The following is a 57671-nucleotide window of genomic DNA, read 5'->3' on the forward strand; positions in this document are numbered from 1 at the left end:
ATGTGCCCGCCGAAGCCCTTCCGCTGCGCCGACTGGATCTTGTCGGCGAAGATCTCGCTGCCGCGGGACCCGAAGCGGGCGTAGAGCGCCGTGGTCAGCAGCGGCGCCGAGACACCTTCCTCGATGGCCGCGATCGAGGTCCAGCGGCCCTCGCCGGAGTCGGACACCCGGCCGGAGAACTGCTCCAGCTCAGGGTCGGCGTGCAGCGCCTGCGCGGTGAGGTCGAGCAGCCACGAGCTGACGACGGACCCGCGGCGCCACACCTCCGCGACCTCACCCAGGTCGATCTGGTCGTAGGGGTAGTACTTGGGCGCGGCCAGCGGCGCGGTCTCGGCATCGATGTCGTGCGCGTGCTTGCCGATGCCGGCGTGCTTGATGATGTTGAGACCCTCGGCGTAGGCGGCCATCAGCGCGTACTCGATGCCGTTGTGCACCATCTTGACGAAGTGCCCGGCACCCGACGGCCCGCAGTGCAGGTAGCCCTGCTCCGACGGCGACGGGTCACCGGTGCGGCCGGGAGTGCGGCCGACGTCGCCGACGCCGGGTGCCAGCGAGGCGAACACGGGGTCGAGCCGGTCGACGGCCCGGTCCGGACCGCCGATCATCAGGCAGTAGCCGCGGTCGAGGCCCCAGACTCCGCCGCTGGTCCCGCAGTCGACGTAGTCGACGCCCCGGGCTTCGGTGAGCTCGGCGCGGTCGATGTCGTCGCGGTAGGACGAGTTCCCGCCGTCGACGATCGCGTCGCCCGGCTCGACCAGCTCCAGCACCTGCTCGACGATCTGGCCGGTGATCGCGGCGGGCAGCATCAGCCACACCGTGCGCGGCGCGTCCAGCTCGGCGACGAGCTCGGCCAGCGACGCCGCGCCGATCGCGCCCTCGGACTCCAGCTGTGCCACGGCGTCCGGCGACACGTCGTGGACGACGCACTCGTGCCCGTCGCGGATCAGCCTGCGCACCATGTTGGCACCCATGCGACCCAGCCCGACCATCCCGATCTTCATGCTCGACTCCCGTGCGTGTCCTGTGTGGCGTCTGCGTACGACGTACGCGTGGCACTGTCCCGTCCCGGAGCCATCTTGGTGCCCGTCAGGGGATCTCGCCCAGGGGTTCGTCGGTGAACGACCGGCGAAGCCCGGAACGCCCGGCCCCCGAACACCCCGCCCACGAGCTGCGCCGGGCGGTCACCGGCAGGCGCCTCGGCGTGCGGAGCCGAACGGGCCTGGCACGGGACCGGTCGCGGGGGCGAGAATCGGACATGTGAGCGGGCACGCCGAGCTCCGGCATCTGCGCGCCTTCGTCGCCGTCGCGGAGGAGCTGCACTTCTCGCGTGCCGCGAAGCGGCTCAACGTCGTCCAGCAGGCGCTGTCGACCCAGATCCGGCAGCTGGAGGACGAGCTCGGGGTGCAGCTGCTGCGCCGCACCACCCGCAGCGTCGAGCTGACCGAGGCGGGCCGGGAGCTGCTCGGCCACGCCCGCGGCATCCTCGACTCGGTGTCGACGGCGTTCGAACGGACCCGGCGCACGGCCGCGGGGGAGGCCGGGCTGCTCGCGATCTCGTTCACCCCGACGCTGGCCGACGAGACACTGCCGCTGCTGGTCGACGAGCTGCACGCCCGGCACCCCGACGTCACGCTGCAGATGTGCGAGATGTGGCAGGCCGAGGCCGTGGAGGCGGTCAAGGCCGGCCGTTTCGACGTCGGCCTGGCGCGCTGCCCGACCCTGACGGGCGACCTGGAGTGCGCGACGCTGCGTCAGGAGCCGATCGGCGTCATCCTCGCGGGTGACCACGCGCTGGCCGACGAGACGCCGGTGCCGATGGCGGCGCTCGCGGCGATGACCCTGACGATCTGGCCCCGGGCGCTGTCGCCCGGCTTCTTCGACGAGGTCGTCGGCTTCTACCGGTTCAACGGGTTCGACGGCCCGATCCACGAGTTCGAGTACCTGTCGTCCGGGGTGTTCCACACCGACCCCGCCGCGCGCGCCCGGGTGGCGGGGGGCCGCGCGTTCTCCGTCGCGTTCGAGACGCAGTTCCATCCGGTTCCCGACGGGTTCGTGTGGCGCCCGGTCGAGCCCGCGCCCGTCGTGCCCGTGCACCTGTTCTGGCGCAGCGTCGCCGGGCCCGCCGTGCAGAACTTCCGGGCCCTCGCCCTCGACGTCGCCGAACGGGCGGGCTGGACGGCTCCGCGACCCGTACGTGGGGGGGCGCTCCGGACCCCGTGAGAACCGGCCCACCCGGCCCTCGTCATCGGCGGTGCGCTCGTGAGCGGCCCTGCGGACGTGAGCGCCGAGGTCGGTCAGGCCACGCAGTGCAGCGGGTGCCCGTCGTTGAACGCGACCATCTCGTCGACGATCCGGTCGTAGTCCAACGGCCCGCCGAGCGGTTCGCCGCGCAGCTCCGAGTAGGCGCGGTGGATGTTGCCCACAAGCCGTTCCGAGTCGGTGAGCTGCGCGAACGTCCCCAGGTCGAGTGACCGGGCGAGGTCGAGCGGCTCGGTGCCGGCGTCGAACCCCCGCTTCGCGACGTCCTGCAGCCACCGCAGGTAGTCGCGCTGCCGCCCGATCAGCTCCGGCCCGCCGACGGGCCCGTGCCCGGGCACGAGGGTCTGCGCGCCGAGGCCGTCGAGCTCGTCCAGCGCCCGCAGGAGCCCGGAGATCGACCCCATCACGACGAACGGCGTACCCCCGTTGAACACCAGGTCACCCGCGAACAGCAGCGAGTGCTCCGGCAGCCACAGGTACACGTCGTTGGTCGTGTGCGCGGGCCCGACGAACTTCACGGTGCCCGGCACGTCGTCGCACCAGATCGTGATCTCGTCGCGGAAGGTCACCGCAGGCGGGACGATCCGGATGTCACCCCAGTCGACGCCCGGGAACCACTTCTTCGTCTCGAAGCCCGTGGCGATCGTCGCCGACCGGCACAGCTCGTGGCCGATGATCGTGGCCTCCGGGAACAGGTAGTTCCCGTAGGTGTGGTCGCCGTGGTGGTGGGTGTTGAGGACGGTGCGGATGGGGTGCGGCGACAGCTCCTCCACCGCGGCCCGCAGTGCCCGTGCCCGGCCCTCGGTGAACGTGGTGTCGACGAGGACCACCCCGTCGCGGCCCGCGAAGATGCCGACGTTGTTGAGCCCCCAGCTGCCGTCGAGCTGGACGAAGACGTGGAAGCCCTTGCCGAGGTCCTGCAGGGCAGGGTCGGGCATCCCGGCCTCCCGGGAACGGGGAGTACTCACGTACCACCCCCGGCGACCGGCGCAGGCGCTCCCGTGATCCCGAACTCCGGCATGATCTTCTCGCCGAACAGCTCCAGCATCCGCAGGCCCTCGTCGCGGGGGATCATGCCCCAGTGGAAGAGCCACACGAAGTAGTCGATCGGCAGGTCGGCGAGGAAGCCCTCGATCTTGCGCTTGACGTCGTCGACGGTGCCGCCGATCAGCAGACCCGAGTCGATCAGCCGGTCCGCGAGGTGCTCGCCGGGCTTCGGGACGGGGCCCTCCTCGTCGTCGAGGCGGCTGCCCTCCATGAACCCGAACTGCTCGTACCAGCCGCGCCACACCGGCTCCTCGTAGAGCTCGACGCTGCGCCGGATCTTGGCCCGGACCTCGTCCTCGGGGGTGCCGTTGGGGAAGACGTAGAACGTCCGGCACACGCCGATGCCCTCGCCGAAGCGCGGGTGCCGCCCGCGTGAGGCGGCGCCCTCCTGGTAGATCTCCATCAGCGCGCGCAGCTTGGTGTGCGAGCCCATCAGGATCGTCGGGGTGACGTTCTCCTCGCCGCACCAGCGCAGCGTGCCGGGGCTGGCGCCGAACGCCTGGAACAGCTGCGGGTGCGGGCTCGTGTACGGCTTGGGGACGATGCCGACGCCCTTGATCGTGCCGTTCTCGTCGACCTCACCGGGCACGCCGTACTTGCCGGTGATCGTCGCGGCCGGCGGCCAGTTCGGGATGCCCGAGGTCGGGAACGGGATCTTGTAGGTCGGGCCGTCGTAGGTGAGCAGGTCCTCGGTCCAGGCCTTCTTCATGATCGCGAAGTTCTCGCTGAACAGCAGCCGGTTGCGCTGGTCGGCGTCGCTCTGGTCCGACGCCGTGCTGGTGACGTTGAAGCGCTGCCCCAGGATGTTCTGCCAGCGCGCCTGGTACCCGCGGGCCATCCCGACGAAGAGCCGGCCCTGCAGCATGTGGTCGGCGATCGCGATCTCCTCGGCGAGGCGGATCGGGTCGTGTGCGGGCAGCACGAGGCCGAGCTGGCCGTGGCGCAGCCGCTTCGTGTAGTGCCCGAGATGGACGTTGAGCATCAGTGGGGCGGGGGAGATCTCCATGCCTTCGGTGTGCATGTGGTGCTCGACGTGGGTGATGCCCCAGTAGCCGAGGTCGTCGGCGGCCTGGCACACCTCGATCAGCCCGGCCAGCATCTTCTGGTAGGCGTCGTTGCTGCGGCCGATCGGCCGCTGGGCGGCCATCGCCGCCTCGTCGCCGAGCGTCGGATAGACCTGCAGGATCACCTCGGTCATGCGTCCTCCTCCTGTCTGCTCAGGTCGATAGCGGGGTTCTCGGGCCGGCTGTCCTTCTGCCCGACGGTGTTGCGCAGCACTCCGATGCCCTCGACCTCGAGCTCGACCACGTCGCCGGGGGCGATCCACCGGTCGAGCTCCAGGCCGCACCCGCGCCCGACGGTGCCGCCGCCCAGGACGTCGCCGGGGTGCAGCGGCTGGTACTCCGAGAGCGTCGAGATCACCTGGGCGAACGTGAAGCGCATCGCGCCGATGGTGCCGTCGGACCATGTCTCGCCGTTGATCCGCGCCTGCATCCGGGCGCCGGTGGCGTCGAAGGCGTCGGAGGTGGTGAGGCAGGGGCCCAGCGTCGTCGCGAAGTCTTTGCCGAAGGCGGGCCCGATGCTGACCGACATCTCGCGGAACTGGATGTCGCGGGCGCTCCAGTCGTTGAAGATCGTGTAGCCCACGATGGCGGCCTCGGCCTCGGCGACCCTCGCCCGGAACAGCGGCGCCCCGATCACGGCGGCGACCTCGAGCTCGAAGTCGAGCTTGTCGGTGTAGTACGGCCACGGCGCGACGGTGTCGGGCGCGATCACGGTGTCGGGGTTGCACTTCCAGTGCACCGGGATGCGGAACCACTCCTGCGGGACGTCGCCGAAGCTGTTGCGCACGTGCTCCTCGACGAGCATGAAGTCGCGCATCGTCCGGGGCCGGGGGAGCGGGGCGAGCAGCGTGACGTCGGCGAGCGGGTGCGTGACGGCGGCGACGGCGGAGACCGTGCGGGCGTCGTCGAGCCCGGCGGGACCGCGTTCGAGCAGGTCCAGCATCGACGCGAACCCCGGCAGGTCGACGACCCGGTCCCCGTCGAGGGCCCCGACGCGTGGCGTCGCGTCCCCGGGTGGTTGGTAGGTGACCAGCCGCAACGTGTCCTCCTCGACCTCGTCCAGCGGACCCGACGCTAGGTCCCCCCGCGATGTGATGTGAAACACCGAGTCGAGGGCGGATTGACCACGAGCTGTGGTGAATGTGCGGGAGGTGCCTCGACCCCCGGCATGATCACCCAGTAGTGAAAACCGATACCGTTACCGTGTTCAGTCGGGGACGAGGAAGGGGACGGCTCGTGCGGATCGCGTTCGTCGGCAAGGGCGGCAGCGGCAAGACGACGGCGGCGGCCATGTTCAGCCGCTACCTGGCGGACCGCGGGCACCCCGTGCTCGCCGTCGACGCCGACATCAACCAGAACCTCGGCGAGGCGCTCGGCGCCACCGGCCCCGCGCCCCGCGCGCTCGGCGCCGACCTGCCGTGGCTCAAGGACCACCTGCGCGGCAACAACCCGCTCGTCGCGTCGGCCGAGGCGATGATCAAGACGACGCCACCCGGCCCCGGCTCGCGCACCGCCGGGCTGCGCGCCGACGACCCCGTCCTCGCCCGCTGCGCGGCGACCACGCCCGACGGCGTGCGGTACCTCGTCACCGGAGAGTTCGACGAGGCCGACATCGGCGTGTCCTGCTACCACTCCAAGACCGGTGCCGTGGAGCTGTGGCTCAACCACCTCGTCGACGGCGGCGGCGAGTACGTCGTCGTCGACATGACCGCGGGTGCCGACGCCTTCGCCTCGGGTCTGTTCACCCGCTTCGACCTGACGGTGCTGGTCAGTGAGCCCACCCGGCGCGGCGTCGGGGTCTTCCACCAGTACGCCGCGCACGCCGCGGGCCGCGGTGTCGCTCTCGCCGTCCTGGGCAACAAGGTCGACGACGGGGCCGACGTCGCCTACCTGCGTGAGCACGCCGGCGACGCGCTCGTCGGCTGGCTGGCCCGCTCCTCGTGGGTGCGGGCCGCCGAACGCGGCGAGCCGCGCCCGGTCGCCGAGCTCGAGGCGCCCAACGTGGCGGTGCTCGCCGACGTCCTCGCGGCCCTCGACGCCCGCCCCCGCGACTGGGAGCGCTACCACCGCGACACCGTCGAGTTCCACCTGCGCAACGCCCGCGCCTGGGGCGACCGGGCCACAGGCCTCGACCTCGCCGCGCAGGTCGCTCCGGGCTTCGTCCCGGGCGTCCCGGTCCCGGCCTGAGCCCCGAACCCCTCCCTGCCGTGAACGATCGGCGCAGTGCTGCAACCGAGTTGCGTGACTGTGCCGTTCGTGCGACCGAGCCCACCCCCCCACAGAGGAGAGAACGCCATGTCACTCGACGTCCCCACCGCCGTCCTGGAGCGCGCCGAGCGCGGCGAGCTCGACGACGCCGCGTTCCTCGCGGTCGTCCGCGACTCGCTGCCGTACGCCTGGGAGGTCGTCGCCGCGGCGGTCGCCGACGGGCAGGCCCGGCCCGAGGCACCCTTCGGCGAGCACGAGGTGCCGCCGCCGTCGGAGACCGAGCGCGGCCAGCTGCTGCGGGCGCTCGCGAGCAACGCGATCCGCGGTGCCCTGGAGCGGCACTTCGGGGTGACCCTGGCGTTCCAGAACTGCCACCGGGTCGCCGCGTTCACGCCGGCCGCGGTCGACTCGCCCGTCTACCGAGAGTTCGTCTCGATCCGTGGCCAGGTGCTCAACCAGAGCCCGGAGCTGCGCGACTGCTGACGGCGCACGAACGAGGGCCCCGACGGATGTCGGGGCCCTCGTCGTCTCATGCGGGTGTCACTCGGCGAGCAGGCGGTAGATCGCCTTGCGCGCCTCGGTGATCGACTCCGTCGCCGTCGCCATCTGCTCGGGCGTCCCGGTGGCCATCACCTGCTGCGCGGCCGCGTGCAGCTGGCCCAGCTGGGTCCAGAGCTCGGCGGTGTCCTCGTCGGGGTCGCGCTTCGCGGAGTCCCAGACCTTGTCGAGCTCCTCGCGGTGCTCGGCGACGTAGGCCGTACCGGCCTCGGTGAGCTGGACGACGCGACGGCCGTCGGTCTGCTCGACGCGGACCAGGCCCTCGTCCTCCAGCTGCGACAGAGTCGGGTAGACCGAGCCGGGGCTCGGCTTCCACGCACCGTCGGTGCGCGCCGCGATCTCCTGGATGATCTCGTAGCCGTGCCGCGGCTGCTCCGCGACGAGCGCGAGGACGGCGGCGCGGACGTCGCCACGGTTGGTGCGGCGCCCACGACGGCCGAAGCCGCGCGGGCCGCCCGGGCCGAAGCCGGGGCCGCCGGGACCGAAGCCCGGTCCACCCGGACCGAAGCCCGGTCCGCCGGGGCCGAAGCGTGGGCCGCCGTGGCGTCGACCGCCGCGCCTGCCCGGGCCCGGACGGGGTCCGTCGTCGTCATCGGGGCGCTCGTGCGGGCCACCGCGCTCGGCGGACATCGCCGCGCGCAGGGCGGCACGGCCGCCGCGACCGCCGCCGAAGGCGGCGAAGGGGTGTTCCCACGGGGGGTTCATGGCGTTCATGGTGTGTCTCCTTGTGATGAGATCGAGCCGTCGATCGGCTCGCGTGCCATCACGATATATCGCGACTACATCGCGATGCAATACCGACTTCGATAGGCGAGAGCTGCGTCACCCCAGGGGAGGTGCCGGGAACACCAGGACCCGTCCTGTTCGTCCTACGATGTTGCGCTCCGCACGGGGCGCCGCGAGGAGGCGATGGCGATGGCCGGAACCAGCGGATCGAAGGCTCGTACGGCGGGAGCCGCGGGGATGGCCGGCCGGTTCGGGCCGCGTCGCCTCGCCGCGTTCCGTGCGCTCTGGACCCTGGTGCGTCAGACCCGCCGGCCCGGCGCCCCCGGCGTCGGCGACATGTTCCGCGCGTTCCCGCGGATGGCGGGCGCCGCCGTCACCGGGCGCTACCCGGGCCTGACCACCAGCCGGCTCTTCCTGTTCGTGCTCGCCGCGGTGTATCTGGTCTCGCCGGTCGACGTCGTTCCCGAGATCGTGTTCAACGTCTTCGGTCTCGTCGACGACGCCGTCGTCGCCCTGTGGCTCGGCGGTGCCGTGCTCGCCGAGACCGACCGCTTCCTGCACTGGGAGCGGACCGACGGCGCGCGCCCCGGCACCTACGACGGCATCGTCGAGGGGGAGGTCGTGGGGGAGACCGTCCGGTGACGCCGGCGGGGACAGTCGCGCCCCCGTCGCGTCAGGACGTCAGTCGCGCCCGGATCTCGGTCTTCACCACCTTGCCGACGGTCGAGCGCGGCAGGTCCGTCCAGGTCAGTACCTGCTTGGGCGCCTTGACGCTGCCGACGCGCTGTTTGGCGAACGCCACCAGCTCCGGTCCGGTCACCTCGGTGCCCGGGTGCAGCTCCACGACCGCGACGACGCGCTCGCCCCACTTCTCGTCGGGCAGCCCTACCACCGCGCACTCCCGCACCGCAGGGTGCGCCGCGAGCGCCTGCTCGACCTCGGCGCTGTAGATGTTGAAACCGCCGCTGATGATCATGTCCTTGGCCCGGTCGACGATGTGCAGCCAACCCTCCGGGTCGAGGAAGCCGATGTCACCGGTGTGGTGCCAGCCGAAGCGGGACGCTTCGGCCGTCGCATCCGGGTTGCGGTGGTAGCCCGACATCACCAGCGAGCTTCGCACGACGATCTCGCCGCGCTCCCCACCCGCGAGGATGTTGCCCTCCTCGTCCATGATCGCGACGGTGACCAGCGGTGTCGGCCGCCCCGCCGAGGAGAACCGCTCCCGGGCGAGGGTCCCGTCGGGGTGGAAGTGGTCGGCGGGGGCCATCGTCGAGATCATCATCGGGGCCTCGGTCTGCCCGAACAGCTGCCCGAGGACGGGCCCGATCCGGGTGAGCCCCTCCTCCAGCCGCGCCGTCGACATCGGGGCCGCGCCGTAGAACAGGCACTGCAGCGACGACGTGTCGGTGGTGTCGAGGGCCGGATGGTCGAGCAGCATGTAGATCAACGTCGGTGGCAGGAACGTGTGCGTGACGCGCTCGCGCTCGACCAGCCCGAGGAACTCGCCGACATCCGGTTTCGGCATGACGACGATCCGCCCGCCCAGCGCCATCACCGGGAAGCACAGCACCCCGGCCGCGTGGGTGAGCGGCGCCAGCGCCAGGTAGGCGGGCCGCCCCTCGAAGGGGTAGCTCATCAGCGTGATCGCCGTCATCGTCTCCAGCGCCCGGCCGGTGAGGACGACGCCCTTGGGGCGTCCCGTCGTCCCGCCGGTGCCGACGATCATCACGACATCGCCCGGCGGGGGCGCCTCGACCGGCCCGGTGACGGTGCCCGCCGGGTCGAGCCAGTCCTGCAGTGAGGGGACGTCGGGCAGCTCCGCGTCGAGGCAGACCAGCACGTCCAGCGCCGGGAGCGACCCGGCCACGGCGCCGACGACCGCGGCGTACGCCCGGGTGAACAGCAACGCCTTGCACTCGAACAGGTCGAGCAGCTCGCGGTTCTCGCCCGCATCGTTGCGCGGGTTGATCGGGCACCACACCGCGCCGGCCCTGGCGATGCCGAAGACGCAGGCGAAGGCGACGGGGTCGTTGCCCGACAGGACGCCGACCTTGTCGCCGGGCCTGACGCCCGAGCGCCGCAGCGCCCGGGCGACGTCGTGGCTGAGGTCCTGCACGTCCCCGTAGGACAGCACCCGGCCGCCCATCTGCAGGCAGGTCGCGTCCCGTCCGAGCGACGCGCCCTTGTCCAGGTAGGCGGTGAGCGACATCAGCCCGTCACATCCCCATCCCGCCGTCGACCGGCAGGCCGGCGCCGTTGACGAACCGGGACTGGTCGGACGCGAGGAAGACGACCGCGTCGGCCATGTCGGCGACCTCGCCGAGCCGGCCGGACGGGGTGAGCTCGACGACCGCGGCGACGGCCGCGTTCGGGTCGGGGAACAGGCCCAGCCCGGACGTCTCGACGGCGAGCTTCATGCCCATGTCGGTCGGCACCAGACCGGGGTAGACGCAGTTGACGCGCACGCCGTAGCCGAGCTTGCCCGACTCCATGGCGGCGACCCTGGTCAGCCGGTCGACCGCGGACTTGGTCGCGGAGTATCCCGCGATGCCGGGGAACGCGATCGTGGCGGCGACCGATGCGACGTTGACGATCGCGCCGCCGTTGCCCGCCGCGCCGCCGGGACGCATCGCGCGCAGGCCGTGCTTGAGCCCGAGCATCGTGCCGAGGATGTTGACCTCGAGCATCTTCCGGACGTCGTCGGGCTCGGTGTCGACGATCAGCTGCGTGACCTCGACGCCTGCGTTGTTGACCAGCACGTCCAGCCCGCCGAGCTCGGCGACGGTGTGTGCGATCGCGGACTCCCAGCCCGCGTCGTCGGTGATGTCGAGCTCGACGAAGTGCGCCCCCTCGATGTCGGCGGCGGTCTTCTCGCCCACGTCCGTGAGGACGTCGGCGAGCATCACCGTCGCACCCGCGGCGGCCAGCGCCCGCGCCATCCCCTCGCCCAGCCCCCGGGCACCTCCGGTGACCAGTGCACGGCGACCGGTCAGGTCGATCCCACCCATCGAACCTCCTTGTTCGGCGGCACCGGACCGGCCCCGCGGCGTAGGTGATGCGGACCACAACCTAGGAAGGATTTTGGACGAGTGTCAAGATTTCGTTGGACGGATGCCCAGGACGTGGGGCACCGTATTCTGCGAGGCAACCCCGACGAGGCGGTGACAGCACCCGTGACCAGGCCGGCGATCCGCACCGGCGAGCGCGCCGACCGCATCGCGCGCCGCCGGGTCGACAAGTTCGAAGAGCGCCGCCGCGAGCTGGGCGATGCCGCGCTCCAGACGCTGTCCGAGCTCGGCTACGCCCGCACGAGCCTGCGTGAGATCGCCCAGAACTCCGGGTTCTCCCACGGCGTCCTGCACTACTACTTCCACGACAAGGTCGACCTCATCACCTACTGCGTGCGCCGCTACAAGGCGGTCTGCGTGCAGCGCTACGACGACGTCGTCACCACCGCGGGGACAGCGGTGCAGCTGGCCGCGGAGTTCGCGGGCGCGATGGCGACGACGCTCGTCGACGACGCGGTACTGCACCGGCTCTGGTACGACCTGCGCTCGCAGTCGCTGTTCGAGGAGTCCTTCCGCGCCGACGTCGCCGAGATCGACGCGAGCCTCGAGCGCATGATCTCCCGCGTCGTGTCCCGCTACGCGGAGCTGACCGGGACGCCGCCGGTGTGCGGCACCACGCTGGCCTACGCGATGTTCGACGGGATGTTCCAGCAGTCGCTGCTGCGACAGCTCTCCGGCGACCCGGCCGCGCCCGCCGACCTGCGGGCCGGTGTCGTCGACATGCTCGCGATCGTGACGGGTAGGGCGCACCCGTAGCCGAGGGTGGGCGGTCAGCGGCGCAGCAGGCGCAGCACCGCGGGCGGGCGGCCGCCGAATCCCTCGGCCTCCAGCGCCGCGACCATGATCCGCGGCAGGTCGCGCACCGCGGGGAACGCCACGTAGCGCGGAACCCAGTCCGGGCGGAACTTGTCGTTGAAGCGGTACAGGCTGTCGATCTGCCACCAGCGCGACGCCGTCCGCAGCAGCTTCGCCCAGCCCCGGGCCACCGGGCCCGCGCCGATCCGCTCGCCCCGCTCCAGCGCCGCCCGGAACACGGCGAAGTTCAGCGACACCCGTGCCACCCCGAGCCCGGGCGCCGCCGCCATCAGCTCGGCGATCATCAGCTCGTTGAGCCCGTTGTCCGACGCGGGGTCGCGGCGCATCAGGTCCAGCGACATGCCGTCGCCACCCCAGGGGACGAACTGCAGCAGCCCCCGGATCTCGCCCTCCTGCGCGGCGAGCACCACCACCGCGCAGGGGTCGCGCGGGTCGGCGACCCGCGACAGCGCCATCGAGTAGCCCCGCTCGACGGCGTCCCCGCGCCACCGCGACGCCCGGTCGGCGACGGCCGCGCGCTCGTCGTCGGTGAGGTCGGTGAGCCGGCACACCCGCACCGAGTAGCCGGCGCGCGCGAGGCGGCCCGACGCCTGCCGGATCCCGCGCATCGCCCGGCCCTCCAGGGTGAACGTTGCGGTGTCGAGGACCGCCTCGTCGCCGAACTCCAGCACGTCGAGGCCGGCGCGGGCCCAGGCGGTGGCCCCGAGCTCGGAGCAGCCGAGGACGGCGGGCACCCAGCCGTAGGACGCGCACTCGCCGAGGAAGGCCTCGATCGCGCCGGGCCATGCCTCGTGGTCGCCCAGCGGGTCGCCCGACGCCAGGGCGACGCCCGCGAGCGCCCGGTAGGACACCGCCGCCTTCCCGGTGGGGGAGAAGACAGCGGCCTTGTCGGTGCGCAGCGCGAAGTAGCCCAGCGAGTCGCGGCTCCCGTGCCGGTCGAGCAGGGCCCGCAGCCGGTCCTCGTCGTCGCCGGTGAGCTGTGGTTCCGGTTCGGGGGAGCGCAGCAGGTGGTAGCCCGCGACCAGCACCGCGGTCACGCCGAACGCCAGGCCGACCGCGGAGGTGAGGTCGTCGAGCCAGCCCGCCCGGAACTGCACCGGCCCCGATACCCCGACCAGGGAGAGTGCCGCGTGCCCGGCCTGCTGCCACAGGCCCGGGTTCCCGTCGATGCGCCGGGGGTTGAGCGCCAGCAGGAGCCAGACCAGCACGAACCCGGCGACCGGGAGCTGCATCAGGATCAGCACACCTCGCGTCAGCCCGCCGGGGTCGGGACGGGCGACGAACCGCCGCCGGCATGCGACGAGTGCCACGAGCAGCGCCAGCGTCAGCGCCGCCGCGACGTAGCCGTGCCCGGTGGTGACCCCGTGCAGCACGTTCACGACGGTCAGGACCGCGCTGACCACGATCGCGAGGGTCCACGCGCGGCGTTTGCGCCGCCGCAGCCCGGCCCCGAGCAGCCACAGCCCGACTGCGGCGACCAGCGAGATGACGACGCCCGCCATCCCGACGGCGGGGGGCAGTCCGAGGCTCGCGCGCAGCGACGCCATGAACGCCCGCCGCGGCGCCGGGAACAGCGCGGCGACGACCGTCACCAGTGCGACGAGCCGGGCCGTCCACACGACGGCACGGACCGCGGCGGTGCCGGCGAGGCGACGCCGGCGGGCCGACGGGTCCGGACGCACCGTCTTCGCAGGCCCGCGGTCGTCGTCGCCGCGGGTCCGGGTGCTGCCGGGGCCCTCACGACGGGCAGCGTCGGAGCGGGCCGCGTCAGGACGGGACACGGTCAGCTCCTGCCCGGTCGTTCGTGGGGGCGCGGGCGGGTCCGGTCAGCCGGGAACCGAGCCAGCCGATGACCGCGCCGGGCGCGTCCGCCCCGTCCCGGAGTACGTAGCCCGTCAGCTGTGCGGGGGAGACCAGCGACGCGGCGTCGGCGGGGGTCGCGGCCCCGGCGGTCACGGCCAGCAGCGCGGGTGGTGCGTCCGGGCCCGCGGGGGCGGTGAGCCCGCACGGCGCGCCCGCGGCGGCGGCCCAGTCGGTCGGGCGGCCCAGCGCGATCGACAGGGGGCAGCCGGTGTGCCCGATCGGACCGGCGATCGCCCACCCGGCGCGGTCGCGCCGCACCGGAAGACCCGAGGCCGAGCCCACGGCCCAGTCGCGCAGGGCAGCGGCCTCGTCGGCACCCACGGGGCCGGTGGCGACGACCACGACGGGCGGCGAGCGGTGCTCGGTGATCGCCCGGTCGAGCGCGTCGACGAGCGGATCATCTGCGGCGAGGGGGCCGAGCCACTCGACGACGGGGAACACGACACCGTCGGCACCCGGCGCGCCCGCCGCCGCGGGCAGGTACACCGGCAGCGGTCCGTGCGGCCCCGCCACGGTGCGGACGGTCCCCGGCCCGGTGTCGTCGGCCCGGGCGCCTGCCGCGCTCACCGCGGGTGCCGACGTCCCGAGCAGCGCGGCGAGGGTCGGGTAGAAGCTGCCGGCGCTGTTGGCCACGGACGCGGGCGTGAGCACGACGAGCGCCGTCGCGGCGAGCACCGAGGCGGTGCGCCCGGCCCGGGGATGCCGCCACCGCCGCCATCCGAGGACGACGACGACGCACGACACGGCCGCGAGCACCGCCACCCCGCCGACGAACCACGGCGAGACCAGCCGTACCGCCGATGTGTCGAGCGCCAGCACACCGGAGAACATGTCATGCCGCACAGGCGCCACCGCCGCCGGGCTGATACGGGTGGTTCGCCGGGATCGGACGCCGCTCCCCGCCCGTCGAGCTCGACAGGGGACTGCTCCGGATCATGATGGAACCAGTCGTGTGTCGAACTCGGTGGGGCCGCGGGTGGGTGCTCGCCGGGTCAGTTCGACAGATCAGCTCGACAGGTCGACAGGTCAGCTCGACAGGGCCGACATCGACTGCCAGGCACTCCAGTCGACCGCCCAGTCGTAGACGTCACCGTCGGCCGCCGAGAGCGTGACGCTGCTGCCCGTGACCTCGACCGGGTCGCCGAACATCGCCGTGTCGAAGTAGGTCTTGGCGTTCTTCAGCGACAGGTTGATGCAGCCGTGGGTGACGTTGCGGTTGCCCTGCGCGCCGACCGAGGCCGGGTTGGCGTGGATGAACTCACCGTTGTTGGAGATCCGGACGGCCCACTTCTCCGGCAGGTTCTGGTAGCCGTAGGCGAGGTTGGTCATCAGCACCGTCTCGGCCTTGCCCATGACGATGTGGGTGCCGCTGCGGGTGACGCGGTTCGGGTCGGTCTCCAGGCCGTAGGAGGCGGGCAGGTCGAGGACCTGCTGCCCGTCGCGGATCACGACGATCCGGTGGCTGGTGACGTCGGCCTTGACGACCTGGCTGCGGCCGATGGTGAACTCGCTGCTCAGGTCGGCCGCGCCGTAGCCTGCGGAGCCCATGTCGACGCCATAGACCGCCGCCGTCATCGTCACCCGCGTGCCTGCGGGCCAGTACTCCTTGGGACGCCAGTGCGCCCGCGAGCCCTGCTGGTCGTCGGGCAGCCAGGCCCACGCGCCCTCGACCGGCGTCGACGTCGTCACCTTCAGCGACTTCTCGACGGCCGCCTTCGCGGTCTGGTCGAGGTCGCGGTTGAACTGCACCTCGATGGGGGCGGCGACGCCGACGGTCGCGCCGTCGCCGATGTTGGTGGTGGCCTTCACGGTGCGCTTCGGGGTGACCGTCGTGAACGAGCCCGCGAGGGGAGTGGTGGTGCCGTCCGCGGCGACCGCGGTGCCCGACCACGTGTACGTGCCGCCGTAGCCGAGCGGCTCGGTCGGCGTCCACCGCTTGGCGTCGTCGGACAGCGTGCCCGCGACGGCGACGCCCTTCGCGTTGGTCAGTGCGACGTCGCGCAGCGTGCCGGAGCCCCCGTCGGCCGTGACGTCGGTACGCGGGCCGACGCCGTCGGTCCCGTCTGCGGGAGTCACCGAGGCGGGCACGACGGGCGCGGTCTGCTGCGCCTGCTTCTGCTCGTGCGTCGCGCGTGCGGCGGCCGTCGCGCAGCCGCTGACGAGCACCATCGCGACGAGCGCGGCGATGAGCGCGGCCGGCCACCGCCCGTTGCCCCGCAGCGCCTGGCGCGGTGTCACGGTGGCTGTCCTGCCACCGGTAGTTCGTGCACGCTCGGCCACGGCCGATCCCCCTCGTCGTCCCCGCTCGCCCGGTCGAGTCGCGGCACACGTCGTCGCCGCGACCGTCGACCCGGGCGGTCCGCCCGCGATGATCCCAAACCGGCCGCCGGGAAACGCCCTGTTCGGGTTGCGTTTCGGCAGCGTTCCGGAGATCACCCCGATGGTCGTATCGATCTGTCCCCGAAGCGGCGTTACCGCCGCATTCGGGGTCCACCCGACCGGGTGGACGGTGCTCCGTTCGTGGACGGGCGACACCGCCCCCTGCCCTGCCGGGTCACCGGACCGGCGGTGGAGAATGGACGGGCGCGGCCGACGGCGACCCGTTCGGCGAGCAGCCGGGCCGCGCCCGGTCGCCCGTCCGGGGCCGTCCGGCAGGCCACGAGCGGAGGACGCAGGTGGGAGACCCGGTCCTGCGGCTGCACACCCGCCCCCTTCCCGCCGCCCTCGACGGCCTCACCGTCTTCGACGCCGTGCGCCGGCTGGCGCACCGCACCCGGGTCACGGCGTGGTCGGGCAGCTGGTCGCGAGGAGCGCTGGTGACGTGCGACCCGGCCGGCCCGGAGCCCGCGCCCGACGCGGACCCGTTCGCGCTCATGGGCGACGTGCCCGCCGTCGACGCCGACCCGGACGCCAGGGCTCGCGGCGCGGTCGGCGGGGGCTGGTTCGGCTACCTCGCCTTCCGGGCGGGTGCCGCACCCGCGTCCGAGGTCCCGGCGTGGTCGCTCGCCTGGTACCGCGACGTGCTCCGCCACGACGGCCGGCGCTGGTGGTACGAGGCGCTGCTCGACGGTTCCGACGACCTCGCCGCCACCGACGTGCGCTGCGCCGGGCTCGTCGGCGACCTGTCCCGGCCCGCCGCACCGCAGCGGGCGCGGCTCGAGGTCGTCGGCGTGCCCGGGCGGGACGCGCACGTCGCCGCCGTCGAGCACTGCGTCCAGGCCATCCGCCGCGGCGAGATCTACCAGGCCAACATCGCGACCCGGCTCGACCTGCGGCTGCACGGATCCCCCGCCGAGGCCTGGGCACGCCTGGGGGAGACCCTCGGCCCGGCCAGGGCGGGTTTCGTCGCCGACCCGCGCTGCACCGCTGTCGGCGCCGGCCCCGAGGTCTTCCTGCACCGCGACGGCACGACCGTGCGCACCGAGCCGATCAAGGGCACCCGGCCCCGCACCGGCTCCTCCGCCGACGAGCGCGAACGCGCGGCGCTGGCCGCGTCGGCCAAGGACGCCGCCGAGAACGTCATGATCGTCGACCTCATGCGCAACGACCTGTCGCGGGTCTGTGCCACCGGCACCGTCACGGTGCCGCGGCTGCTCGCCGTCGAGCCGCACCCGGGCGTGTGGCATCTCGTGTCGGAGGTCCGTGGTGAGATCGCGGCCGGGACGGGCGACGCCGCACTGCTCGCGGCGGCGTTCCCTCCCGGGTCCGTCACCGGCGCGCCGAAGATCCGGGCCGTCGAGATCATCGAGGACCGCGAACCGGTGACGCGCGGGCTGTTCACCGGGGCGATGGGTTTCGCGGGCCCGCTGGCCGGGCTGGAGCTGGCCGTGACGATCCGGACCCTGGAGGTCCTGCCCGACGGCCGCACGCACCTCGGGGTGGGCGGCGGCGTCACCGTCGACTCCTCGCCCGCGGAGGAGTGGCGGGAGTGCCTGACCAAGGCCGCACCGCTGCTGCGGGTCCTCGGCGCGACGCTGCCGGCCTCGGCGGGTGCCGATCCCGGGCCGCCCGGCGGCGGGGTCGCCGACCCGGCACTGGGCGTCTTCGAGACGCTGCTCGTCGTCGACGGGGAGCCGCGCCGCCTCGCCGACCACCTGCGCCGGTTGCACCGTTCCTTCTGGGAGCTCTACGGCATCCCGCTGCGCGCCGACGTCGCCGCGGCCGTCAGGGCCGCCGTCGGCACCGGCACCGGTGCCGACGGGGGGACGGTGGCCCACCTGCGGGTGCGTGTCGACGCCCGCCCCGACCGGCCCGGCGAGGTGCGTGCCGTCGCGACCCCCTGCGACGCGCCCGTGCCACCCGCCGACCAGCCCGGCGTCCTGCTCACCCCGGTGCGCGGTGTCGAGGGCCTGCCCCACAAGTTCGCCGACCGTGCCTGGCTCGACGCGCTCGAGGCATCGGTCCCGGACGGCACGGTCCCGCTGCTGGTCACCACGGACGGCCACGTGCTGGAGACGACGCGGTCCTGCGTGGCGGTCGTCCGCGACGGCCGGGTGGCGACCCCGCCGCTCGACGGCCGGCTGCTGCCCGGAACCGCCCGGCAGGCCGTGCTCGACGCGCTGGACACCATGCGCGTGCCCTACGACCCGGTCCCGGTCCGGCTCGACGAGCTCGCCGGAGCCGACGCGATGCTGCTGTGCAACGCGGTCCGAGGAGTGCAGTGGGTCCGCACCGTCTCGGGTGCCGCCGACTGGGACGGGCCCGCGCCGCTGGTCACCGCGCTGGCCGACGCGATCACCGCGGGGCCCGCCCACCGCGGGGGCGGACCCGCCGCGGCGACAGCGCAGGTAGCGTTCTCCCGGACGGGCGCGGAGAGACCGGGCCACGGGAGAGGTACGGCATGAACGGCGCGACCGACGAGCTCGCCGCGGCCCCGCTGGACCGCACCCTCGCCGAGCCACTGTGGTCGCAGCTGCTGGCCGACCTGCGCAGGCGGCTGCGCGACGGCGCGTTCGTGGCCGCCTTCCCCGGCGAGCTCGGGCTCGTCGCCGAGTACGGCGTCAGCCGCCACACCGTCCGGGAGGCGCTGCGCCGGCTGCGTGACGAGGGCACCGTGGTCGCGGCGCGCGGGCGGGCCCCGCGGCTGGCCGATCCCGTCGAGATCGAGCAGCCCCTCGGTGCGCTCTACAGCCTGTTCGCGTCGGTGGAGTCGACGGGCCTGCGCCAGCGCAGCGTCGTGCGCACCCTCGACGTGCGGGCCGACGGCGTGGTCGCGGCCCGGATGGGGCTGGAGGAGTCGACGCCGCTGGTCTACCTGGAGCGGCTGCGGCTGGCCGGGACGTCACCGCTGGCGGTGGACCGGGTGTGGCTGCCGGAGTCGCTCGCCGCGCCGCTGCTCGACGTCGACTTCACCCACACCGCCCTCTACGACGAGTACGCCGAGCGCTGCGGGGTGCGGCTCTCGGGCGGTGAGGAGCACATCCGGGCGGTGGTGCCGGTGGCGTCGGAGCGCGAGCTGCTCGGCATCCCGACGGGCGTCGCCGGGTTCTCGATCGAGCGCCTCGGCAGGGTGGGGCTGCGCGCCGTCGAGTGGCGGCACACGCTGGTCAGGGGTGACCGGTTCGCCGTGACCGCACAGTTCTCCGCGCGCAGCGGCTACCGCTTCGGCCCGGTCGACGACCCGGCCTGAGCCCCGGCCGCCGCGACCGGGGCCTGCCGCAACCCGCGCACACCGCCGCGGCCGGGCCGCAACCGGACAGCACCGGGCGACCCGGGTGCCCGGGTAGCGTCGACGTCACCCGGTGGTGACACCGGTGACCCGGTCGGCGGCCAGGCCGCGTGACAGCTCCTCCAGGAGCGGACCGGCCGCCGCGATGCAGCGGTCGACGTCGGGTTCGAGATCGGTCAGGGCGTAGGCCCGGTCGATCCCGGCGGTCTGCAGCCGCTCCGGGGACAGCGTGGTGTGCCCGGTGACGGCCACGACGGGGACCCCGGCCGCGCGGGCGGCGGCCGCGACCCCGGCGGGGGCCTTGCCGGCGAGGGTCTGCTCGTCGAGCGCGCCCTCCCCGGTGACGACGAGATCGGCGCCCGCGAGCTGCTCGCTGAACCGCAGCAGGTCGAGCACGATGTCGATGCCCGGCCGCAGGGTCGCGCCGAACACGGCACCCGCCGCGAACGAGACGCCGCCCGCGGCGCCCGCCCCGGCGTCGTCGCGGTGGTCCTCACCGGTCGCCCCGGCCACGAGATCGGCCCAGTGGCCGAGGGCCGCGTCGAGGGTCTCGACGTCGGCGCGGGTCGCGCCCTTCTGCGGCCCGTACACCGCGGCGGCCCCGTTCGGCCCGCACAACGGGTTGTCCACGTCGCACGCCACGACGATCTCGACGTCCGCGAGCCGGGGGTCGAGCCCGCTCAGGTCCAGCGACGCCGCCGCGGCCAGTGCGGCGCCGCCGAGGCGCAGCGGCCTGCCGTCGGCGTCGCGGACGACGGCGCCGAGTGCCGCGAGCATCCCGGCGCCGCCGTCGGTACTCGCGCTGCCACCGATCGCCAGGACGATCCGGGTGCAGCCTGCCGCCAGCGCCGCGCCGACGGCCTCACCGAGGCCGATGCTGCTGGCGCACAACGGGTCGGGGATCCCGTCGGGCAGCCGCATCAGGCCGCAGACGGTGGCCATCTCGACGATCGCGAGATCGTCACGACGGGCCCAGCGGGTGCGGACGGGCTCTCCCGTGGGGCCCGACGCCGTGACGGGCACGACCTCGAACCCCGCGGCGAGAGCCACGTCCACGGTGCCGTCGCCGCCGTCGGCCACGGGCAGGGCGACGACGTCGGTCGCCGGAGCGACCGCACGCAGACCTGCCCGGACGTGCCCTGCCACCTCGACGGCGGTCAGGGAGCCCTTGAACTTGTCCGGGGCGACGACGACACGCATCAGAGCGCCCGGGTGACGACGGTCGTCGGCGCCTCGGCGGTGTCGGACGTGACGCCCTCGAACTCGGTCATGTTGTCCAGCGCGCTGCCCATCGCGATGTTGGTGACGCGCTCCAGCACGATCTCGACGATGACCGGGACCTTGTGCTCGTCGGCCATCCGGCGGGCCTCGATCAGGGCGGGCTCGATGCCGTCCGGCTCGAACACACGGATCGCCTTGCAGCCCAGGCCCTCGGCGACCTTGACGTGGTCGACGCCGTAGCCCTTGAGGCCGGGCAGGGCGTCGTCGTCGGCGTTGATGTTGTCGAACGACAGCTGGACGTTGAAGTCCATGTCGAAGTTGCGCTGCGCCTGCCGGATCAGACCCAGGTAGGCGTTGTTCACCAGCACCTGGACGTAGGGCAGGTTGAACTGCGCGCCGACCGCCAGCTCCTCGATCATGAACTGGAAGTCGTAGTCACCGGAGATGCCGACGACGTTCTGCGTCGGGTCGGCGGCGACGACGCCCAGCGCGGCCGGGACGGTCCAGCCCAGCGGGCCTGCCTGGCCGGCGTTGATCCAGTTGCGTGGCTTGTAGACGTGCAGCAGCTGCGCCGCGGCGATCTGCGACAGGCCGATCGTGGTGACGTAGCGGGTGTCCGGCCCGAACGCCCGGTTCATCTCCTCGTAGACCCGGTGCGGCTTGATCGGGACCTGGTCGTAGTGGGTCTTGCGCAGCATCGTGGACTTGCGGTCGGCGCACTCGTGCGCCCACGCGGAGCGGTCCGGCAGCCCGGTCGCCGCGGCCCGCTCGCGCGCGACCTCGACGAACAGCTCCAGCGCGGCCTTGGCGTCGGAGGTGATGCCGAGGTCGGGGGCGAAGACGCGCCCGATCTGGGTCGGCTCGATGTCGACGTGGACGAATGTGCGGCCCGCGGTGTAGGTGTCGAGGTCACCGGTGTGGCGGTTGGCCCACCGGTTGCCGATCCCGAGCACGAAGTCCGAGGCGAGCATGGTCGCGTTGCCGTAGCGGTGCGAGGTCTGGATACCGGCCATACCCGCCATCAGCGGGTGGTCGTCGGGGATGGTTCCCCAGCCCATGAGCGTCGGGACGACCGGGGTCCCGGTCAGCTCGGCGAACTCGACGAGCAGGTCGGAGGCGTCGGCGTTGATGATGCCGCCGCCCGCGACGAGCACCGGGCGCTCCGCGGCGAAGAGCATGTCGAGGGCCTTCCCGACCTGCGCGCGGGTCGCGGCGGGCTTGTAGACCGGCAGCGGCTCGTAGGTGTCGATGTCGAACTCGATCTCGGCGAGCTGGACGTCGATCGGCAGGTCGATCAGGACCGGTCCGGGACGGCCCGAGCGCATCAGGTGGAACGCCTGGGCGAACACACCGGGAACCTGCGCCGGCTCGAGGACCGTGACCGCCATCTTGCTCAGCGGCTTGGCGATCGACGCGATGTCGACGGCCTGGAAGTCCTCCTTGTGCAGCTTCGCCACCGGCGCCTGGCCGGTGATGCACAGGATCGGGATCGAGTCCGCGGCCGCGGAGTACAGGCCGGTGATCATGTCGGTGCCCGCGGGGCCCGAGGTGCCGACGCAGACGCCGATGTTGCCGGCGGCGGCGCGGGTGTAGCCCTCGGCCATGTGGGCCGCACCCTCGACGTGGCGGGCCAGGGTGTGGCGCAGCTCCCCGTCGGCACGCACGGCCGAGTAGAAGGGGTTGATCGCCGCACCGGGCAGACCGAACAGGTTGGTGATTCCTTCGCGGCGCAGAATCGCGACCGCGGCGTCGACCGTCCTCATACGAGACATGTCGGGTGTCCTCTCGTGAGGTCGGTGATCAGGAGGTGGTGGACTCGCCGGCGCGGCCGGAGAGTTCCTCGACGGTCTTGAACAGCGCCGAGTGGTCGAGACCGCCGTGGCCCTGGGCGTGCAGCGACGCGACCAGCTGGGCGACGTGCGACCCGAGGGGGATGACGACGCCCGCGGCGCGCGCGGCGTCGGTCACGATCTTCATGTCCTTGTGGTGCAGCGCGATCCGGAAGCCCGGGGTGAAGTCGCGGCCCAGCATGTTGGCCGCCTTGCGCTGCAGCACGGTGCTGCCGGCGAGGCCGCCGCCGAGGACCTTCACGCCCGCCTCGGTGTCGACGCCGTGCGCCTCGAGGAAGACGATCGCCTCGGCGAGCAGCTCGATGTTTCCCGCGACGATCAGCTGGTTCGCGGCCTTGACGGTCTGGCCCGAGCCCGCGGGGCCGACCAGCACGACGGTCTCACCGACGGCGTCGAGCACGGGCTGCGCCGCCTCGAACACCTCGGGCTCGCCGCCGACCATGATCGACAGCACGCCCTCGACCGCGCCGGCCTCGCCACCGGAGACCGGGGCGTCCAGGACGCGCAGGCCGCGCTCGGCGCCGACACCGGCGAGCCGGCGGGAGACGTCGGGCAGGATCGTCGAGAAGTCGATGACGATGGCGCCCTCGGCGGCGTTGTCGAACACGCCGTCCGCGCCGGTCAGGACCTCTTCGACGTCAGGGGAGTCGGGGACCATGACGGCGATGACGTCGGCGCCCTTGACGGCCTCGGCGACGCTGCCCGCGCCCCGGCCACCGGCGGCGACGAGCGCCTCGATCGGCTCGGGGGTGAGGTTGTAGCCGACGACGTCGAAGCCGGCCTTGACGAGGTTGATCGACATCGGCTTGCCCATGATGCCGAGGCCGATGAACGCGACGGTGGTCTTCGTGCTCATGTTCGTTGTGCTCCGGTGTGTTGCGGGTGTTCGGGTGGTCAGGCGGCGCCGCGCTGCGAGCGTGGCAGCCATTCGAGACTCGCGGCGGTGTCACCGGTCGAGGGCTTGTACTCGAGCGAGACCCAGCCGTCGTAGCCCTTGTCCTGCAGGGCTTGCAGCCGGCTCGCCAGGTCCAGGTCGCCGGAGCCGGGCTCGCCGCGGCCGGGTACGTCGGCGATCTGGACGTGCGCGATGTCGCCGGAGTGGGCGGTGATCGCGGCGTCGAGGTCGTCGCCGTTGCCGGCCAGGTGGAACAGGTCGAAGAGGAAGCCGACGTTGGTGACGCCGGCGGCCCGTACCTCGTCGACGACGCCCACGGCGTCGGCCGTGGTGCGCAGCGGGTAGGGCTTGGGACCGCTGAGCGGCTCGATCAGCACGGTCGAGCCTGCGGCCTCGACGGCCTTCGCGGCCAACACGAGGTTCTCGATCGCGAGCTCGTCCTGCTCGGCCGGGGTCGCGTCGTCGACGCGGACTCCGTAGAGCGCATTGAGGCCGCGCACGTTCAGCCGCTCGGCGATCGACGCCGCGACGGCGACGTTGTCGCGCCACTCGCCCGAGCGGGACGGGATGGACAGCACGCCGGCGTCCGGTCCGGCCAGGTTGCCGCCGAAGAAGTTCAGGCCGACGAGGGCGACACCGGCGTCGGTGATCGCGGTGACGAACGCGTCGACCTCGGCGTCGGCCGGAGCGGGCTCGGCGAAGGGCCACCAGAACTCGACCGCGTCGAAGCCGGCCGCCTTGGCGGCGGCGGGCCGCTCGAGGAGCGGGAGCTCGGCGAACAGCAGCGAGCAGTTGGGCAGGTAGCGCATCGCGGGGAAGGCCATGGTCCGCCGGACCTCCTATTTTCCGTATCGCGGAAGTCAAATTCTGTTCAGTGAGAACTGTAGGGCGGGGGCGTCGGCGGTGTCAAACCTGCGACCTGCGAGAACAGGTGGGGTGCGCAGCGGGACCGGGAGGCTGCACACCGCACATGTGATGTGTATCGCATCGGCGTCGTCGGTCGATCAGCGCGAGCCCGGGGAGGGTCGGGAACTCCGGCAGCTCGTCGCGGAGGGAGACCTCGCGCAGCAGTCCGCCGACCACGATCGCGCCCTCGCCCCGCAGCCACGCCTCGTGATGGCGCAGCGACAGGCAGACGCTGTCGTGCAACCCTGCCCCGCTCACCAGCCCGAGGTTCGACGAGTGCCGCGGCGGCGGGCGCACCGTCGACGACGAGGTGGCGTTCGTCGAGGTGTCAGCCGCGGACGCGGACGATGATCGCCGGGAGCGGCGCCGCGGCGGGCAGCGTGCGGCCCGTGTCGTCGGTCAGGTGCGGCGGATCGCGTCGTGCAGCGCGACCTGGCCGCCGACCACGTTGCGCCAGTGCGGCGTGCTCGCGTCCTCCGGGTCGGCGAGCCCCGCCCGCGCGCCGGAGGTCAGGGCCTCCATCGTCGACCCGGCGTCGGTCGGTCCCACGAACTCGACGCGGCGGTCGCGCTGGTCGGCGGGAGCTCCGGCGACGTGCCACCGGACCGCTCGGACGTCCGCGGTCGTGTCGAGGAGGTCGAGGCGGCCGGCGCGGCTGATCTCGTCGCGGCGTGCCTCCCGGTCGGCGAGCAGCGTGTCGCGCCGGGCGCCGAAGCGCCGCTGCAGCCCGGCGACGAGGGCGAGCGCCGGGGGCGTGGGCACGCGCTCCTGGTCATCGACATGAGGTCCGTGGATGTGCCGAGGCGCCGGTCTCCTCTCGGCGGGGTGATCGGGTGGTGGGGGAGTGGCGGAGCGGAGAGAAGATCGACAAACTTCTGTATGGCAGAGGTGATGTTCCGGATCGTGAGAGCCGCTGACGGCTCACCCGCTCGGCGCGCCGGTCAGGGGTGCTGACCCCGGTCGAGCGGGATCGGTATTGTTCCGGATGGCGGAAGACGAATCGCGCTTCCGGCCGGGCGTGACGACGGTGGCAGCGCGAGGACGGGTGGGGTACGAGATGGCGGGACAGGCCGAACCGGGCGCGGAGCGCAGCAGTGGCCGGGTGCAGTCCGTCGAGCGCACCTTCGAGCTGCTCGAGGCGATGAGCGACCTCGGCGGTACGGCCGGGCTCTCGCAGCTCGCCGCCCGCCTCGGGCTCCCGCTCCCGACGATCCACCGCCTCGTCCGCACCCTCGTCGACCTCGGCTACGTGCGTCAGCAGCCGTCCCGCGAGTACGCGCTCGGCCCCCGGCTGATGCGGCTCGGCGAGCACGCCTCGCGGCTGCTCGGCACCTGGGCCATGCCCCACCTGCGCGACCTGGTCGACGAGATCGGCGAGAGCGCCAACCTCGCGATGCTCGACGGTGACCACGTCGTCTACACCGCCCAGGTCCCGGGCGTGCACTCGATGCGGATGTTCACCGAGGTCGGCAGGCGTGCGCAGGTGCACTGCACGGCTGTCGGCAAGGCGATGCTCGCGCTGATGCCGCGCGAGCAGGCGGACGTGATCGTCCGCGGCTCCGTCATGACACCGCAGACCGGCCACACGATCGTCACGCTCGACGGCTTCCACACCGAGCTCGCGCGGGTCAAGGAGATGGGCTACGCCGTCGACAACGAGGAGCAGGAGATCGGCGTCCGCTGCGTCGCGGTCGCCGTCCCCGGCCGGACGCCCCGGGCCGCGTTCTCCATCTCGGGACCCTCTCCGCGGATGACCGACGCCCTGATCCACCGCGCAGTGCCGCTCCTGCGTCGCGCCGCCGAGGGTGTTGCGGGGGAGCTGGACGAGTCCGGTCCCGGCACGGCCAAGGTCGGCTGACGCCGGCTGCCGGTCAGGCCTGGTCGGCCTGCTGCGCGGCGACGGCCTCACGGACCTTGTCCATGTCGACCTCGCGCACCTTGCCGATGAGCTCGTCGAACGCGGGCGCCGGCAGCGCACCGGGCTCGGCGTAGATCACCAGGCCGTCACGCACGGCCATCACGGTCGGGATCGAGGAGATGCCGAAGGCCTGCGCGAGCTCGACCTGCGCCTCGGTGTCGACCTTCGCGAAGGTGATGTCGTCGTACTTCTCGGAGGCCTCCTCGAAGACCGGCCCGAACTGGCGGCAGGGTCCGCACCATGCCGCCCAGAAGTCGACGAATACGGTGCCGCCCGAGCCGACGACCTCGTCGAAGTTGTCGGTGGTCAGTTCAACTGTCGCCATGGGGGGCACAACGGCCAGACCGAGCGTTCTGTTCCCGGCTCTCCTCCTCCCGGGTGACCCGCGCCGCCTCGTCGCGGCGCACCGCACGCACCAGGCGCGCGACCGCGGCGTCGTACTGCGGTTCCAGCCAGTAGCCCCCGTGCACGCGGTCGTACGGGTCCGCCAGCGGAGCGAGATCGACACCCGGGTCGACGCCCGGGTCCGCACCGAGCTGCGTGCCCGGCTCGTCGATCAGGTCGTCGACCGGACCACCGACGGGGTCGGTGTCGCGCCACATGTTCCGCCAGCGGCCCTCGAGGCGGCGGTCCAGCGCCGTCGTTGCGGCCGCGTCGAACCAGGCGGGGAAGAACTCGCCGTACAGGTGCTGCCACGGCGACCCGAAGGTGAACAGCGCGACGGGACCCAGCGGCGCGGGCGCCAGCAACAGGGCCGTGCCGGCGACGACCGACCCCTGGCTGTGGGCAGCGACGACCAGCGGCGCCCCCGCCCCGGCCGGGCCCGGCCCCGCCCCGGCGGCGATCCGCGCCGCCAGCCCCGTCACGGCCCGGTCGGAGTACGTCGGCGGAGCGAGCGGATGGAACCACCTCGGCCAGAACGTGCCGACGTCCCACAGCACCCCGATGCCCCGGCGCACCGAGACGCTGCGGACGGCGGCGTGCATGCGGCGCAGGAGCAGCAGGGTCGGCAGCAGCACCGCCAGCGAGAGCGCCAGGTCGGCGAAGGTGCGCGGCGGCACCGGCACTCCCAGTACCTGCACCGACCAGCCCGCCCGCAATGCCACGACGACCAGCACGGCCACCCCGGCGACCGACAACGCGACGCCCACCCAGCCGGCCGCGCCCAGCCGGCGGTGCCGGCCAGCGGCCACGACCCCGGCGAGCACCAGCGCCACGAGGGCCACGACGACGCTCGTCGACACCACCGGCGGGATCGACGCGAGCGACGGCAGGTCGCCCCGCACCAGCGCGACCACCACCCCGGTGCCCGCGACCGCCGCCCCCAGGACCGCGAGCAACGCGGTCAGCCAGGACGCACGGATCGTCAAGGCGCGCAACGCCACCGGCGCGGGCAGCGTCCTGCGCCTGCCCACCGCGACGAACCGCAGGGCCAGCCAGGCGAACGCGACGACGACCAGCGTCGCGGTGAGGATCGTCGTGAACGCCGCCGCCATCCAACCGACCGCCTCGCCCACGACGAGCCCGCCGCCGACCAGCCGCGCCACCTGCTCGGCCAGCCCCGCACCCAGCGCCGCACCGGTCGCCGCCGCGATCAGCAGGATCGCCGGCGCATTGGCCCGGCGCAGGTCGGCGTGGCGGGCCCGGCCGTCGCGGCGCCGCCCCGGACCACCCACCACCGCCATCGCGACCGCCACGACGAGCAACGCCACCGTCAGCCACAATGCCGAGCCGCGTATCGCGGGCAGGAACGGCGTCGCCACCACCCAGGCAGGCGTGATCCCGGCCGACGCCGCGACCGCTGCCGCCACGGCGAGCACCGGCAACGGCCACGTCCCGTGCCGGACCAGCGCCGCGGGCGGGAGCCCACGACCGCGGACAGGCCCCGCACCCACCGGGTCGCGCGGCGCGCCGTCGGCGAGGCTCACCAGGCACAGCAGGACGGCGACGACGCCCAGCCCCGCGACCGCCACCCAGAACCCGACCCGGCCCAGGAGCTCCCAGACCCCGCCGCGCGCGGCACCCGGCCAGCACCCGACGAGCCCGAGGACGCCCAGCGCCGCCCCGAGGTGCAGCCGGCGCAGCGCCACGTTGACACCGGGGCTGTCCCACATCGGCTGCTGGTCGTGGTGCAGCGACACCCGGCCCGCCGGGTCCGTCCACACCGACCAGGGATCGACACGGCGCTGCGCCGGCCGCTGCCGGATCCGGCTGAGGAACACCACGACCAGCAGCACGCCCGTCGCGGCCAGGAACCCGGCGCCGACCACCCAGACCGGTGCCCCGAGCCGGCGCACCAGCCACTGGTATGCGCCCAGATCGGCGACGATCAGCTGCGCCCACAACACGAACACCACTGTCACGAGCAGACCGCCGACCCGCACCAGCAGCACCGCGAGCCGCACCCGCGGCCCGCGCCGGGCGGGCACGTCGGGGGAGCCGGGGGCGTCGGGCCCGGCGAGCAGCGCCCAGCCCGCCAGGTTGGCCAGCATGAACGGCAGCAGCACCACGTAGAACGCCTGGTACCAGCGGCCGGACGTCAACGAGCCCCACGACCACGCCCGCAGCTCCGGCCGCTCGGGCGGGCGCCGCCACTCCGAGATCGCGCCGTCGGCGTCGGTGCCCGTCTCCTCCGGCCGGTCGACCCGGACGGGCGGGACCAGCTGCAGCATCACCGCGGGCGGCGTCCCGGCCACCCCGTGCACCCGCAGCTCGACGTGACCCTCGCCCATGGCAGACGACGATCCCATGCCGGGCTGGGCCGATCTAACGTCCGTCGCCCGGCGGGTGATGGTGCCCCGTCCGCCGGCGCCCCGCCGCGTACACGGCCGCCTCGGTGCGCCGGGCGAAGCCGAGCTTGTGCAGCAACGACGACACGTAGTTCTTGACGGTCTTCTCCGCGAGGAACAGCTCGTCGCCGATCTGACGGTTGGTCAGGCCCAGCGCGACGAGGTCGAGGATGCGGCGCTCCTGCGGTGACAACGACTCGTAGCGCGGATCGGCCGGCGTGCGCAGCCGCTCGAGCGCGCGCGCCGCGGTCTCCGGGTCGATCAGGCTGCCGCCCGCGGCGGCCGTCCGCACCGCGTCGACCAGCCCGGCCCCCGCGACATCCTTGAGCAGGTACCCGGCCGCGCCCGCGACGACCGCACCGAACAGTGCCTGGTCGTCGCTGTACGAGGTCAGCATCAGGCAGGCAGGGGGCGGGTCGAGCAGCGACCGGATGTCGCGGCAGACGCTGATGCCCTCGCCGTCGGGGAGCCGGACGTCGAGGATCGCGACGTCGGGGCGCGCCGCGGGCATCCGGGCCAGCGCCTCCGCAGCGGACGCGGCCTCGCCGACGACCGTGACGTCGTCCTCACGCTCGAGCAGGTGCGCGACACCACGGCGGACGATCTCGTGGTCGTCGACCAGGAACACGGAGATACCGTCCACCACGACCTCCTCGTCGAGCGGACCCGAAAATACCGAGGATCGGGGCCGGACGGGACCTTCCGCGACTGCCCGGTTGCACCTGGCCGGCGACGGGCGGCGTGTCGCGGCGGCGCGCCGGTCGGGATTCCCACCCCGAGGTCGCCTGCGGCGGAAGGTTCTCCCGCACGGCGCCGCGGCGTCAACGCTCGTGGACGCCCAGGTCGACGGCCTTGCCCTCGGGCCGGGCCGCGCCCGCGATGTCGGTCGTCGGGGCCAGCGTCGCGACGCCCGCGTCGATCGCAGCGGAGCCGGTCTGCAGGTGGAAGTCCCCGCCCGCGGCGTTGACGAACTTCGGGTCACCCGTCGTCAGGTTGTGGTCGAGGGTGAAACCACCGGTTCCACCACTGATCGCCGACGGGTTGCCGGTCAGGATGTTGTTGCGGATGACGTTCGTCCCGCTGAACCCGCTGGTGCTGAACACGATCCCGGCCCGCTTGTTGTTGTAGGCCACGTTGTTCAGGATGCGGATGTTCGACATCGTGCCGCTGCCCTCCTTCCACAGCCCGATGCCGCCACCGGCATTGCCGGTCAGCACGTTGTTGTAGATGTCGATGTTCGACAGGCGCTTCGTGGGGGAGTACGACTCGACGGCCACGAGGATTCCGGGCTTGGAGGAGTTGGTCGCGCCGGTCACGACGTTGTCGAAGATCTTCACATCGTGGACGGAGTCGGCGTAGATGTTCGGGCCGCGGTTGTTGTGGACGCGGTTGCCGTGCACGAGGGCGTTGCGCGTCTCGTACTTGACGTCGATCCCCTCCTCACCGTTGTCGTGCACCTGGTTGTTCTTGATGTCGACGGTGTCGTAGCCGACGAGGCTCATCGCCTCGTTCGACGCGGCGGTTCCGGCCTGGTTCGTGTGGTGCACGTTGTTGCCGGCGATCACCGCGTTCGCACCGTCGAGGAGGACCAGTCCGCCGTTGCGGGTGTTCGACACCTCGGTGTCGGAGATCTGGATGTTCGATGCCTTGGCGCCGTAGATGCCATGCGTCGGCGAGTTCGTGACCGTCAGGCCGGCGATCTTGATGTACGAACGCCCGTCGAGGCTGACGAGACCGTTGCCGCTCTTGAGGCTGTTCTTCCCGTCGACGACGACCTTGGCACCCGCCTTGCTGCGCAACGTGATGTACCCGGCCGACGCGCTGCCGCTGGTCGGGAACCTCAGCGCCTCCGCGTAGGTGCCCGCGGACACCTCGACGGTGTCGCCGGCCTTCGCCGCGTCGAGCGCCGACTGGATCGTCTTGTAGGTGCCGGCCGCGCCGACGCCGAGCGTCTGCGGTGCCGCGGAGGCGACGCCGTGGATGGCGAAGCCCGCGCCGATGGCGACCGCGGCGGCGGCGACGAACGTCTGCCGGCGCCGGGCGGGCGTCCATCGTCGACGCGCCGGGCGCGCAGGGGAGGTAGCTCGATGTGAAGTCATGTCTCTCTCAATCCGCTGTCAGTCGCGTGGGGAGCGGGACTGCGAACGTGACTTCGGAACGCGTGATGGGCGCGTTACAGAGCGTCGGCTCACGAATGGGGCTGGTGAGGTGCATGTGGGTTAAGCGGGCTGCGGGAGGCCTTGAGGTTGGCCAACGAACGGGTGAAGTCAGGGCTGATTCGCCGAGGTGGGCGCGGTTCGCGCGCATCGCCCGGTTGCCGAGCTCACTTTCACCGTGACGGCCGCGTGATCGAGGCTCTCACGAGCCGCCCCGTTCCTGCCGGGCGCATGCATTCCCGGGGGACGGAAGGGGTCCCGGAGGCAGGCCGGCGTCGGACGCCGTGCCGGGTCGCGGCGGCAACCCTCTCCAGCGAGCCGGCTCGAGGCCGGTTCCGAGCACCGGGGAGCCGGTCCGACGTCGAGTTCGCCGAGGGGTGCGGAGTCCCTGTCGGGACGGCGCAGGGAGGCCGACGATGTGCGCCGGAACGGTGTGGTGGTGCCCCCGGTGCGACTCGAACGCACACTGGGCGGATTTTGAGTCCGCTGCCTCTGCCGATTGGGCTACGGGGGCCGGTTGCAACGTGTCTCCGGACACGAAAGGGAGATCGTTGGCTGGGCTCGAAGCGTAGCCCGATAGCCTTGCCCCTTCGCAATCGCCCCACGCTGAAGGAGTGACCCGGTGGCTCAGCAGGTTTCCGAGGACGGCCACGACGCCGCAGAGGCGGCGGGACCCGCCCCGGGCTGGCGGGTTCTCGTCGCCGAGGACGAGGCGTTGATCCGCCTCGACCTCACCGAGATGCTCTCCGAGGAGGGCTATCAGATCGCGGGCGAGGCCGGAGACGGCGAGGCCGCGATCGACATGGCACGCGACCTCAAGCCCGATCTCGTCATCATGGACATCAAGATGCCCAAGAAGGACGGCATCGAGGCGGCGGGCACGATCGTCGAGGAGCGCATCGCCCCCGTCGTCATGCTCACGGCGTTCAGCCAGCGCGATCTCATCGAGCGGGCCCGTGACGCGGGTGCGATGGCGTACCTGGTGAAGCCGTTCGCCCGCCACGAGCTGGTCCCGGCCATCGAGCTGGCCGTGTCCCGGTTCGCCGAGAAGCGTGCCCTCGAGGACGAGGTCGCGACGCTGTCGGAGCGGCTGGAGACCCGGAAGGTCGTCGACCGGGCGAAGGGTCTGCTGATGACCAAGCAGAACATGTCGGAGCCGGAGGCGTTCCGCTGGATCCAGCGCACCGCGATGGACCGCCGGACCACGATGAAGGCGGTCGCTGACGCGATCGTCGACGGGCTCGCCGAGCCCAAGTGACGCGGGCCTGATCCGGCCGGACGTACGGTCCGGACAGACACGAACGCCGCCGGGGTCCTCGGACCCCGGCGGCGTTCGTCGTCTCGCGGGCGGTACCTGCGCGGGCGTCAGGCGACGCCCAGGTACGCCTCCTTGATCGCCGGGTCGGCCAGCAGCTCCTTGCCGGTGCCCGACTTGGTGATCCGGCCCGTCTCGATGACGTAGGCCCGGTGCGCGCGCTGCAGTGCCTGCTGGGCGTTCTGCTCGACGAGCAGCACCGTCGTGCCCTGGCTGTTGATCTCGGTGATGATCCGGAAGATCTGCTGGATGAACTGTGGCGCAAGGCCCATCGACGGTTCGTCGAGCAGCAGCAGCCGCGGCTTGGCCATCAGGGCCCGGCCGATCGCGAGCATCTGCTGCTCGCCACCGGACAGGGTGCCTCCCGCCTGGGACCTGCGTTCCGCGAGCCGCGGGAACAGCTCGAAGACCCGGTCGAGGTCGGGCCCTAGGTCCTTGCGGTCCTTACGGCTGTAGGCGCCCATGTCGAGGTTCTCCAGCACCGTCATGCCGGGGAACACGCCGCGGCCCTCGGGGCTCTGCGAGATGCCCCGCACGACCCGCAGGTCGGCCCGCAGCGAGCCGATGTCCTCGCCGTCGAAGCGCAGCGTGCCCGACGAGACGGGCCGGATCCCCGAGATGACCCGCATCGTCGTGGTCTTGCCCGCGCCGTTGGCCCCGATGAGGGTGACGATCTCGCCCTCGTCGACGTGCAGGGTGAGGTCGTGCAGTGCCTGGATGCGCCCGTAGTGGGCGGACAGGGACTCGAGCTCAAGCAGTGGCATCGTCGGGGACCCCCAGGTAGGCGGCGATGACGGCGGGATTCTCGCGGATCTCGTGGGGGAGGCCCTCGGCGATCTTGCGGCCGAACTCGAGCACCACGATCCGGTCGGTCACGCCCATGACCAGCCGCATGTCGTGCTCGATGAGCAGGACCGTGTATCCGTCGTCGCGGATCTTGCGGATCAACCCCATGAGGTTGTCCTTCTCGGCGGGGTTGAACCCCGCGGCCGGCTCGTCGAGGCAGAGCAGCTTGGGCTCCGTCGCGAGCGCCCGGGCGATCTCCAGCCGGCGCTGGTCTCCGTAGGGGAGGTTGCGCGCCTTCTCGGCCGCTCTCTTGGTGATCCCGACGAACTCCAGCAGCGCCATGGCCCGGTCGATCGCCGCCCGCTCCTCGCGGTGGTGGCGGGGCAGTCGCAGCAGTGCGCCGGGGACGCTCGTCCGGTGCCGGGCGTCGGCGCCGACGACGACGTTCTCCAGCGCGGTCATCTCGCCGAACAGCCGGATGTTCTGGAAGGTGCGGGCGATGCCGAGCCGGGTGATCTGGTGGCGCGACCGCCTGCCCAGCGGCTTGCCCTCGAGCAGCACCTGCCCGGACGTGGGCCGGTAGACGCCGGTGAGCGCGTTGAAGCAGGTCGTCTTGCCGGCACCGTTGGGGCCGATGAGCCCGAGGATCTCGCCTCGGTTGATGCCGAAGGACACCGAGTCGAGTGCGACGAGGCCCCCGAAGCGCATGGTCACGGACTCCATGCTCAGCAGGGTGTCCCCGACCTCGACGGCGATCTCGCGGTCGGGCGCGACGACCTCGGCGACCTCGGCCGCGCGTTCGGCGAGCTCCTGCGGGGTCATGGCCTCGAGCTGTTCGACGATGCTGCCCTCGCCGTCGGGCACCAGGCCGGGGCCTTCGCGGGCGAGGTTGTCGACGTGCTCGTCCGCGCGGTGGGCCGCCTGCTCGCGGGTCTCCTCGTCGAGGGTCACCGTCTCGGACGTGTCGGCCGTGCGCTCGCCGGAGGCCGTGCCGCCGGAGGCTGTCGTGCCGTCGGACGTTGTCGTGCCGTCGGACGTTGTCGTGCCGTCGGATGCCGCCGTGTCGGAGGCCGTGGCGTCGGCCGCCACCCCGGCGGCGGCCGGCTCCGACGTCTCAGAGGGGTTCCCGGAGGACGACGCCGAGGACGACGCCGAGGACGACGCCGACGACGCAGCCGAGGGCGACGCGGCCGGGTCGGCCGCAGCGTGTTTCCCGGGACGGTCCGCGGGGTCGGCTCCGTCGCGTGTCTCGTCCGTCATGCCGGCTTCTCCCCTTCACCGCGGAGCGAGCTGTCCGAGCTGACCTGTTCCGGTCTGCCCACCAGCCGCAGGTAGGCCTGCCGCCCGTAGGCGAGCAGACGCTGGCGGGCCCCGAGCAGGCCCTGCGGGCGGAACATCATGAGGATGATCAGTGCGACGCCGAAGATCAGGTACTTGTACGCGGCGAGCTCGACGAAGCGGTTGGGCAGGTAGGACACGACGAACGCGCCCAGGACGACGCCGACCTTGTTGCCCGAACCACCGAGCACGACGGCGGCGAGGAACAGCACCGAGGTCGGGACGTCGAACTTCTGGTTGTTGACGAACCCGATCTGCCCGGCGAACAGCGCCCCGGAGAGGCCGCCGATCGCCGCGCCGATGACGAACGCCCACAGCTTGAAGCGGATCGTGGCGACGCCCATGATCTCGGCCGCGTCCTCGTCCTCGCGGATCGCGATCCACGCGCGGCCGACGCGGCTGCGCTCGAGGTTCCCGACGAGGAACAGCACGGCGATCGTGATCGTCACGCACAGCCAGTACCAGGCGGTGCCGTTGGACGTCGTGAAGATCGGCTGGCCGTCGGCGGCGGTGCCCGGCGGGCGGCCGACGCCCTGGAAGCCGACCTGGCCCTTGAGGGGGCCGACGATCGTCGCCAGCAGTCTGACGATCTCACCGAACCCCAACGTGACGATCGCGAGGTAGTCCCCGCGTAGTCGCAGTGTCGGCCCTCCCAGCACCAGGCCGAAGAACATGGTGATGACCATGGCCAGCGGCAGTGTCCAGAGGTACGGGATGTGCCACAGCACCGAGTCGGGGCTGGTCAGCAGGGCCGCGACGTAGGAGCCGATCGCGAAGAAGCCGACGTACCCGAGGTCGAGCAGACCCGCCTGCCCGACGACGACGTTGAGGCCGATCGCGATGAGGGCGAAGCGGGCGGCGTCGAAGAGGGCGAGCGGGAAGTTGGTGCCGGGCTCGGTCGTCAGCAGCGGGGGGTTGAGCAGCGGCAACGCGTAGATCAGCACGACGACGGGGATCAGCCACGCCCACTGCTGCGGGCGCGGCAGGCTGTTCCAGCGGTCGCGGATCGAGACCTTGTCCGACGACGCGGGCGTGGAGCCCGATGCCGTCGGTCTGTCGGAGGTGGTCGTCATACCCGTGCCCTCCCGAGGGACTCGCCGAGGATGCCTGTCGGCCGGACCATCAGGATCGCGACGAGCACGACGAACGCGACGACGTCGATCCACTGTGCGTTGCCGAACAGGGTCGCCCCGTAGTTCCCGATGACGCCGAGGAGCAGGCCGCCCAGCAGGGCGCCGCGGATGTTGCCGATGCCGCCGAGGACGGCGGCGGCGAACGCCTTGATGCCGAGGATGAAGCCGCCGTTGAACTGCACGCCGGCGGGGACCTTCATGACGTAGAACAGTGCGGCCGCGCCGGCGAGTATGCCGCCGATGAGGAACGTCAGGACGATGACCCGTTCCTTGTTGACGCCCATGAGCGTCGCGGTGTCGGGGTCCTGGGCGACGGCGCGCAGGCCGCGGCCGAGGCGGGTCCGGTTGACGAACTGGTCGACGATGATCATGAGGATGATCGCCGCGACGAAGATGGTGATCTGCTGGCTGTCGATGATGACCCCGCCGATGTCGAACACCGGCTGCGGCCGGAACATGATCACGGCGGGTTCGGGGTTGGCGCCGCGCCAGGCGAAGAGCGCGTACTGGATGGCGAACGAGGCGCCGATCGCTGTGATCAGGAACGCGAGCCGGGGTGCGTTCCGCCGCCGCAGGGGCCGGTAGGCGACACGTTCGAGCAGGACCGCCATCAGGCCGGCGGCGAGCATGGCGACGAGCATCGCGAGGACGAGGTCGCCGACGAGTGCCGGGAGGCTGAGCCCGGGGGCGGACGGACCGAAGCCGAGCGCCGCGAGGGTGAAGAAGACCGCGTAGGCCCCGACGATGAAGACCTCGGAGTGGGCGAAGTTGATGAGCTGGAGAACGCCGTAGACCATCGTGTAGCCCATTGCCACGAGCGCGTAGATCGCGCCGTAGGCGAGGCCGTCGATGGTGTTGTTCCAGAACTGGCTCACGAACGCAGCGATGTCGAACTTGATCCAGTCCGGGCCTTGCGCGAGCACGATTGTCGAGATCACGGGCACACGTCCCTCATGTGCGACGGGCATGCCCGCCGACGACCGTGGAGGTCATCGACGGGCATGCCCGTGAGCAGTCGTGCGGATGGATGACGAGGATCAGCCGATCGTTCCGACGTAGACGATCTTGCCGGCCTGGACCTTGTACCCGTAGACGGTCGTGGCCGCGAGCTCGCCGGTGCCGTCCCACTTGAAGTGCTTGCTGAAGCCGTCCTTGTCGTAGTTCTTGACGAAGTCCTTCAGCGCCGCGCGGTCCTTGATGCCGGAGTCGATGCCCGCCAGCAGGATCGTCGCCGAGTCGTAGCCCTCGAGCGAGTAGGTGCCGGGGGCCTGGCCGCCGCTGACGCCCTTGTAGGCGTCGGCGAACTCGGGCAGCAGCTCACCCGGGACACACGGGCAGGTGAAGAACGCGTTGTTCGACGCGTCGCCCGCCTGCTGGATGAACTTGTCGTCCTTGACGCCGTCGGGGCCGACGAACACGCCCTGGTAGCCCTTGGTGACGAGCTGCTGGTCGAGCGGCGCGCCCTCGGCGTAGTAGCCGGCGTAGAAGACGGCGTCGGGCTTCGCGGCGATGACCTTGTTGACGACGCTCGAGAAGTCCTTCTGGCCGGTCGTGATCTTGTCCTGGCAGTCCGCGGCGACGGCACCGAGCGCGTCGTTCGTGGTCTTGGCCAGGCCGATGCCGTAGTCCGAGTCGTCCTGGATGACGCAGACCTTCTTGGCACCGAGCTTGCCGGTGAGGAACTTCGCGGCGGCCGGGCCCTGCACGTTGTCGTTGCCCAGGGCGCGGAAGAACGTCGTCCAGCCGTTCTGGGTCAGCGTCGGGTTGGTCGCCGACGGGGTGAGGTGGACCAGGCCGGCCTGCTCGAAGATCGCGCCGGTGGCCTTCGACTCACCGGAGAACGGAAGACCGATCCCGCCGATGATGTCGGTCTCGCTGACCACCTGGGTCACGATGCCGGGCGCCTTGCCCGGGTCGCCCTCGGTGTCGAACTTCTTCAGCTGCACCTGGCAGTTCGCGTTCGCCGCGTTGTGCTGGTTCACGGCGAGCTGCGCGCCGTTGAGGATGTTGATGCCGAGCTGGGCGTTGGCGCCCGACAGCGCGCCCGCGAACGCGATCGTCGTGGTCGCGGCGCAGGTCGCCTGGCCGTTGCCGGCCGGCTTCACCGCGTTCGGCGGCACCGGCAGGTTGGTCACCTCCGGGACGTCGACCTTGGTGGCGGAGCCCCCCGACCCGCTGTCACCCGAACTGCTTGTGTTCGCCGCGCAACCCGCGAGAACGACGGCGAGTGCCGCCGCCCCCGCGATCACTGCGATGCGCCTTGCTCTAGCCACGTGGACCTCCTCGCACCTGCACCCCCCGGGCGACAGGCTGGCCGTTGCCCCGCCGCCGTTCGGGGCGAGGCATAGCCGCGGAAAGTAGTCCCGCGCCGGGAGGGTGGACAGTTCGCCGTGAATTCTTGTGTCCAAGTCGTGATCGGGACTCGCCCGCGGACCGTTACCTCGATGGGGTGGAATCGTCCGCGCCCGAAGGGCTGATCGTGGAGCGCGCGCTTACCGCGGGGCGGGCCGGGTGTCGCGATGCAGACAGGTCAGCTTGGCCGTGCAGGTGCGCCTGCCCTCCTCGTCGACGACCACGATCTCCGACGTCGAGGTGCTGCGGCCGACGTGCAGGGGGCGGGCCGTGCCCGTCACGAACCCGGTCGTGGCCGCACGGTGGTGCGTGCAGGCCAGTTCCAGGCCGACGGGGAAGCGCTCCGGGAGGGCGTGCAGCGCCGACAACGTCGACCCCAGCGACTCGGCGAGCACGGCGCTCGCACCCCCGTGGAGCAGGCCGAACGGCTGTAGGTTGCCCGCCACGGGCATGCGTCCGACGACTTCCTCCAGCGACATCGACACGATTTCGATGCCCATGCGGGTCGACAGCAGTTCGGCGGGGTCGATGCGGGGTCCCGGGAGGGCCTCGAGATCGGCGGGATCGATCGGCACGGCCGGAGCCTATGCGAGTGGTGACGTCGTCGTGATCTCGACGCCGCCCGCCCCCCGACATCGCCGCCCACGCCCGGGAAGGGTCCGTGTCGTCGGGCAGCGGACGGGGGCCCAGGGGGCTCAGCGTCACCGTCAGGTGCCGCGGAGCGCACCCCAGCTGGTCGCGACAGCCTCGGCGACGGTGGGACCGCCGAGGTGGGTTTGGATGCGGTCGGCGAGCTCGGTGCGTCGACCGGCAGGAGCCGGCGGCGGGCGCGCCACCTCGTCACCTGCCGCCACCTCGTCACCTGCCGCCACGTCTCGTCCAGCACGTCGGCCATCCTCAGGCGGGGCGGTGCGTCACGAAGATCGCGGTGCCCGGGAAGAGCTTGCCGCGCAACGGGGACCACTGTCCCCAGATGCGCTCGTGGCCGTCGGGCCACTCCGGTTCGACGACGTCGTCGAGGACGAGGCCTGCGGCGACGACGTCGCGGATCCGGTCGCCCATGGTGCGGTGGTGCTCCACGTAGGTGGCCGCGCCGTCGTCGTCGACCTCGAGGTAGGGGGTGCGGTCGAAGTAGGACTGGCCGACGACGAGCCCGTCCGGACCCGGGTCGTCGGGGAAGACCCAGCGCATGGGGTGGTTGACCGCGAACACCCAGCGGCCGCCGGGGCGCAGCACCCGGTGGACCTCCCGCATGACCCGGCCCGGGTCGGCGACGAACGGCACCGCGCCGTAGGCCGAGCACGCGATGTCGAACGAGGCGTCGGCGAAGGGGAGGTACTCGGCACCGGCCAGCACCAGCGGCACGGCGACGCCGCTGGCGACACCGGCGGCACGGGCGTGGCGCAGCATCGCCGCCGAGAGGTCGAGGCCGACGGGGGAGGCACCCTGTGTGGCCAGCCAGCGCGAGCACGGCGCGGAGCCGCACCCGACCTCGAGCACGCGCCGGCCGGCGACGTCACCCAGCAGCCGGGCGTCGGCCTCGCGCAGCGCCTCGGGCGACCACACGAAGTCGACCTGCCCGATGTCGGCGGAGTGCTCGCCGAGGTAGTCGTCGGCGTCGGCGTCCCACCAGGCGCGGCTGGCGCGCTGCGACTCGGCCGACCCCACCTCGCGGCGGGCGATGCCGGCGGTGCCCAGTAGCGCCTCGGCGGACGCGCCGGTCCGGTCGCCGTCGCTCACGTCCTGCGCAGCGTCGTTCACGTCACGTCACCGTTCACGTCGCGTCACTACGACGGCAGCGGTCCGCGGGGGCCGGACGACGGGTGCACACGGGTACATCGTCCCAGCTAGTCCGGTCCCGACCGGGGGGACCCGCGTTGCCCTGATCTCACGTCGCCGCGTAGCATGAACCACAGACCGTGGTCAACGCGGCGGCCACCGCAGGGCATGTGCCCGGGTACCGCCCACCGCGGCTAATCTTCGTCCAGCATGATCTGCATTACCCATCGATCCAAAGGGTGACAGCTACAACGTCACAGCGACACACATCCATCCAGGTCACCATGACCACGCCGAATTCCAGCACCGGAGCAACCCACTACATGTCCACCGACACCACCGCGGCCCCGACCCACACGACCCCGCAGGTCGCCATCAACGACATCGGGTCGGAGGAGGACTTCCTCGCCGCCATCGACCTGACGATCAAGTACTTCAACGATGGCGACATCGTCGAAGGCACCATCGTCAAGGTCGACCGTGACGAGGTCCTGCTCGACATCGGTTACAAGACCGAGGGCGTCATCCCCTCGCGGGAGCTGTCGATCAAGCACGACGTCGACCCCGCAGAGGTCGTGTCGGTCGGCGAGTTCGTCGAGGCCCTCGTCCTCCAGAAGGAGGACAAGGAAGGCCGTCTGATCCTGTCCAAGAAGCGCGCGCAGTACGAGCGCGCCTGGGGCACGATCGAGGCCCTCAAGGAGGCCGACGAGCCGGTCGAGGGCACGGTCATCGAGGTCGTCAAGGGCGGCCTGATCCTGGACATCGGGCTCCGTGGCTTCCTCCCCGCCTCGCTGGTGGAGATGCGCCGCGTGCGCGATCTGCAGCCGTACGTCGGCCGCAAGATCGAGGCCAAGATCATCGAGCTGGACAAGAACCGCAACAACGTGGTCCTGTCCCGCCGGGCGTGGCTCGAGCAGACCCAGTCCGAGGTCCGCAGCGAGTTCCTCAACCAGCTGGCCCGCGGCCAGGTGCGCAAGGGCGTCGTCTCCTCGGTCGTCAACTTCGGTGCGTTCGTCGACCTCGGCGGAGTCGACGGTCTGGTGCACGTCTCCGAGCTGTCCTGGAAGCACATCGACCACCCCTCCGAGGTCGTCGAGGTCGGTCAGGAGGTCACCGTCGAGGTTCTCGACGTCGACCTCGACCGCGAGCGGGTCTCGCTGTCGCTCAAGGCGACGCAGGAGGACCCGTGGCGCCTGTACGCCCGGACCCACGCGATCGGTCAGATCGTCCCGGGCAAGGTCACCAAGCTGGTCCCCTTCGGCGCGTTCGTCCGCGTCGAGGAGGGCATCGAGGGCCTGGTCCACATCTCCGAGCTGGCCGAGCGCCACGTCGAGATCCCGGAGCAGGTCGTCCAGGTGGGCGACGACTGCATGGTCAAGGTCATCGACATCGACCTCGACCGTCGCCGGATCTCGCTGTCGCTCAAGCAGGCCAACGAGGGCATGACGGCCGAGACCGAGTTCGACCCGACCCGCTACGGCATGGCCGCCGAGTACGACGACCAGGGGAACTACATCTACCCCGAGGGCTTCGACGTCGACTCCGGCGAGTGGCAGGAGGGCTTCGAGACCCAGCGCGAGGCCTGGGAGAAGGAGTACGCCGAGGCGCACGTGCGCTACGAGCAGCACATCGCGCAGATCAAGAAGACTGCCGAGGCCGACGCCGAGGCCGCTGCCGACGGTGGCGGCACGAACTACTCCTCGCAGGCGGGGGAGCCGGCCGAGACCGGCGGCTCGCTGGCCAGCGACGAGCAGCTCGCGGCGCTGCGGGAGAAGCTCTCCGGCGGAGCGTGATCGTCGGTTGCCGGGCGGGTTCCCGCCCGGCAACCATCCGGCGGCCCCGGTGATCCTCGTGATCACCGGGGCCGCCGTCGTCGGGGGGTTGGGCGGGCCCGGCGGGCTGTGACTCCAGGTGGCTGTGTGACATCGACCGATTGCCGCAGCACGGTCCGGGAATCATGTTCGGTTGCGAACGAAGCGATCACGATTGGGCGGCTATCGCCCATCGGTCGGGCGCGTCTGCTGCGTTGATCTTGTTCGCCCCCTAACGTCTCATCCGTGCGGTACACGTGGCGTCAGCGGTTGGTCACCGCGGGCGTCGCCCTGGTCGCCGCGGTCACCCTCGCGGGCGCGAGCGGCTGCGCACGCGGCCCGGGTGACGCCGAGTCGCTCGCTGTCCCCACCTTCCCCGGGTCGACCACGACCGCGGGCGCACCCGGTGCGAAGAAGGACGACGGACTGCCCGACGACTGCACCACCCTCATGGCGGCCGACGACCTCGGGGCGCTGTTCGCCCAGCCGGTCGGCACCGTCGTCGTCCGCACCATCCGGGGCGTGCCCGCACCGTCCGTCGGTCGCCTGGAACGCGTCGCCTGCACCTACAGCCGGGCCGGCGAGACCGGGTCGGCCGTCGCACCGATCGTCGACGTCAACATCGGCCGGTACACCGACGAGGCCGCCGCCCGCAGCCAGTGGAAGACCAACTCCGACGCCGAGCGCTCCGGCGCCTCCGCCACCGACATCACGATCGGCGATGCGGCCGCCGTCGTCGTCAGCAGGCCGAAGGAGACGACGATGCTCGTCGCCTACCGGCTCGACACGCTCACGTTCATCCTCCCCACCGCGCAGGCCGGTGGCCGCGCGCCGCAGGACGTCCTCGTCGACCTCGCTCGTCGGCTGATCCCGACGCTCGTCGCCACCATGCCGCCCGTCTCGACCGCACCGCCGGCGCCACCGGGACCGGGGTCCGCCGACACCACTCCGCCCGCCCACGACCCCGCGGCCGGGGCGCTCGGCCGCTGATCGGTTAGCGTGGCTCCCGTGGCGGACGTCGCGCTGATGGTGGGGCTCACGGGCGGGATCGGATCGGGCAAGTCGACGGTCGCGCGGCGGTTGACCGTCCACGGCGCCGTCCTCGTCGACGCCGACGCCGTCGCCCGCGAGGTGGTGGCCGCCGGCTCCGAGGGGCTGGCCCGCATCCTCGCCGAGTTCGGGCCCGGGTTCGCGGGCCCCGACGGCGAGCTCGACCGCCCCCGCATGGCGGCCGCCGTGTTCGCCGACCCCGGGGCCCGCGAGACGCTCAACGGCATCGTCCATCCACTCATCCGGGCCCGCTCCGCCGAGCTCGTGGCCGCCGCGCCGCCCGGCTCGGTCGTCGTGCAGGACGTCCCCCTGCTCGTCGAGGGCGGCATGGGCGCAGGGTTCGCGCTGGTCGTCGTCGTGCACGCTGACGAGGAGGTCCGCGTCGGACGGCTCGTCGGCAGCCGGGGGATGGCCGAGGAAGACGCGCGCGCCCGCATCCGGGCCCAGGCCGGCGACGACGCGCGCCGCGCCGCCGCCGACGTCTGGCTCGACAACTCCGGAACCGCCGCCGCGCTGGAGGCGTCTGTCGACGAGCTGTGGTCGCAGCGGCTGATCCCCTTCCGCGACAACGTGATCGCCGCCCGCCCGGCGGCACCGGGCGCCGGGATCGCCGTCGCCGATCCGGTGGCCTCGGCAGCGCGGCTGGCCGCCCGGGTCGCCGCTGCGGCCGGGGAACACTCCCTCGGCGTCGAGCACGTCGGGCCCGGCGCCGTTCCCGGCCTCGCGGCCCCCGACCTCGTCGACCTGCGGCTCGTCGTCGACGACCCCGCCGCGTCCGGGCAGCTCACGCCGGCGCTCGCGCGGGCCGGGTTCGTGCCTGACGGTGGGGGCACGGGCTCGTGGGCGAGCGCCGACCCGGGCAGGCCCGCACGGCTGCGTGCCTGCGCCGCCGACGACCCGGACCTGCGCGTCGACCTGCTCGTCCGCGACCGGCTCCGGGCCGACCCGGACAGCCGTGCCACCGTCGGGTGGCACTCGCACGGGTGGTCCTCGGAGACCGTCGCCGCGGCGGAACGGTGGGCGGTGTCGACCGGTTGGGTGTCCCCGTTACGATGAACGGGCCTTCCAGTCGAAGCTACGCATCGGTCGGTGTAACAGCACCAGAACGCCGGCCGATGGTCAGGTGGTGGATCGCGCCGGCTCCCCGGCGCACGCGCGGTCCGCTGTTCCGAGACGAAAGGGAAGACCACGGTCGTGAGCGCCCTCGTGGACCATCGCTCTGACCCCGGCGACCCTGCACGCAGCCGCGGGTCCTGGCCCGCAGGCACGGGTCCGGAGTACCACGCCGACGACGCGGCCCACGACGACGAGCCCTACGCCGCCGGGTACGACGCCGGCGGGGCCCATGACGGAGCCTACGACGACGGGTACGACGACGAGCCCTACGCCGACGGCGACACCCGGTTCGTGCCCGTCGAGGCCGACGCGGGTGCCGGTGGACGCTACGCCGAGGCCGAACAGGACGCCGAGGACGCGCCCGTCGGCCGACAGCGCGCCCAGTTCGGCCGCCACCTCGAGGCGCACTACCCGCGGCTCGTCGCCCAGCTCTACGCCATCACCCTCGATGCGGGCCAGGCGCACGACGTCGTCCAGGAGGCCTATGCCCGCGCCTGGCGCACCTGGCCCGAGATCGTCCGCCGCGGCGACCCGGCCGACTGGGTGCGCCGTGTCGCCGTCTCCACCTCGATGCGCAGCTGGGGCGCCATGGTCGGGCGCCTCGCCCGCCGCCGGCCGCCAGAGCTCGAGACGATGGAGCCCCGCGCCGCTGCCCTCGTCGGGTCGCTGCAGCGCCTCTCACCGGCCGAGCGCCGGGCGGTCGTCCTGCACCACATGGTGGGGATGCCCGTCGCCGACATCGCGGCGATCGAACGCCGATCCGAACACAAGATCGAGGCGCGGCTCGTCCGTGCCAGGCTCGCTGTCACCGAGGACATGGGGGACGTGTTCCTCGACATCCTCGGTGCGGAGGTAGGGGACGACCGTGACTGATCCGCTCCGCGTCGTGACCGAGGAGTTCCGTCGACTCGACGACGAGCTCGCCGCGGGGGTCGCCCTCCCGCCGGTCGACGACGTGATCCGCCGCGCCGGCCGTCTCAACCGGGCCAGCGCCGCCGCCGCGGCCGCCGTGATCACCGTCGGTGCGCTCGGCGGGATCACCGCCGTCGCGCAGGCGTCGCAGCCCGACGCCGTCGCCGCGCCGGGTGGGCCGCTGCCCTCCGGCGCCGTGCTCGCGCCGCCGGCTCCGGTCGTCTCGACGACCGCCCCGACGACCACGACGACCCGGGTCACGCCGCGGACGACGACGAAGACGGTCCCGAAGACGACGACCACGGTGCCGAAGACGTCGGCGGTCGCCCCGACCACCACGGTCGCCCCGCCGGTGACGACGGTTGCGCCGACGACGACGCGCGCTACCCGGTCGTCGACATCAAGCGTGACGGCTCCTGCGAACGCGGCCGAGGCTCTGATCCCTGAGTGACACTCAGTCCCAGCTCAGCGTGACCCCCTCGGTCGCGAGCCAGGCATCGAGGTCGTTGCCGTGCGCGGCCAGCGCCGCGACAGTGGCGCAGGCGCGCTGCATCCCGTACTCGGCGAGCCCGGGGTCGAGCACACCGCTCGCGACGGCCCCGACGAACTCGTCGACGTCGATCACCGTGGTCTCCCGGCCCGTCTTCACGACGACGTCCAGGTACAGGTCGGTCATCGTCCACCGGTCCGGGCCGGGCTCGATGTGGGCGATGTCGAGGTAGAAGTCCTGGTCGCGGACGTGCCCGGGGGTCCATGCCCAGACGGCGACGCCGATCCCCAGTGCGGGCAGCAGCCACTGCCGGATCCACGTCGCGCTGGGGCGGTTCACGATCGCCCTGCTCATGTAGAGGCCGAACGGCTCGACCCGGTAGGTCGCGACCTCCCGGACGATTCCCTTGTTGTCGGTGTTGACGGCGGCGTCGACGTCGAAGGTCTGGATCTTCGGCGGGTGCACACCGACGATCCTTGCAGCCGCCCCCGCCGGGGTCTTCCGTGCGGGAGAGAAATCGTCGGTGGGTGCTCGTACTCTGGAATCGTGGCATTCGCGACAGAGGTCCCCGGCAGCGCCGCCGACGTGCACGTCCGGCAGGGCATGCCCGTGGCGCACTCCGAGCACCGCCCGGTGGGCGACATCCCCCGTACCGGCGGCCGGTTCGAGGTGGTCAGCGAGTACAACCCGGCGGGCGACCAGCCGGCCGCGATCGACGACCTGGAACGCAGGCTCCGCGCCGGCGAGCAGGACGTGGTCCTCCTCGGCGCCACCGGTACCGGCAAGTCGGCCACCACAGCATGGCTGATCGAGCGGGTCCAGCGGCCCACGCTGGTGATGGCGCCGAACAAGACGCTCGCGGCGCAGCTGGCCAACGAGCTGCGGGAGATGCTGCCCAACAACGCGGTCGAGTACTTCGTCTCGTACTACGACTACTACCAGCCCGAGGCGTACATCGCGCAGACCGACACCTACATCGAGAAGGACTCGTCGATCAACAACGACGTCGAGCGGCTGCGGCACTCGGCGACGCAGAACCTGTTGTCGCGGCGCGACGTCGTGGTGGTGGCGTCGGTGTCGTGCATCTACGGCCTGGGCACTCCGCAGTCCTACCTCGACCGGTCGGTCGAGCTCACGGTCGGTGCCGAGGTGGAGCGCGACCAGCTGCTGCGAGCCCTGGTCGACGTGCAGTACACGCGCAACGACGTGGCGTTCGCCCGCGGCACGTTCCGGGTCAGGGGCGACACGGTCGAGATCATCCCGGCCTACGAGGAACTGGCGATCCGCATCGAGTTCTTCGGTGACGAGATCGAGGCGCTGTACTACCTGCACCCGCTGACGGGCGACGTGGTGCGCCAGGTCGACATGGTCCGCATCTTCCCGGCGACGCACTACGTCGCGGGTCCGGAGCGGATGGAACGCGCGGTGCGCGACATCGAGGCCGAGCTGGCGGAGCGGCTGGCGGAGCTGGAGCGCCAGGGCAAGATGCTGGAGGCCCAGCGGCTGCGCATGCGCACGCAGTACGACCTGGAGATGATCCGCCAGGTCGGGTTCTGCTCCGGCATCGAGAACTACTCCCGCCACATCGACGGGCGCGGCGCCGGTACCGCCCCGGCCACCCTGATCGACTACTTCCCGGACGACTTCCTGCTGGTCATCGACGAGTCCCACGTGACGGTGCCGCAGATCGGCGGCATGTACGAGGGCGACATGTCCCGCAAGCGCAACCTCGTCGAGTTCGGGTTCCGGCTCCCGTCGGCGGTCGACAACCGTCCGTTGACCTGGGAGGAGTTCGCCGACCGGATCGGCCAGACCGTGTACCTGTCGGCCACCCCGGGCAACTACGAGCTGTCGCGTACGGGCGGGGAGTTCGTCGAGCAGGTCATCCGGCCGACCGGACTGGTCGACCCGGAGGTGATCGTCAAGCCCACGAAGGGCCAGATCGACGACCTGGTCCACGAGATCCGGCTGCGCACCGAGCGCGACGAGCGCGTCCTGGTCACCACCCTGACCAAGAAGATGGCCGAGGATCTCACCGACTACCTGCTGGAGCTGGGCATCCGGGTCCGGTACCTGCACTCCGAGGTCGACACGTTGCGCCGTGTCGAGCTGCTGCGGCAGCTGCGCACGGGCGAGTACGACGTGCTCGTCGGCATCAACCTGCTGCGGGAGGGTCTCGACCTGCCGGAGGTGTCGCTCGTCGCGATCCTCGATGCCGACAAGGAGGGCTTCCTGCGGTCGGGCACGTCGCTGATCCAGACGATCGGGCGTGCGGCGCGCAACGTCTCCGGTCAGGTGCACATGTACGCCGACCGGATCACCGAGTCGATGCAGCACGCCATCGACGAGACCGACCGGCGCCGCGCCAAGCAGGTCGCCTACAACACCGAGCGGGGTCTCGACCCGCAACCGCTGCGCAAGAAGATCGCCGACATCCTCGACCAGGTCTACCGCGAGGCGGAGGACGGCGAGGTTCCCGTCGGCGGGTCGGGGCGCAACCAGTCGCGCGGCAAGCGGGCGGCGGGCGAGCCCGGCCGCGCCGCGGCGAGCTCCGGCATCGTCGCGGGCCGCGACACGGCGAACATGCCCCGCGCCGAGCTGGCCGACCTCATCCAGCAGCTCAGCGACCAGATGCTGGCCGCCGCGCGCGACCTCCAGTTCGAGCTGGCGGCGCGGTTGCGCGACGAGGTGGCCGACCTGAAGAAGGAGATGAGGGGGATGGACGCGGCCGGCATCCGGTGACACGCCGCGCCGCGTTGCTCGCCCCGCGCGACCGGCCGTGACGGCCTTGGCTACCGTGGTGCGTGACCTGCACCGCGTCAACGGCCGGAGGACACGCGTGACCGTCTCGAGCATGCCGTCGGCTACGGCTGCGCTCGGCCGGGTGCTGCGTGGGCGCTTCACCGTGCCGCGCAACACCTTCGTGGTCACGGTGCCGCTGCTCGCGGTGGCGCTCACGGCGCTGCTGCTGCACACCCACGGCTACCACATCGACCTCGAGGTCTACCGGCTCGGCGTCGACACCTGGCTGGCCGGCGGCGACATGTACGGCCCGCTGCCGCCGACGGTCAGCGGACTCGCGCTGCCCTTCATCTACCCGGTGTTCGCCGCGATGGTGCTGACGCCGCTGGCGCTCGTCCCGTGGGCGGTGGCCTGGGTCGCGCTGTTCGCGGTGTCGTTCGCCAGCCTCGCGGTGACGCTCTACGTCGTCGCCGTGCGGTGCTGGGCCGCCGGTGGGCGCAGCGGTGCGATCGCCGTCGCGTCACTGGGGCTGCCGCTGGCGCTGTGGATCGAGCCGGTACTCGAGACGTTCGAGTTCGGCCAGGTCAACCTGGTGCTGATGGCGCTCGTCGCGGTCGACTGCCTCACGGTCCGCACGCGCTGGCCGCGGGGGCTGCTCGTCGGCATCGCGGCGGCGATCAAGCTGACCCCCGCAGCCTTCGTCCTGTACTTCCTGCTGCGCCGTGACTACAGGTCCGCCGCGGTCGTGGTCGTCACCGCCGCGGCGGCCACGGGGGTGGGCTTCCTGGTCGACCCGGCGTCGTCGGCGCGGTACTGGTTCGGCGGGCCCGCAGCGGGCGTGAGCGGGTCGCTGTTCTACACCAACGAGACGATCCAGGCCGTGTTGGCGCGGATGGGCGTCGCCGGGTTCACGCTGACGGCGATCTGGGCGCTCGCGTCGCTGGTCCTGCTCGCGCTGATCGTGCCGGTCGTCCGGCACGGCGACCGTCCGCTCGCGCTCGTCACCGTCGCCGCCTTCGCGTTGCTGGTGTCGCCGACGTCGTGGTCGCACCACTGGGTGTGGATCGCGCCGGCGCTCGTCGTCACGATCGGGCACGCCCTGCGCGGCCGTTCGGCGGGCTGGGCGACGGTGTCCGCGGTGCTGGTGGTGGCGTTCTACGTCGCACCGTTCCGGTTCCTGCCGCACGACGAGGGCCGTGAGGCCCACTGGAACGGGTGGGAGCAGATCGCGGGGGCGACGTACGTGATCGTCGCGGTCGTGCTGCTGGCCGTCGGCTGGTGGCAGTACGGGCCGGGCCGGGAGCGTCGCCTCGCAGCGTCGGCGCCGGCCACCGGGTCCTGATCGGGGTGGACCACGCCGAGCTCGTCGCCGACGCGCTGGCCAGGCCGGGCGCGACCGAGGACGAGCCGTGGGACGGCGACACCGTCGCCGAGGTGGGCGCCAAGATCTTCGTCGTCCTCGGGGGCAACGGTCTCGGGGGGTCCGTACGGCGGGTGGGCGAGCCGTGCCCGAACTGTCGGACGTCCGTGCCAGGGTGAGTCATGGGAATCGGAGTCCAGATCACCTTCGACGCGCACGATCCCGGACGCCTCGCCGAGTTCTGGGCGCTCGCGCTCGGCTACGTCATCCAGCCCCCGCCGCCCGGCTTCGACGACTGGCCGTCGTTCCTGGTGTCCATCGGCATCCCGGAGGACCAGCACGACCGGGCCTCGGCCGCGGTCGACCCCGACGGCGCCGGCCCACGGCTCTTCTTCCAGAAGGTGCCGGAGGGCAAGACGGCGAAGAACCGCGTGCACCTCGACGTCAACGTCGGCGCCGGTGCCGAGGACCGGCAGGCGGCCGCGCTCGCGCACCGGACGACGCTGGAGGAGGCGGGCGCGACGTTCCTGCGGGTCGTCGACGAGCCCGGCGGCTGGTGCCTGGTGATGACGGACCCCGAGGGCAACGAGTTCTGCCTGCAGTGACCAGCCGTGCGGACGTCCCCGATGACCCCGCCGAGTTCGACGCGGGACCGCCGTTGTTGATGAGCGAAGCGGCCTGACGTCGAGTTCGGTGCGCTCGGCAGCCGCCAGGCTCCGCGGAGTCGGACGCGGCGACCCGCCGGGTTCGACGCCGGACTGCTGCAGTGGGTGATCCGACCCAGCCTTGTGTCGAGCTCGGCACGTGTCGGGGCGGTGGGTCGGCGGCGGCAGCGGCGAGGTCAGCCGCGCGCGACGACTGCGTCGGCCTCGGCCTTCAGGGCATCGAGCACGGCGGCCACCGCGGGGCGGGCGGCTGTGGCCGCCCGGGCCACGGCCTCGACCCGGCGCGCGGCCCGCACCCCGCGCAGCGGGCGACGGGTGAGCCGGCGGCCACCGCGGTCGTCGGTGGAGTAGCGGGGGAGCAGGGCGATGCCCAGGCCCGCGGCCACGAGCTCCTCGGTGACCGCGAAGTCGTTGATGCGCTGGACGACGCGTGGCCGGGCGCCGGTGCGCAGGGCGATCGTGCGGAGCACGTCGTCGACGGGCCAGCCCACGTGCACGCTGATCCAGTCCTCCCCGGCCAGGTCGGCCAATCGCAGCCCCCGCCTGCGGGCGAGCCGGTGCCCGGGCGGCAGCACGACGTCAAGGGGCTCGCGCAGCAGCGGCACGGTGATCCAGCGCCGGGCGTCGTAGGTGGGTGGCGGGCTGAGCTCGTCGTGGTGGGTGACGACGATGTCGAACTCCGCGGCGAGGGCGGGCACCTCGCCGGGCGTCATGTCGACGACGGCGGCGCGCACGCCGATCGGCCCCGTCGTGAACCGGGACAGCAGGCCGGGCAGGATCATCCGCGCACCCGAGGGGAAGAACGACACCGTCACGTCGCCGGCCGGTTCGGAGTGCAGCGCGTCGACTGCGGCCTGGGCGCGGGTCATCGCCGCGAGCACCTCCTCGGCCCGCTCGACGAGAACGGCACCGGCGTCGGTGAGCCGCAGACCCCGGCCCGCAGGCTCGGTCACCGGAGTGCCGACCTCCTCCGCGAGGGCCTTGAGCTGCTGGGATATGGCCGACGGGGTGTAGGACAGGGCGGCGGCCACGGCGGTGACACTGCCCCGGTCGGCGAGCTCACGCAGTACGCGCAGGCGCTGGACGTCCATGAAGACATTCTGAACGATCCGTTCAGTTCTTTTCGATCGACTTCCACGATCTCGCGGGTGACGGTGGACGGGTGACACCCCGCGACCGCCTCCTCGCCGCCTTCGTCGCCGTGCTGTGGGGCGTGAACTTCCTCGCGATCCACATCGGTCTGGGGCACTTCCCGCCGCTGCTGCTGGCGTGTCTGCGGTTCACGCTCATCGCCGTCCCGACGATCATGTTCGTGCCGCGGCCGGCCGTCCCGCTGCGCTGGTTCCTGGGCTACGCGCTCGGGTTCGGCACGCTGCAGTTCGTGTTCCTGTTCGTCGCGATCGACGTCGGGATGCCGACGGGCCTGGCGTCGCTGGTCCTGCAGTCGTCGGCCCCGCTGACCGTGGTGCTCGGCACGCTGCTGCTGCGGGAGCGGCCGAGCAGGCGTCAGGTCGCCGGGATCGTCGCAGCCGCGGCCGGGCTGACGGCGATCGCGGTGTCCCAGGCGCAGGTGGCGGCCCTGGTGCCGGTCCTGCTGACGCTGCTCGCCGGGCTCAGCTGGGCGCTGGGCAACCTGTGCGGGCGGCTGGCGGCCCCGCCCGACCCGATGCGGCTGACGTTGTGGATGTGCGTCGTCCCGCCCGTCCCGCTGCTGGCGCTGTCGCTGCTGACCGAGGGCCCGGCGGCCGACCTGGAGGCGCTGCGGACGGCGTTCACCCCGTCGGGCTGGGCGGGGATCGGCGCGATCGTCTACCTGGCGGTGTTCGCGACGGTGATGGGCACCGGCATCTGGACGGCCCTGATGCGGCGCTACCCGGCCGGTGTCGTGGCGCCGTACTCGATGCTGGTCCCGATCGTCGGCATCTCGACGGCGGCGCTGGTGCTGGGCGAGCGGCCCGGGATCGTGGAGCTCGTGGGGGGCGCGGTGGTCGTCGGCGGGGTGCTGCTCGGCTCGATGCGCCCCGCCGCGCAGGCAGGGTCACCCCTGGCGCCGACGGCCCCGGCCGGTCCGGGCCCGGCCTCCGACCCCGCACGAACGGCCCTTTCCCGCAACTGAACGGCACCACTGTGCCGTTCGTGCAACAGGGGCCGCCCGCCTCTGAAAGGCGAGCCCTGGGCAGGTCCGGAGACGACGGAGGGCGGCGACCCCGTGCCAGGGGTCGCCGCCCTCCGGTCGGGCGCGGGTGGCGTCAGACGTTGGCCGCGTGCCGCTCGATCAGCTGGCCGAGGCGGGGCAGCGCCTCCTCGACGTTCTTCTTGCCGTTCGGGCGCAGCTTCGCGTAGACCTTCTTCGCGGCGTCGCTGCTGGTGTGCTGCGCGCGCTCGTCGGTGACGTTCAGGAGCGCGTCGGCAGCCGCGTCGGAGCGGGCGGTGAGGAAGGCACCGAAGTCGCCACCACCGGTCGCGCGGAACTCGCCGTAGAACGGCTCGAGGGCGTCCGCGAACTCGGGGAGCATCCGGTTCATGGCCGACTCGACGATGCCGGGCTTGATCTTCTTGACTGCGCCGTAGCCGGTCTTGATGACCGCGCCGGACACGCCGTTCTTGTCGCTGACCTCGGCGTCGACCAGCTGCTGCAGGTCGGTGATCACCGCGGGACGGCGAGCGGGGTTCAGGAGGATCTCTTCAAGCGTCTGGGCCACTGCCGGACGGTCCTTTCGGTCTCTCTCGGGGGTATCGGATCGGCCTGTCGGGGCATGCCGATCTCGACTCCGGGACGCTACTACAAGATCAACAAGCACCTGTACCTCGGAGGGGGGACCGCCGGTCGTGGCGGCATCGGTGCAGGGTGGACGTCGTCAGCTGGTGATGTCCTTGCGCTGGAACCGCCACACCGCGAGCGCACAGAACACGGCGGCGTAGCAGAACGCGGAGAACACGCCGCGGGTCATGTCGCCCCAGTCGACGGTGGTGGACAGCAGGTCGGCCCAGGCGTTGGCGTAGTGCGTCGGCAGGTAGTCGCGCAGGTCCTCCAGCGCGGTGATCTGGTCGAGGATCTGGGAGACGATCGACGTCATCACCGCGCCGCCGACGGCGCCGAGCGGGGCGTCCGTGCTCACCGACAGCAGCAGCGCGAGCGCGGCGACCCAGCTCATGTTCAGCGCGAGGTAGACCGCTCCGAGCAGGACCCGGCCGACGGCTGTCCAGAACGACAGGGACTCACCGGTGGGTGCCACGAGGTCGCCGGCGCCGTACGCGATCGCCCCGACGACGAGCGACACGACGGGCAGGAGCAGCAGCGCCGCGAGCGACAGCACGCCGGCGACGATCGCCTTCTGGCGCAGCAGCCGCGCCCGCGGGACGGGCGCGGCGAGCAGGTAGCGCAAGCTCGACCAGCTGGCCTCCGACGCGACGGTGTCGCCGAAGAACAGCGCCACGACGACGACGAGCAGGAACCCGGCGGAGGCGAACAGCGCGAACACCGCGAAGTTGGCCGCGCTGTCCTTCGCGAGGTCGACGAGGTTGACCGACGCGCCGGGCGGGCCGTCGGCGGCGAGGCTGAAGGCGATCCAGAGGATGACGGGCAGCAGCGCGACCAGTGCGAACGCGACCTGGGTGCGGCGGCGGCGCAGCTGGCGGATCATCTCGACGCGCAGCGGCATGGTGCGGGCGACGTCGTAGGGCTCGGTGGGCACGGGCGCGGAGAACCCGCCGACGTGCCCGCGCCGGGTCGACGCCTCAGCGGCCTCGAGCGCGGTGCCGGTCCCTGATCCGGCGGCCGGCGACACCAGGGTGGGGTGCGGCGCGGTGCCGTTGGTGGTCGGGTCGGGCTCGTTCACGGGGTCGCATCCTCTCCGACGAGCTGCAGGAACGCGTCCTCCAGCCTGCGCCGGGGTCCGGCGGACTGCACGCCAACCCCGGCGGTCACCAGCGCCTGCACGGCCGCGGCCCGCGGCATGCCGTTGAGCTCCGCGTGCACGAGGGTGCCGTCGACGGCGACGTCACGGACGCCGTCGAGGCCGCCCAGGACCGCGGCGGCCTGCTGCGGCTCGTCGACGGTGAAGCTCGCCGCCCCGCCGCCCGCGATGATCTCGTCGACGGTGCCGTCGGCCACCACGAGGCCCTTGTGCATGACGACGACGTGTGTGCAGGTCTGCTCCACCTCGGCCAGCAGATGGCTCGACACCAGGACGGTGCGGCCGTCGGCGGCGTAGCGGCGCAGGACCTCGCGCATCGCATGGATCTGGGGCGGGTCGAGCCCGTTGGTGGGCTCGTCGAGCAGCAGCAGCTCCGGCAGGCCGAGCATGGCCTGGGCGATGGCGAGCCGCTGGCGCATGCCCTGGCTGTAGGCGCCGACCCGGCGGTCGACCGACGAGCCGAGCCCGGCGATGGCGAGCGCGTCCTCGACGTGGGCGTCGGCGGGCGGGCGGCCCGTCGCGGCCCAGTAGAGGCGCAGGTTGTCGGCACCGGACAGGTGCGGGAGGAAGCCGGGGCCCTCGACGAACGCGCCGATGCGGGCCAGCACGGGGGCGCCGGGGCCGATCGGTTCGCCGAAGGCGCTCATCGTCCCCTTGGTGGGCCGGATGAGGCCCATCAGCATGCGCAGCACCGTGGTCTTGCCGGCGCCGTTGGGGCCGAGCAGACCCAGCACCATGCCGGGCCGGACGTCGAACGACACGTCGCGGACCGCGGTGAACCCGCCCTTGTAGGTCTTGGCGAGGCCGTGGATCTCCAGCGGCAGTGCGGCCGGGTCGGGGGTGGGGGCGAGCCTGCGGCGCCGCAGCGACCGCGCGACGACCCAGGCCAGCAGCGCGCCGACCAGGATGACCCCGATGCCGACGAGGTAGCCGACGGGCACGGTGTTCGCGGTGACGGCCCGTCCCGGTACCGACGGCAACGTCAGCGCGGCCGGGGAACCGGTGTCGGCGAGCCCTATCCGCCACACGGCGGGATCGTTCGCGGCGGCGTAGCCCTGGTCGGTGGTGCTGACCGAGACGAGCAGCCGGTCGCCGGCCTGCACGGGCGCGACGACGGCGGGCAGCGTGACAGTGACGGTCGTGGCCGAGCCGTCGGCGGGCACCGGGACCCGCATCGGCGCGACCGTCGAGCCCAGAAGGACGCGGCGGCCGTCGGCGGAGAGCGTGGAGATCTTGCCGAACAGCACGGCCTCGGGGCCCGCGGGCTGGCCGGGGGAGCGCGCGACCGTCAGGGACACCCGTGCCGCGCCGGCGAGCGTCGTGGACTCCGTGAACGGTTCGGTGCGGAACTGGGCGGACTGCCCGGGCAGCTCCGAGGTGAACGCGGAGAGCCTGCCCGCGAGGCTGCCGAGCGCCCCGCCGAGTCCGGGTAGCGACGTGATCGCCGCCGGGTTGCCACCGGCCGGGTTCACGACGTCCTGCGGTGCGCCGGTGAGGCCGAGCGTCCTCGTGGTGACGGGCGCGTTGCCGGCCAGACCGGGGTAGGTGTCGGAGACGATCGTGCGGCCGGTGGGGGTCGACCCGCCCGCGCGGACGCCGCTCTGCACGGCGTAGGCGAACCCGGACGTCGGCGCGGGGCCGGTGCGCATCAGGTAGTGGTCGAACCACTCGCCGATGTCGTCGCGCACCGAGGTGCCGGGGGCGCCGCCGTCGTGGCCGCCCGCGTACCAGACGACGCGCACGGTGCCGCCTGCCGCGGCGATCTGGCGGGCATTGGCGTCGGCCTGGTCGAGGCCGAAGAGGGTGTCCTGCTCGCCCTGGACGATCAGGGTGGGCGCGGTGATCCGGTCGGTGACCGAGGCGGGTGACGAGCGGCGCAGCAGGTCGGCCGTCGCGGGGGACAGCCGCCCGGTCGTCGCGGCCTCGGTGTAGGCGGCGCAGACCTCGGCGGTGAACCGGCCGCACGTCAGCGGCGTGCCGGGGGACGTCCCTGGTGGTACCTGCGCCGACGAGCCGCTCCCGGTCGCCGGCCCGGAGCCGGTGGCGGCCGGGTCGGTGCTCTGCCCCGTCGTCGCGGTGGCGTCGTCGGACCCGCTGTTGCCGCCGCCCAGGACCGAGGCCTGCGCGGACTGCCCGCCCGTGGGTGCCGCGCCGGCGGAGAAGAACACGCCGGCCCAGCCGCGCTTGAACACGCCGTCGGTGCCGAACGTCCGCGCGGCGGGGGTGGCGCCCGGCGGCGGGGTGCCGGTGGCGTCGGGGAACAGCGCCTGGCCGAGGTCGTTCCAGGTGATGACGGGGGCGAGGGCGTCGACCCGCTTGTCGTAGCCCGCGAGCATCAGCGAGAGCGCGCCGCCGTAGGAGCCGCCGGTGACGCCGACGCGGGGGTCGCCCGGCCCGTCGAGCTGCACCTCGGGTCGCTGGGCGAGCCAGTCGACGAGGCTGCGTGCGTCGGCGACCTCGTAGTCGGGGGAGTCGAGTGCGATCTGGCCGCCGCTCGTCCCGAAGCCGCGGGCCGACCAGGCCAGCGCGACGTAGCCGCGGGCGGCGAGGTCACGGGCGTCGGCGTCGACGGAGGCCTTGCTGCCCCCGAAGCCGTGCGCGACGAGAACGGCGGGCGCGGGGGTACGGGCAGGCAGGTACAGGGTGGTGTCCAGGCTCACCGGGGTCCCGACGCCGGGGCCGCCGCTCACCTCGATGCGCTGCTCGGAGGTGCGGACGCCGGAGTCGCTCGAACCGCCGCGCGTGGTCGCGAACAGGATGACTCCTGCGGCGACCACGACGACGGCCACGACGGCGACGAGCGCGCGCGTACGCACGCTCCGAGGAAGTCGGGGCACTCCACGACGTTATGCGTAGTCGTGTCGGGTACCGGTGAGCAGGCCTCAGCGCACTCTCAGGGCCGTGTCGGTACGACCACGAACCCGGTCCCGGGGCGCGACCCCCGGCACGGTCGGGGCCGGGTCAGCGGACGTCCTGCGCGTGCTCGACCCTCGGGTCGCCCGCGAAGAACGGCCCGATGATCTCCCGCCACTTCGGGAAGCGGTCGGATCCGCGGAAGCCGACGGTGTGCGCCTCGACGCTCTGCCATTCGACCAGCAGCACGAAGCGGCTGGGCGACTCGATACCGCGGGTCATACGCGCCGAGACGAAGCCGGGGGTCGCGGCCAGCAGGTCGCGCGCCTGGAGGTAGGCGGCGGCGAACTGGTCTTCGGTCCCGGGGCGGATGTCGAAGTCGGCGATCTCGAGCACCATGCGGATGATCCTTGTCCATCGGGTGGCTCCGGTCACCTCGTGAGGGCCGCGAATCGCCGAGCGTTGCAACGGTCGTCACCGCCCGGAGTCGCCCGGTGGGCCTTCCAGGTGATGCAGCGTGACGTCGCGCAGCGCGCCGTGGTCGATCGAGGCCGTCATCCACGTGTGGGTGGGCTGTCGTCGCCGGTCGGTCGGGGAGCCGGGGTTGAGCAGCCGCATTCCTGCCGGGCTCGTGGTGTCCCACGGGATGTGGCTGTGGCCGAAGACGAGGACGTCGGTGGCGGGGTACAGCCGGTCCATCCGGCGCTCGCGGCCGCCCGCCTGCCCGGTCTCGTGGACGACGGCGAGCCGCACCCCGCCGATCTCGACGCGGGCGACCTCCGGCAGCCGGGCCCGCAGCTGCGGGCCGTCGTTGTTGCCGTACACGCCGACGAGCCGGGCGGCGCGGGTCCCGAGCTGGTCGAGCACCTCGACCCCGACCCAGTCACCGGCATGGATCACGACGTCGGCGTCGTCGACCGCGTCCAGGACCGCGGCGGGCAGCACCCTGCCGCGGCCCGGGACGTGGGTGTCGCTGATGATCAGCAGACGGCTCAGCGCACGCCGACCAGGTCGACGACGAAGATCAGCGTCTCGCCGCC

54 protein-coding genes and 1 tRNA gene (1 of these 55 cut by a window edge) are annotated in these 57671 nt (G+C 72.5%); 19 read left to right on the forward strand and 36 right to left on the reverse strand.

Annotation, left to right across the window (positions count from 1 at the left end; translation table 11 throughout):
- On the reverse strand, positions 1-1001 hold a 1001-nt coding region (gnd, locus tag TOK_RS12120), incomplete at its 3' end, for a phosphogluconate dehydrogenase (NAD(+)-dependent, decarboxylating) (protein WP_098957945.1).
- A gap of 256 nt (positions 1002-1257) precedes the next feature.
- Between gnd and TOK_RS12125 the strand changes: the two genes are divergently transcribed.
- A complete protein-coding gene (locus tag TOK_RS12125; RefSeq protein WP_098957946.1) occupies positions 1258-2220 on the forward strand; it encodes a LysR family transcriptional regulator in 963 nt (320 codons plus the stop codon).
- A gap of 74 nt (positions 2221-2294) precedes the next feature.
- On the opposite strand, the gene TOK_RS12130 is transcribed toward TOK_RS12125, so the two are convergent.
- The 3 genes from TOK_RS12130 to TOK_RS12140 are packed head-to-tail and all read right to left on the reverse strand — an operon-like array spanning position 2295 to position 5409.
- Positions 2295-3197, reverse strand: coding sequence for an MBL fold metallo-hydrolase (locus TOK_RS12130; RefSeq protein ID WP_253258337.1), 903 nt, complete (start codon positions 3195-3197; stop codon positions 2295-2297).
- Between the two features lie 26 nt (positions 3198-3223).
- Positions 3224-4504, reverse strand: a complete 1281-nt coding sequence (locus TOK_RS12135) for an LLM class flavin-dependent oxidoreductase (RefSeq protein ID WP_098957948.1) — start codon at positions 4502-4504, stop codon at positions 3224-3226.
- Positions 4501-5409 carry a fumarylacetoacetate hydrolase family protein gene (locus TOK_RS12140; protein ID WP_098958029.1) on the reverse strand — a complete coding sequence of 303 codons (909 nt, stop codon included), beginning with the start codon at positions 5407-5409 and terminating at the stop codon, positions 4501-4503. Before TOK_RS12140 ends, TOK_RS12135 begins: the two co-directional genes overlap by 4 nt.
- Before the next feature lie 197 nt (positions 5410-5606).
- Between TOK_RS12140 and TOK_RS12145 the strand changes: the two genes are divergently transcribed.
- Positions 5607-6557 (forward strand): AAA family ATPase, encoded by a 951-nt coding sequence (locus TOK_RS12145; RefSeq protein ID WP_098957949.1) that lies wholly within the window; start codon positions 5607-5609, stop codon positions 6555-6557.
- Positions 6558-6665: 108 nt separating this feature from the next.
- On the forward strand, positions 6666-7061 hold the full coding sequence (locus TOK_RS12150) for an SCO5389 family protein (RefSeq protein ID WP_098957950.1): 396 nt from the start codon (positions 6666-6668) through the stop codon (positions 7059-7061).
- 57 nt (positions 7062-7118) lie between these two features.
- Here TOK_RS12150 and TOK_RS12155 read toward each other — a convergent pair whose 3' ends face one another.
- Entirely contained in the window at positions 7119-7850 is a 732-nt protein-coding gene (locus tag TOK_RS12155; RefSeq protein WP_098957951.1) for a PadR family transcriptional regulator, read from the reverse strand.
- A gap of 201 nt (positions 7851-8051) precedes the next feature.
- Between TOK_RS12155 and TOK_RS12160 the strand changes: the two genes are divergently transcribed.
- Complete coding sequence (locus TOK_RS12160) at positions 8052-8504, forward strand: YkvA family protein (protein WP_216361955.1); 453 nt, start codon at positions 8052-8054, stop codon at positions 8502-8504.
- 31 nt (positions 8505-8535) lie between these two features.
- Here TOK_RS12160 and TOK_RS12165 read toward each other — a convergent pair whose 3' ends face one another.
- Both TOK_RS12165 and TOK_RS12170 read right to left on the reverse strand, forming a co-directional pair.
- Complete coding sequence (locus TOK_RS12165) at positions 8536-10071, reverse strand: long-chain fatty acid--CoA ligase (protein ID WP_098957952.1); 1536 nt, start codon at positions 10069-10071, stop codon at positions 8536-8538.
- Positions 10072-10078: 7 nt separating this feature from the next.
- Positions 10079-10870, reverse strand: coding sequence for an SDR family NAD(P)-dependent oxidoreductase (locus TOK_RS12170; RefSeq protein WP_098957953.1), 792 nt, complete (start codon positions 10868-10870; stop codon positions 10079-10081).
- A gap of 165 nt (positions 10871-11035) precedes the next feature.
- On the opposite strand from TOK_RS12170, the gene TOK_RS12175 reads away from it, so the two are divergent.
- Positions 11036-11686: a TetR/AcrR family transcriptional regulator gene (locus TOK_RS12175; RefSeq protein WP_253258338.1), complete on the forward strand. Its 651-nt coding sequence runs from the start codon at positions 11036-11038 to the stop codon at positions 11684-11686.
- 14 nt (positions 11687-11700) lie between these two features.
- Here TOK_RS12175 and TOK_RS12180 read toward each other — a convergent pair whose 3' ends face one another.
- The 3 genes from TOK_RS12180 to TOK_RS12190 form a co-directional block, all read right to left on the reverse strand.
- Complete coding sequence (locus tag TOK_RS12180; protein WP_374754891.1) at positions 11701-13428, reverse strand: phosphatidylglycerol lysyltransferase domain-containing protein; 1728 nt, start codon at positions 13426-13428, stop codon at positions 11701-11703.
- An 85-nt stretch (positions 13429-13513) separates the two neighbouring features.
- Positions 13514-14452, reverse strand: coding sequence for a hypothetical protein (locus TOK_RS12185; RefSeq protein WP_141566364.1), 939 nt, complete (start codon positions 14450-14452; stop codon positions 13514-13516).
- 183 nt (positions 14453-14635) lie between these two features.
- Entirely contained in the window at positions 14636-15847 is a 1212-nt protein-coding gene (locus TOK_RS12190; RefSeq protein WP_253258339.1) for an Ig-like domain-containing protein, read from the reverse strand.
- A gap of 437 nt (positions 15848-16284) precedes the next feature.
- Between TOK_RS12190 and TOK_RS12195 the strand changes: the two genes are divergently transcribed.
- Both TOK_RS12195 and TOK_RS12200 read left to right on the forward strand, forming a co-directional pair.
- Positions 16285-18453, forward strand: a complete 2169-nt coding sequence (locus TOK_RS12195; RefSeq protein WP_098957956.1) for an aminodeoxychorismate synthase component I — start codon at positions 16285-16287, stop codon at positions 18451-18453.
- Complete coding sequence (locus TOK_RS12200; protein WP_098957957.1) at positions 18450-19238, forward strand: GntR family transcriptional regulator; 789 nt, start codon at positions 18450-18452, stop codon at positions 19236-19238. The genes TOK_RS12195 and TOK_RS12200 overlap by 4 nt, the downstream gene beginning before the upstream one ends.
- 105 nt (positions 19239-19343) lie before the next feature.
- On the opposite strand, the gene TOK_RS12205 is transcribed toward TOK_RS12200, so the two are convergent.
- The 5 genes from TOK_RS12205 to TOK_RS12230 all read right to left on the reverse strand — a co-directional run bounded on the left by TOK_RS12205 (position 19344) and on the right by TOK_RS12230 (position 24944).
- The gene (locus tag TOK_RS12205) at positions 19344-20477 is read right to left on the reverse strand and encodes a glycerate kinase (RefSeq protein ID WP_098957958.1); all 1134 of its coding nucleotides are present in this window, start codon (positions 20475-20477) and stop codon (positions 19344-19346) included.
- Positions 20477-22270, reverse strand: coding sequence for a glyoxylate carboligase (gene gcl / locus TOK_RS12210; RefSeq protein WP_098957959.1), 1794 nt, complete (start codon positions 22268-22270; stop codon positions 20477-20479). The genes TOK_RS12205 and gcl overlap by 1 nt, the downstream gene beginning before the upstream one ends.
- A gap of 28 nt (positions 22271-22298) precedes the next feature.
- Complete coding sequence (locus TOK_RS12215) at positions 22299-23276, reverse strand: 2-hydroxy-3-oxopropionate reductase (protein ID WP_305775559.1); 978 nt, start codon at positions 23274-23276, stop codon at positions 22299-22301.
- Positions 23243-24067, reverse strand: a complete 825-nt coding sequence (locus TOK_RS12220; protein WP_098957961.1) for a hydroxypyruvate isomerase family protein — start codon at positions 24065-24067, stop codon at positions 23243-23245. Before TOK_RS12220 ends, TOK_RS12215 begins: the two co-directional genes overlap by 34 nt.
- A 481-nt stretch (positions 24068-24548) precedes the next feature.
- Positions 24549-24944, reverse strand: coding sequence for a hypothetical protein (locus TOK_RS12230; protein WP_098957963.1), 396 nt, complete (start codon positions 24942-24944; stop codon positions 24549-24551).
- A 262-nt stretch (positions 24945-25206) separates the two neighbouring features.
- On the opposite strand from TOK_RS12230, the gene TOK_RS12235 reads away from it, so the two are divergent.
- Positions 25207-26007, forward strand: coding sequence for an IclR family transcriptional regulator (locus tag TOK_RS12235; protein WP_098958033.1), 801 nt, complete (start codon positions 25207-25209; stop codon positions 26005-26007).
- A gap of 13 nt (positions 26008-26020) precedes the next feature.
- Here the strand turns inward: TOK_RS12235 and TOK_RS12240 are convergent, their stop codons facing one another.
- The 5 genes from TOK_RS12240 to TOK_RS12260 form a co-directional block, all read right to left on the reverse strand.
- Positions 26021-26392, reverse strand: coding sequence for a co-chaperone YbbN (locus TOK_RS12240; RefSeq protein ID WP_098957964.1), 372 nt, complete (start codon positions 26390-26392; stop codon positions 26021-26023).
- Positions 26379-28799, reverse strand: coding sequence for a hypothetical protein (locus TOK_RS12245; RefSeq protein ID WP_098957965.1), 2421 nt, complete (start codon positions 28797-28799; stop codon positions 26379-26381). Before TOK_RS12245 ends, TOK_RS12240 begins: the two co-directional genes overlap by 14 nt.
- Before the next feature lie 34 nt (positions 28800-28833).
- The gene (locus TOK_RS12250; RefSeq protein WP_098958034.1) at positions 28834-29499 is read right to left on the reverse strand and encodes a response regulator transcription factor; all 666 of its coding nucleotides are present in this window, start codon (positions 29497-29499) and stop codon (positions 28834-28836) included.
- Positions 29500-29677: 178 nt separating this feature from the next.
- Positions 29678-30955, reverse strand: coding sequence for a right-handed parallel beta-helix repeat-containing protein (locus TOK_RS12255; protein WP_098957966.1), 1278 nt, complete (start codon positions 30953-30955; stop codon positions 29678-29680).
- Positions 30956-31449: 494 nt separating this feature from the next.
- Positions 31450-31526: transfer RNA gene (locus tag TOK_RS12260), tRNA-Leu, on the reverse strand.
- A gap of 108 nt (positions 31527-31634) precedes the next feature.
- On the opposite strand from TOK_RS12260, the gene TOK_RS12265 reads away from it, so the two are divergent.
- On the forward strand, positions 31635-32270 hold the full coding sequence (locus TOK_RS12265) for an ANTAR domain-containing response regulator (RefSeq protein ID WP_098957967.1): 636 nt from the start codon (positions 31635-31637) through the stop codon (positions 32268-32270).
- Positions 32271-32377: 107 nt separating this feature from the next.
- On the opposite strand, the gene TOK_RS12270 is transcribed toward TOK_RS12265, so the two are convergent.
- The 8 genes from TOK_RS12270 to TOK_RS12305 form a co-directional block, all read right to left on the reverse strand.
- A complete protein-coding gene (locus TOK_RS12270; RefSeq protein WP_098957968.1) occupies positions 32378-33091 on the reverse strand; it encodes an ABC transporter ATP-binding protein in 714 nt (237 codons plus the stop codon).
- Positions 33078-33935, reverse strand: a complete 858-nt coding sequence (locus TOK_RS12275) for an ABC transporter ATP-binding protein (protein WP_305775561.1) — start codon at positions 33933-33935, stop codon at positions 33078-33080. The genes TOK_RS12270 and TOK_RS12275 overlap by 14 nt, the downstream gene beginning before the upstream one ends.
- Before the next feature lie 434 nt (positions 33936-34369).
- On the reverse strand, positions 34370-35524 hold the full coding sequence (locus TOK_RS12285) for a branched-chain amino acid ABC transporter permease (RefSeq protein WP_098957970.1): 1155 nt from the start codon (positions 35522-35524) through the stop codon (positions 34370-34372).
- Positions 35521-36528 (reverse strand): branched-chain amino acid ABC transporter permease, encoded by a 1008-nt coding sequence (locus TOK_RS12290; RefSeq protein ID WP_253258341.1) that lies wholly within the window; start codon positions 36526-36528, stop codon positions 35521-35523. The genes TOK_RS12285 and TOK_RS12290 overlap by 4 nt, the downstream gene beginning before the upstream one ends.
- 93 nt (positions 36529-36621) lie before the next feature.
- The gene (locus TOK_RS12295) at positions 36622-37857 is read right to left on the reverse strand and encodes a branched-chain amino acid ABC transporter substrate-binding protein (RefSeq protein WP_253258342.1); all 1236 of its coding nucleotides are present in this window, start codon (positions 37855-37857) and stop codon (positions 36622-36624) included.
- A gap of 219 nt (positions 37858-38076) precedes the next feature.
- Entirely contained in the window at positions 38077-38505 is a 429-nt protein-coding gene (locus TOK_RS12300) for a hotdog fold thioesterase (RefSeq protein ID WP_374754892.1), read from the reverse strand.
- A gap of 138 nt (positions 38506-38643) precedes the next feature.
- Positions 38644-38808, reverse strand: a complete 165-nt coding sequence (locus TOK_RS32575; protein ID WP_172457542.1) for a hypothetical protein — start codon at positions 38806-38808, stop codon at positions 38644-38646.
- Between the two features lie 25 nt (positions 38809-38833).
- On the reverse strand, positions 38834-39697 hold the full coding sequence (locus TOK_RS12305) for a class I SAM-dependent methyltransferase (RefSeq protein ID WP_253258344.1): 864 nt from the start codon (positions 39695-39697) through the stop codon (positions 38834-38836).
- Positions 39698-40038: 341 nt separating this feature from the next.
- Here TOK_RS12305 and rpsA point away from each other — a divergent pair, with 341 nt between their 5' ends.
- The 5 genes from rpsA to TOK_RS12330 all read left to right on the forward strand — a co-directional run bounded on the left by rpsA (position 40039) and on the right by TOK_RS12330 (position 45055).
- Positions 40039-41508 (forward strand): 30S ribosomal protein S1, encoded by a 1470-nt coding sequence (rpsA, locus tag TOK_RS12310; RefSeq protein WP_098957972.1) that lies wholly within the window; start codon positions 40039-40041, stop codon positions 41506-41508.
- Positions 41509-41772: 264 nt separating this feature from the next.
- On the forward strand, positions 41773-42516 hold the full coding sequence (locus TOK_RS12315) for a hypothetical protein (RefSeq protein ID WP_098957973.1): 744 nt from the start codon (positions 41773-41775) through the stop codon (positions 42514-42516).
- Between the two features lie 18 nt (positions 42517-42534).
- The gene (coaE, locus tag TOK_RS12320; protein ID WP_253258345.1) at positions 42535-43632 is read left to right on the forward strand and encodes a dephospho-CoA kinase; all 1098 of its coding nucleotides are present in this window, start codon (positions 42535-42537) and stop codon (positions 43630-43632) included.
- Between the two features lie 138 nt (positions 43633-43770).
- Entirely contained in the window at positions 43771-44565 is a 795-nt protein-coding gene (locus TOK_RS12325) for an RNA polymerase sigma factor (protein ID WP_098957974.1), read from the forward strand.
- Positions 44558-45055, forward strand: coding sequence for a hypothetical protein (locus TOK_RS12330; protein WP_098957975.1), 498 nt, complete (start codon positions 44558-44560; stop codon positions 45053-45055). Before TOK_RS12325 ends, TOK_RS12330 begins: the two co-directional genes overlap by 8 nt.
- A gap of 3 nt (positions 45056-45058) precedes the next feature.
- Here TOK_RS12330 and TOK_RS12335 read toward each other — a convergent pair whose 3' ends face one another.
- Positions 45059-45559, reverse strand: coding sequence for a DUF402 domain-containing protein (locus TOK_RS12335; RefSeq protein WP_098957976.1), 501 nt, complete (start codon positions 45557-45559; stop codon positions 45059-45061).
- Positions 45560-45640: 81 nt separating this feature from the next.
- Between TOK_RS12335 and uvrB the strand changes: the two genes are divergently transcribed.
- From uvrB to TOK_RS12355, 4 genes are all read left to right on the forward strand, one after another.
- Positions 45641-47836 (forward strand): excinuclease ABC subunit UvrB, encoded by a 2196-nt coding sequence (gene uvrB, locus TOK_RS12340; protein WP_098957977.1) that lies wholly within the window; start codon positions 45641-45643, stop codon positions 47834-47836.
- A 112-nt stretch (positions 47837-47948) separates the two neighbouring features.
- A complete protein-coding gene (locus TOK_RS12345; RefSeq protein WP_253258346.1) occupies positions 47949-49178 on the forward strand; it encodes a glycosyltransferase 87 family protein in 1230 nt (409 codons plus the stop codon).
- Positions 49179-49183: 5 nt separating this feature from the next.
- Positions 49184-49375, forward strand: coding sequence for a hypothetical protein (locus tag TOK_RS12350; RefSeq protein ID WP_098957979.1), 192 nt, complete (start codon positions 49184-49186; stop codon positions 49373-49375).
- A gap of 3 nt (positions 49376-49378) precedes the next feature.
- Entirely contained in the window at positions 49379-49801 is a 423-nt protein-coding gene (locus TOK_RS12355; RefSeq protein WP_098957980.1) for a VOC family protein, read from the forward strand.
- Between the two features lie 236 nt (positions 49802-50037).
- Here TOK_RS12355 and TOK_RS12360 read toward each other — a convergent pair whose 3' ends face one another.
- Positions 50038-50952, reverse strand: a complete 915-nt coding sequence (locus TOK_RS12360) for a LysR family transcriptional regulator (RefSeq protein WP_098957981.1) — start codon at positions 50950-50952, stop codon at positions 50038-50040.
- A 71-nt stretch (positions 50953-51023) separates the two neighbouring features.
- Here TOK_RS12360 and TOK_RS12365 point away from each other — a divergent pair, with 71 nt between their 5' ends.
- Positions 51024-51977 (forward strand): EamA family transporter, encoded by a 954-nt coding sequence (locus TOK_RS12365; protein ID WP_098957982.1) that lies wholly within the window; start codon positions 51024-51026, stop codon positions 51975-51977.
- A 133-nt stretch (positions 51978-52110) separates the two neighbouring features.
- On the opposite strand, the gene TOK_RS12370 is transcribed toward TOK_RS12365, so the two are convergent.
- The 6 genes from TOK_RS12370 to TOK_RS12395 form a co-directional block, all read right to left on the reverse strand.
- The gene (locus TOK_RS12370) at positions 52111-52563 is read right to left on the reverse strand and encodes a hypothetical protein (protein WP_098957983.1); all 453 of its coding nucleotides are present in this window, start codon (positions 52561-52563) and stop codon (positions 52111-52113) included.
- Positions 52564-52719: 156 nt separating this feature from the next.
- A complete protein-coding gene (locus tag TOK_RS12375; RefSeq protein ID WP_374754890.1) occupies positions 52720-53700 on the reverse strand; it encodes an ABC transporter permease in 981 nt (326 codons plus the stop codon).
- Positions 53697-56594 carry an alpha/beta fold hydrolase gene (locus tag TOK_RS12380; protein WP_253258347.1) on the reverse strand — a complete coding sequence of 966 codons (2898 nt, stop codon included), beginning with the start codon at positions 56592-56594 and terminating at the stop codon, positions 53697-53699. The genes TOK_RS12375 and TOK_RS12380 overlap by 4 nt, the downstream gene beginning before the upstream one ends.
- A 145-nt stretch (positions 56595-56739) precedes the next feature.
- Positions 56740-57030, reverse strand: a complete 291-nt coding sequence (locus TOK_RS12385) for an antibiotic biosynthesis monooxygenase (RefSeq protein WP_098957984.1) — start codon at positions 57028-57030, stop codon at positions 56740-56742.
- Positions 57031-57105: 75 nt separating this feature from the next.
- Positions 57106-57627 carry a metallophosphoesterase gene (locus tag TOK_RS12390; protein ID WP_098957985.1) on the reverse strand — a complete coding sequence of 174 codons (522 nt, stop codon included), beginning with the start codon at positions 57625-57627 and terminating at the stop codon, positions 57106-57108.
- A protein-coding gene (locus TOK_RS12395; RefSeq protein ID WP_098957986.1) for an FKBP-type peptidyl-prolyl cis-trans isomerase crosses the window boundary here: on the reverse strand, positions 57624-57671 show its 3' end. The gene runs 327 nt beyond the window's last position; 48 of the gene's 375 nt are visible here — the last part of the coding sequence; the start codon falls outside the window, past its right edge; the stop codon is at positions 57624-57626. Before TOK_RS12395 ends, TOK_RS12390 begins: the two co-directional genes overlap by 4 nt.

The sequence above is a fragment of the Pseudonocardia sp. N23 genome (assembly GCF_002583555.1).
Classification (GTDB): domain Bacteria; phylum Actinomycetota; class Actinomycetes; order Mycobacteriales; family Pseudonocardiaceae; genus Pseudonocardia.

Excerpts from the sequence above, each read along its gene's own strand:
- TOK_RS12255 (WP_098957966.1), bottom strand. The coding sequence starts at position 30,955 with ATGACTTCACATCGAGCTACCTCCCCTGCGCGCCCGGCGCGTCGACGA.
- TOK_RS12270 (WP_098957968.1), bottom strand. The coding sequence starts at position 33,091 with ATGCCACTGCTTGAGCTCGAGTCCCTGTCCGCCCACTACGGGCGCATC.
- TOK_RS12150 (WP_098957950.1), top strand. The coding sequence starts at position 6,666 with ATGTCACTCGACGTCCCCACCGCCGTCCTGGAGCGCGCCGAGCGCGGC.
- TOK_RS12215 (WP_305775559.1), bottom strand. The coding sequence starts at position 23,276 with ATGGCTGCCACGCTCGCAGCGCGGCGCCGCCTGACCACCCGAACACCC.
- TOK_RS12205 (WP_098957958.1), bottom strand. The coding sequence starts at position 20,477 with ATGCGTGTCGTCGTCGCCCCGGACAAGTTCAAGGGCTCCCTGACCGCC.
- rpsA (WP_098957972.1), top strand. The coding sequence starts at position 40,039 with ATGTCCACCGACACCACCGCGGCCCCGACCCACACGACCCCGCAGGTC.
- TOK_RS12160 (WP_216361955.1), top strand. The coding sequence starts at position 8,052 with ATGGCCGGAACCAGCGGATCGAAGGCTCGTACGGCGGGAGCCGCGGGG.
- gcl (WP_098957959.1), bottom strand. The coding sequence starts at position 22,270 with ATGTCTCGTATGAGGACGGTCGACGCCGCGGTCGCGATTCTGCGCCGC.
- TOK_RS12345 (WP_253258346.1), top strand. The coding sequence starts at position 47,949 with ATGCCGTCGGCTACGGCTGCGCTCGGCCGGGTGCTGCGTGGGCGCTTC.
- TOK_RS12285 (WP_098957970.1), bottom strand. The coding sequence starts at position 35,524 with ATGACGACCACCTCCGACAGACCGACGGCATCGGGCTCCACGCCCGCG.
- TOK_RS12200 (WP_098957957.1), top strand. The coding sequence starts at position 18,450 with ATGAACGGCGCGACCGACGAGCTCGCCGCGGCCCCGCTGGACCGCACC.
- TOK_RS12240 (WP_098957964.1), bottom strand. The coding sequence starts at position 26,392 with ATGGCGACAGTTGAACTGACCACCGACAACTTCGACGAGGTCGTCGGC.
- TOK_RS12170 (WP_098957953.1), bottom strand. The coding sequence starts at position 10,870 with ATGGGTGGGATCGACCTGACCGGTCGCCGTGCACTGGTCACCGGAGGT.
- TOK_RS12165 (WP_098957952.1), bottom strand. The coding sequence starts at position 10,071 with ATGTCGCTCACCGCCTACCTGGACAAGGGCGCGTCGCTCGGACGGGAC.
- TOK_RS12130 (WP_253258337.1), bottom strand. The coding sequence starts at position 3,197 with ATGCCCGACCCTGCCCTGCAGGACCTCGGCAAGGGCTTCCACGTCTTC.
- TOK_RS12360 (WP_098957981.1), bottom strand. The coding sequence starts at position 50,952 with ATGGACGTCCAGCGCCTGCGCGTACTGCGTGAGCTCGCCGACCGGGGC.
- TOK_RS12275 (WP_305775561.1), bottom strand. The coding sequence starts at position 33,935 with ATGACCCCGCAGGAGCTCGCCGAACGCGCGGCCGAGGTCGCCGAGGTC.
- TOK_RS12355 (WP_098957980.1), top strand. The coding sequence starts at position 49,379 with ATGGGAATCGGAGTCCAGATCACCTTCGACGCGCACGATCCCGGACGC.
- TOK_RS12385 (WP_098957984.1), bottom strand. The coding sequence starts at position 57,030 with ATGGTGCTCGAGATCGCCGACTTCGACATCCGCCCCGGGACCGAAGAC.
- TOK_RS12245 (WP_098957965.1), bottom strand. The coding sequence starts at position 28,799 with ATGGGCGAGGGTCACGTCGAGCTGCGGGTGCACGGGGTGGCCGGGACG.
- TOK_RS12235 (WP_098958033.1), top strand. The coding sequence starts at position 25,207 with ATGGCGGGACAGGCCGAACCGGGCGCGGAGCGCAGCAGTGGCCGGGTG.
- TOK_RS12220 (WP_098957961.1), bottom strand. The coding sequence starts at position 24,067 with ATGGCCTTCCCCGCGATGCGCTACCTGCCCAACTGCTCGCTGCTGTTC.
- TOK_RS12155 (WP_098957951.1), bottom strand. The coding sequence starts at position 7,850 with ATGAACGCCATGAACCCCCCGTGGGAACACCCCTTCGCCGCCTTCGGC.
- TOK_RS12135 (WP_098957948.1), bottom strand. The coding sequence starts at position 4,504 with ATGACCGAGGTGATCCTGCAGGTCTATCCGACGCTCGGCGACGAGGCG.